Origin of the sequence: uncultured Aquimarina sp., from assembly GCF_947492965.1 — a bacterium.
GTDB lineage: Bacteria > Bacteroidota > Bacteroidia > Flavobacteriales > Flavobacteriaceae > Aquimarina.
The window spans coordinates 1-57,671 of record NZ_CANLOZ010000015.1 but is presented as its reverse complement, the minus strand read 5'-3'; the positions used below and the strand labels follow the sequence as shown (position 1 = coordinate 57,671).

Annotated in this window: 45 protein-coding genes and 1 tRNA gene (1 of these 46 running past the window's edge); 17 read left to right on the top strand and 29 right to left on the bottom strand. The window is 32.9% G+C overall.

Annotation, left to right across the window (positions count from 1 at the left end; translation table 11 throughout):
• The 3 genes in view from Q1B37_RS23085 to Q1B37_RS23075 are tightly spaced (at most 8 nt apart) and all read left to right on the top strand, a layout consistent with a single transcriptional unit that may run on beyond the window.
• On the top strand, window positions 1–1,566 hold the 3' portion of the coding sequence (locus Q1B37_RS23085) for a M1 family metallopeptidase (protein WP_299903015.1). The gene continues 555 nt to the left of window position 1, outside the view; the window shows 1,566 of its 2,121 coding nt (coding positions 556–2,121); its start codon lies off the left edge, out of view; the stop codon is at window positions 1,564–1,566.
• An 8-nt stretch (window positions 1,567–1,574) separates the two neighbouring features.
• Entirely contained in the window at window positions 1,575–2,471 is an 897-nt protein-coding gene (locus Q1B37_RS23080) for a patatin-like phospholipase family protein (protein WP_299903013.1), read from the top strand.
• A 3-nt stretch (window positions 2,472–2,474) separates the two neighbouring features.
• Entirely contained in the window at window positions 2,475–3,398 is a 924-nt protein-coding gene (locus Q1B37_RS23075; RefSeq protein WP_299610949.1) for a patatin-like phospholipase family protein, read from the top strand.
• A 128-nt stretch (window positions 3,399–3,526) separates the two neighbouring features.
• Here Q1B37_RS23075 and Q1B37_RS23070 read toward each other — a convergent pair whose 3' ends face one another.
• From Q1B37_RS23070 to Q1B37_RS23035, 8 genes are all read right to left on the bottom strand, one after another.
• The gene (locus Q1B37_RS23070) at window positions 3,527–6,391 is read right to left on the bottom strand and encodes a PKD domain-containing protein (protein WP_299903011.1); all 2,865 of its coding nucleotides are present in this window, start codon (window positions 6,389–6,391) and stop codon (window positions 3,527–3,529) included.
• A gap of 509 nt (window positions 6,392–6,900) precedes the next feature.
• Window positions 6,901–7,809 carry a YitT family protein gene (locus Q1B37_RS23065; protein ID WP_299903009.1) on the bottom strand — a complete coding sequence of 303 codons (909 nt, stop codon included), beginning with the start codon at window positions 7,807–7,809 and terminating at the stop codon, window positions 6,901–6,903.
• Window positions 7,810–7,815: 6 nt separating this feature from the next.
• Entirely contained in the window at window positions 7,816–8,583 is a 768-nt protein-coding gene (locus Q1B37_RS23060; protein ID WP_299903007.1) for a hypothetical protein, read from the bottom strand.
• Between the two features lie 90 nt (window positions 8,584–8,673).
• Complete coding sequence (locus Q1B37_RS23055; RefSeq protein ID WP_299610941.1) at window positions 8,674–9,198, bottom strand: hypothetical protein; 525 nt, start codon at window positions 9,196–9,198, stop codon at window positions 8,674–8,676.
• A 6-nt stretch (window positions 9,199–9,204) separates the two neighbouring features.
• A complete protein-coding gene (locus Q1B37_RS23050) occupies window positions 9,205–10,779 on the bottom strand; it encodes an FMN-binding glutamate synthase family protein (RefSeq protein ID WP_299903005.1) in 1,575 nt (524 codons plus the stop codon).
• 10 nt (window positions 10,780–10,789) lie between these two features.
• Window positions 10,790–12,073, bottom strand: coding sequence for an amidohydrolase (locus tag Q1B37_RS23045; protein WP_299610937.1), 1,284 nt, complete (start codon window positions 12,071–12,073; stop codon window positions 10,790–10,792).
• A gap of 13 nt (window positions 12,074–12,086) precedes the next feature.
• Window positions 12,087–12,623 carry a DsrE family protein gene (locus tag Q1B37_RS23040; protein WP_299903002.1) on the bottom strand — a complete coding sequence of 179 codons (537 nt, stop codon included), beginning with the start codon at window positions 12,621–12,623 and terminating at the stop codon, window positions 12,087–12,089.
• 226 nt (window positions 12,624–12,849) lie between these two features.
• Window positions 12,850–13,137 (bottom strand): hypothetical protein, encoded by a 288-nt coding sequence (locus Q1B37_RS23035; RefSeq protein ID WP_299903000.1) that lies wholly within the window; start codon window positions 13,135–13,137, stop codon window positions 12,850–12,852.
• Window positions 13,138–13,402: 265 nt separating this feature from the next.
• On the opposite strand from Q1B37_RS23035, the gene Q1B37_RS23030 reads away from it, so the two are divergent.
• The 9 genes from Q1B37_RS23030 (at window position 13,403) to Q1B37_RS22990 (ending at window position 28,376) form a co-directional block, all read left to right on the top strand.
• Window positions 13,403–15,733, top strand: a complete 2,331-nt coding sequence (locus Q1B37_RS23030) for an ATP-dependent helicase (protein WP_299610931.1) — start codon at window positions 13,403–13,405, stop codon at window positions 15,731–15,733.
• A gap of 380 nt (window positions 15,734–16,113) precedes the next feature.
• A complete protein-coding gene (locus Q1B37_RS23025; protein WP_299902998.1) occupies window positions 16,114–19,497 on the top strand; it encodes a starch-binding protein in 3,384 nt (1,127 codons plus the stop codon).
• A 688-nt stretch (window positions 19,498–20,185) separates the two neighbouring features.
• On the top strand, window positions 20,186–21,976 hold the full coding sequence (gene vgrG, locus Q1B37_RS23020; RefSeq protein WP_299902996.1) for a type VI secretion system Vgr family protein: 1,791 nt from the start codon (window positions 20,186–20,188) through the stop codon (window positions 21,974–21,976).
• 37 nt (window positions 21,977–22,013) lie between these two features.
• Window positions 22,014–22,808, top strand: a complete 795-nt coding sequence (locus Q1B37_RS23015) for a hypothetical protein (RefSeq protein WP_299902994.1) — start codon at window positions 22,014–22,016, stop codon at window positions 22,806–22,808.
• Window positions 22,809–22,812: 4 nt separating this feature from the next.
• Complete coding sequence (locus Q1B37_RS23010; RefSeq protein ID WP_299902992.1) at window positions 22,813–24,516, top strand: DUF4280 domain-containing protein; 1,704 nt, start codon at window positions 22,813–22,815, stop codon at window positions 24,514–24,516.
• A gap of 3 nt (window positions 24,517–24,519) precedes the next feature.
• Window positions 24,520–24,975 carry a hypothetical protein gene (locus Q1B37_RS23005; protein ID WP_299902990.1) on the top strand — a complete coding sequence of 152 codons (456 nt, stop codon included), beginning with the start codon at window positions 24,520–24,522 and terminating at the stop codon, window positions 24,973–24,975.
• 29 nt (window positions 24,976–25,004) lie between these two features.
• A complete protein-coding gene (locus Q1B37_RS23000; RefSeq protein WP_299902988.1) occupies window positions 25,005–26,498 on the top strand; it encodes a hypothetical protein in 1,494 nt (497 codons plus the stop codon).
• On the top strand, window positions 26,488–26,922 hold the full coding sequence (locus Q1B37_RS22995; RefSeq protein WP_299902987.1) for a hypothetical protein: 435 nt from the start codon (window positions 26,488–26,490) through the stop codon (window positions 26,920–26,922). Before Q1B37_RS23000 ends, Q1B37_RS22995 begins: the two co-directional genes overlap by 11 nt.
• Before the next feature lie 134 nt (window positions 26,923–27,056).
• On the top strand, window positions 27,057–28,376 hold the full coding sequence (locus Q1B37_RS22990; RefSeq protein WP_299902985.1) for a hypothetical protein: 1,320 nt from the start codon (window positions 27,057–27,059) through the stop codon (window positions 28,374–28,376).
• Window positions 28,377–28,425: 49 nt separating this feature from the next.
• On the opposite strand, the gene Q1B37_RS22985 is transcribed toward Q1B37_RS22990, so the two are convergent.
• From Q1B37_RS22985 to Q1B37_RS22960, 6 genes are all read right to left on the bottom strand, one after another.
• On the bottom strand, window positions 28,426–28,746 hold the full coding sequence (locus tag Q1B37_RS22985; RefSeq protein ID WP_299902983.1) for a dienelactone hydrolase family protein: 321 nt from the start codon (window positions 28,744–28,746) through the stop codon (window positions 28,426–28,428).
• Window positions 28,747–28,749: 3 nt separating this feature from the next.
• The gene (locus tag Q1B37_RS22980) at window positions 28,750–29,466 is read right to left on the bottom strand and encodes an alpha/beta hydrolase (protein WP_299902977.1); all 717 of its coding nucleotides are present in this window, start codon (window positions 29,464–29,466) and stop codon (window positions 28,750–28,752) included.
• A 115-nt stretch (window positions 29,467–29,581) separates the two neighbouring features.
• Window positions 29,582–30,511 (bottom strand): alpha/beta hydrolase-fold protein, encoded by a 930-nt coding sequence (locus tag Q1B37_RS22975; protein ID WP_299902976.1) that lies wholly within the window; start codon window positions 30,509–30,511, stop codon window positions 29,582–29,584.
• A gap of 164 nt (window positions 30,512–30,675) precedes the next feature.
• Window positions 30,676–31,437 carry a class I SAM-dependent methyltransferase gene (locus tag Q1B37_RS22970; protein WP_299903033.1) on the bottom strand — a complete coding sequence of 254 codons (762 nt, stop codon included), beginning with the start codon at window positions 31,435–31,437 and terminating at the stop codon, window positions 30,676–30,678.
• Window positions 31,438–31,448: 11 nt separating this feature from the next.
• Complete coding sequence (locus Q1B37_RS22965; RefSeq protein WP_299610911.1) at window positions 31,449–32,102, bottom strand: response regulator transcription factor; 654 nt, start codon at window positions 32,100–32,102, stop codon at window positions 31,449–31,451.
• Entirely contained in the window at window positions 32,095–33,996 is a 1,902-nt protein-coding gene (locus Q1B37_RS22960) for a sensor histidine kinase (protein ID WP_299902974.1), read from the bottom strand. The genes Q1B37_RS22965 and Q1B37_RS22960 overlap by 8 nt, the downstream gene beginning before the upstream one ends.
• 333 nt (window positions 33,997–34,329) lie before the next feature.
• Here Q1B37_RS22960 and Q1B37_RS22955 point away from each other — a divergent pair, with 333 nt between their 5' ends.
• The 3 genes from Q1B37_RS22955 to Q1B37_RS22945 all read left to right on the top strand — a co-directional run bounded on the left by Q1B37_RS22955 (window position 34,330) and on the right by Q1B37_RS22945 (window position 36,778).
• Window positions 34,330–35,631 (top strand): cytochrome ubiquinol oxidase subunit I, encoded by a 1,302-nt coding sequence (locus Q1B37_RS22955; RefSeq protein ID WP_299902971.1) that lies wholly within the window; start codon window positions 34,330–34,332, stop codon window positions 35,629–35,631.
• Between the two features lie 3 nt (window positions 35,632–35,634).
• Window positions 35,635–36,672 carry a cytochrome d ubiquinol oxidase subunit II gene (locus Q1B37_RS22950; RefSeq protein ID WP_299610905.1) on the top strand — a complete coding sequence of 346 codons (1,038 nt, stop codon included), beginning with the start codon at window positions 35,635–35,637 and terminating at the stop codon, window positions 36,670–36,672.
• 31 nt (window positions 36,673–36,703) lie between these two features.
• A tRNA-Pro gene (locus Q1B37_RS22945) sits at window positions 36,704–36,778 on the top strand.
• Window positions 36,779–36,908: 130 nt separating this feature from the next.
• Here Q1B37_RS22945 and Q1B37_RS22940 read toward each other — a convergent pair.
• Complete coding sequence (locus Q1B37_RS22940) at window positions 36,909–38,318, bottom strand: vanadium-dependent haloperoxidase (RefSeq protein ID WP_299902969.1); 1,410 nt, start codon at window positions 38,316–38,318, stop codon at window positions 36,909–36,911.
• A 589-nt stretch (window positions 38,319–38,907) separates the two neighbouring features.
• Here Q1B37_RS22940 and Q1B37_RS22935 point away from each other — a divergent pair.
• Complete coding sequence (locus Q1B37_RS22935) at window positions 38,908–39,753, top strand: AraC family transcriptional regulator (protein ID WP_299610899.1); 846 nt, start codon at window positions 38,908–38,910, stop codon at window positions 39,751–39,753.
• A gap of 64 nt (window positions 39,754–39,817) precedes the next feature.
• On the opposite strand, the gene Q1B37_RS22930 is transcribed toward Q1B37_RS22935, so the two are convergent.
• The 14 genes from Q1B37_RS22930 to thrS all read right to left on the bottom strand — a co-directional run bounded on the left by Q1B37_RS22930 (window position 39,818) and on the right by thrS (window position 55,357).
• Window positions 39,818–40,627: an OmpA family protein gene (locus Q1B37_RS22930; protein WP_299902967.1), complete on the bottom strand. Its 810-nt coding sequence runs from the start codon at window positions 40,625–40,627 to the stop codon at window positions 39,818–39,820.
• 70 nt (window positions 40,628–40,697) lie between these two features.
• A complete protein-coding gene (locus Q1B37_RS22925; RefSeq protein WP_299902965.1) occupies window positions 40,698–41,135 on the bottom strand; it encodes a hypothetical protein in 438 nt (145 codons plus the stop codon).
• 69 nt (window positions 41,136–41,204) lie between these two features.
• Complete coding sequence (locus Q1B37_RS22920) at window positions 41,205–42,452, bottom strand: PepSY domain-containing protein (RefSeq protein WP_299902962.1); 1,248 nt, start codon at window positions 42,450–42,452, stop codon at window positions 41,205–41,207.
• A gap of 101 nt (window positions 42,453–42,553) precedes the next feature.
• Window positions 42,554–44,884: a TonB-dependent receptor gene (locus Q1B37_RS22915; RefSeq protein ID WP_299902960.1), complete on the bottom strand. Its 2,331-nt coding sequence runs from the start codon at window positions 44,882–44,884 to the stop codon at window positions 42,554–42,556.
• Between the two features lie 220 nt (window positions 44,885–45,104).
• Entirely contained in the window at window positions 45,105–45,329 is a 225-nt protein-coding gene (locus Q1B37_RS22910) for a hypothetical protein (RefSeq protein WP_299902958.1), read from the bottom strand.
• A gap of 345 nt (window positions 45,330–45,674) precedes the next feature.
• Window positions 45,675–46,946: an adenylosuccinate synthase gene (locus Q1B37_RS22905; RefSeq protein WP_299902955.1), complete on the bottom strand. Its 1,272-nt coding sequence runs from the start codon at window positions 46,944–46,946 to the stop codon at window positions 45,675–45,677.
• The gene (locus tag Q1B37_RS22900; protein ID WP_299902953.1) at window positions 46,946–47,413 is read right to left on the bottom strand and encodes a Fur family transcriptional regulator; all 468 of its coding nucleotides are present in this window, start codon (window positions 47,411–47,413) and stop codon (window positions 46,946–46,948) included. Before Q1B37_RS22900 ends, Q1B37_RS22905 begins: the two co-directional genes overlap by 1 nt.
• Window positions 47,414–47,497: 84 nt before the next feature.
• Window positions 47,498–49,705 (bottom strand): RelA/SpoT family protein, encoded by a 2,208-nt coding sequence (locus Q1B37_RS22895; RefSeq protein ID WP_299902951.1) that lies wholly within the window; start codon window positions 49,703–49,705, stop codon window positions 47,498–47,500.
• Between the two features lie 138 nt (window positions 49,706–49,843).
• Window positions 49,844–51,076 carry a M48 family metallopeptidase gene (locus Q1B37_RS22890; protein ID WP_299610878.1) on the bottom strand — a complete coding sequence of 411 codons (1,233 nt, stop codon included), beginning with the start codon at window positions 51,074–51,076 and terminating at the stop codon, window positions 49,844–49,846.
• Window positions 51,077–51,135: 59 nt separating this feature from the next.
• Window positions 51,136–51,942, bottom strand: coding sequence for an RNA methyltransferase (locus tag Q1B37_RS22885; protein WP_299902949.1), 807 nt, complete (start codon window positions 51,940–51,942; stop codon window positions 51,136–51,138).
• Window positions 51,943–52,113: 171 nt separating this feature from the next.
• A complete protein-coding gene (gene rplT, locus Q1B37_RS22880) occupies window positions 52,114–52,458 on the bottom strand; it encodes a 50S ribosomal protein L20 (protein ID WP_219010935.1) in 345 nt (114 codons plus the stop codon).
• 107 nt (window positions 52,459–52,565) lie between these two features.
• A complete protein-coding gene (rpmI, locus tag Q1B37_RS22875; RefSeq protein WP_027394180.1) occupies window positions 52,566–52,763 on the bottom strand; it encodes a 50S ribosomal protein L35 in 198 nt (65 codons plus the stop codon).
• Between the two features lie 51 nt (window positions 52,764–52,814).
• Window positions 52,815–53,330 (bottom strand): translation initiation factor IF-3, encoded by a 516-nt coding sequence (gene infC, locus Q1B37_RS22870; protein WP_280139552.1) that lies wholly within the window; start codon window positions 53,328–53,330, stop codon window positions 52,815–52,817.
• 80 nt (window positions 53,331–53,410) lie between these two features.
• Window positions 53,411–55,357 (bottom strand): threonine--tRNA ligase, encoded by a 1,947-nt coding sequence (gene thrS, locus Q1B37_RS22865; protein WP_299902947.1) that lies wholly within the window; start codon window positions 55,355–55,357, stop codon window positions 53,411–53,413.
• A gap of 262 nt (window positions 55,358–55,619) precedes the next feature.
• Here thrS and Q1B37_RS22860 point away from each other — a divergent pair, with 262 nt between their 5' ends.
• On the top strand, window positions 55,620–57,566 hold the full coding sequence (locus Q1B37_RS22860) for a tetratricopeptide repeat protein (protein ID WP_299902945.1): 1,947 nt from the start codon (window positions 55,620–55,622) through the stop codon (window positions 57,564–57,566).
• The last annotated feature ends 105 nt before the right edge of the window (window positions 57,567–57,671 follow it).

Genomic DNA, 57,671 nt, shown 5'->3' with positions numbered 1-57,671 from the left:
GTTAATGATACGATAAAAAGATGGGAGTACGATATGGAACAGCCGATGAGTAGTTATTTACTGGCCTTAGCGATTGGAAAGTATGAAAAGGTCGTTGAAACTTCTGAAAGTGGAATCCCTCTAGAGATGTATTATTATCCGAATGATAAGGATAAATTTGAGTCTACCTACAAACATAGTAAGCAACTATTCGATTTTTTGGAAAAAGAGATCGGATATGCATTTCCATGGCAAAATTATAAACAAATTCCTGTAAAGGACTTTTTGTATGCAGGTATGGAAAATACGGGAACCACTATATTTTCTGATGCTTTTGTAGTGGATGATATAGGTTTTAATGATCGGAATTATATCAATGTAAATGCGCATGAATTAGCGCACCAGTGGTTTGGTGATTTAGTAACCGAAACAGAAGGGAAACATCATTGGTTACAAGAAGGTTTTGCAACTTATTATGCTTTATTGGCAGAAAGAGAGATTTTTGGAGACGATTATTTTCAATACAAATTATATGAAAGCGCAGAACAACTTACTGAGCAATCCAAAGCCGATAATGCTACTCCTTTATTAGACCCTAAAGCCAGTTCTCTTACTTTTTATCAAAGAGGTGCTTGGGCATTACACGCTTTGAAGGATATGATTGGAGCTGATGATTTTAAAACGACAGTAAAGAAATACCTCGAAAAATATCAGTTTGGTAATGTTACCACTTCTGATTTTATTAGAGAGGCAGAACAGGTTAGTGGTCAGGATTTATCGGATTATCAAAAAATATGGTTAGAAGCCATTGTTTTTCCTTCTCAGGAAGCACTTGATGTTTTAACAAAGTCTCCATTTATAAAACGCTATTTAACTTTAGCTGGTGAACGTACACAGCCCATAGCAGGTAAGTGGGGTACACTGGCAACCGCTTTAGACTTTCCTATTAATGAATACCTAGGGCAAGAAGTGATTTATCAATTGGAAGGAGATACTTCTAAAGAGTCATTAGGATTATTTACCAAAGCTTTCGAAACAAACAATATTTTTGTGCGTCAGGCGATTGCTAATACAATGAATACGATCCCAATAGAATTAAAGAAGCAATATGAATCCTTACTAACTGACGAATCCTATGCTACCATAGAACCAGCGTTGTACCATTTATGGGCTAATTTTCCATCTGATAGAACTTCTTATTTAGAACAGACGAAAGGAGTTATAGGGTTTCACGACAAAAACGTGAGAATATTATGGTTAGTACTGGCATTGAGTACACAAGAATATCAACCAGAAAAGCATCAGGAGTTTTATAAAGAACTATCAAGTTATTCGTCTCCTGTTCATCATTTTAGTACTAGAGAAAATGCTTTTACGTATCTAGAAAGTCTTCAGGCTTTTTCGGAACAATCGTTGGTAGATCTTGTAGATGGAGCGGTACATCATAACTGGAGATTTAGAAACTTTTGTAGAAAAGTGTTGGATAACCTTCTGAAGAACCCTGCATATCAAAAGAAATATGTAGATTTAAAGAATAATTTGCCAAAGAGGCAACAAGAATTTTTAGAAAAGAAATTAACCCCATAAATAAACGTATGCGCGCATTGGTCATATCCGGTGGAGGAAGTAAAGGAGCTTTTGCTGGTGGTGTAGCGCAATATCTTATTCAGGACCTAAAGAGAGAGTATGATTTGTATGTAGGAACTTCTACCGGAAGTTTACTGATCTCTCATTTGGCACTATCCAAAATAAAGGAAATAAAAGAGATATATACTTCTGTAAATCAATCTTCGATATTTAGGAATTGTCCTTTTGTAATAAAAAAAAGAAAAGGATACAACCTTATCACAATTAATCACTTTAATGTATTACGAAACTTGATCAAAGGAAATAAGTCCTTTGGAGATAGCAGAAATCTTAGAGATCTTATCAGAAAGTCTGTTACCGAAAGTTATTTTAATACACTTAAAGAATCCCAAAAAGATATCATAATTACAGTTACTAATTTGTCCACGAATGAAGTAGAGTATAAGTCGATTAAAGAGTGTACATATCAGGAGTACTGTGATTGGGTTTGGATTTCGTGTAATTATCCTCCATTTATGAGTCTGGTACAAAAGAACAATTGTGATTATGTAGACGGAGGATTAGGTTCTATGGTTCCGATAGAAGAAGCAATTAGACGAGGAGCTAAGGAAGTAGATGTCATTATATTAGAAACAGAGATCAATTATCTAAATCGTATGCCTACCAAAAATCCATTTACACTAATTACTAGTATGGTGGATTTTATGATGGATACGATAGAGCATCAGAACATTCGAATAGGTAAGTTTATAGCTAAAAGAAAGGATGTAGCTATGGATCTTTATTATACGCCAACGGTATTAACCACAAATTCATTAATTTTTGAAAAGGAGAAAATGAAAAAATGGTGGAAAAAAGGGTACGAGTTTGCCAAAGAAAAGAATAAATCAAATCGATTAGAATAGAATATGCGAGCATTAGTTATATCTGGTGGAGGAAGTAAAGGAGCTTATGCTGGTGGTGTAGCTCAATACTTAATCCAGGAACAAGGCAGGAAGTATGAACTTTTTTTGGGAACTTCTACCGGAAGCCTGTTAATACCACAATTGGCACTCGGAAATATAGATAAGGTGTATGATATGTACACGAATGTTAATCAGAGTACTATTTTTAGTGTTAATCCCTTTAGAACCCGCAAAAAAGGTAATCGTGAGTTTGTTTCTATTAATTTCTTTAATACCGTAGTTCAATTTTTAAAACGTAAACGTACATTCGGAGAGAGTAAAAATTTGCGTAGAAATATTCGTAGAAATTTTTCTGAAATAGAATTCGAATTGGCTAAGAAAAAAGTCAAGGACATTGTGGTTACAGTTTCTAATTTAACCAAAAACACTACGGAATATAAGTCTATTAACGACTTTTCTTATGAAGATTTTTGTGATTGGATTTGGATCTCTTGTAATTATGTTCCATTTATGAGTTTAGTGACTAAAAATGGATGTGAGTATGCCGATGGTGGATTTGGTTGTATGGTTCCTATTAGAGAAGCTATTAAAAGAGGCGCAACAGAAGTAGATGCTGTAATTTTAGAGTCTGAAAATATGGAACATAATAAAGTATTGGGTAAAAATCCATTTTCGCTCATGGTTAATTTATTCAGTTTTATGTTCGATCAAGTAGAAGGTCATGATACGGTAGTTGGGAAATTAGCAGCAAAAAATAAAGATGTTGTACTAAACCTATATTACACACCTTCTAAATTAACGGAAAACTCTTTAGTTTTTAATAAAAAATTAATGCGAAGTTGGTGGCAACAAGGCTTTGATTATGCTGCGGAAAAAGCTAAACAAGCAGATGAAAATAAACTGAAAGAGATTGATATGGCGGGATAGAATATTTTCCTTTGTATCTCTCTTTACATAAAATAGCCAAATCAAATAATCACTTCTCATTTTTGAAAATGATTATTTGATTTGGCTATACTGGTTTTAGAAAGACCTTTTAGGAACTTAGATCATTCTTAACGTGTTATTTTGAGAAATTTATCTACCTGTTTGTTGTTAATCAGCAAGAAATATAATCCTTCAGAAAGTTTTGAGGTGTCTATAGTTTCTGGAACACCTGATTTAAGAATTACTGTTTGTCCTAAAGCGTTTACAACTTTTAAAGAGAATTTATCTTTTAATTCGGATACGCCATCAATATGTAATATTTCGTTCGCAGGATTTGGATATAGTACAATCTGATCTTCTGGTGATTGAAGATCTGGTGTAGATAATGCCTGAATCTCTACAGCTTCAGAAAATGTGCTACATCCACCTTCATTAAACACTTCTAAAGTGTAAGTTCCTGTTTCTTCGGCAATATAGGTAGCAGCATTAGCTCCGGTAATTGGTTGATCATCTAAATACCACTGATATGATTCATAATTTTCGGTTACCGAGAGTTCATTAGTTTGTGCGTTTACATTTATTGTAGGAATCGTAGGAGCATCCGATACATTTACCTGAATAGCAGCTCTATCGGAAGTACTACAACCACCGAGTGTAGAAACTTCCCAATTATATAGATAATAATAAAAACCTTGAGGATTTGTGGTAGCAGAACTTCTTTTAATAGAAACTATATTGTTTACCGTATATGGATAATTTACATTATCATTACTTCTAAAAAGATTCGCTTCTTCTAAAAATCCTATTTCCATATCATTTCCAGCTGGGATGTTCATATTAATATCGATAACATTTTCTCCATCTGGAATATTTATAGTCTTAGTTTCTAAAACAGTTCCACTAGCATCTATCAATTGTAGGGTTCTATTACCAGATCCTTGTGCTATAACGGTTGCTTTTTTTAACATAATAGGTTGATCAGCGTCGAATACCAAATTAAATCCTCCCTGATGTATATTACCAACTATGTTCGCAACGTCTGTAATTCCAGTAACCGCATCTACGATTGGTTCCGTAGTTCCAGCTACATAAAAAGTTCGGTTTTGTGTAATATTTGATACATCTAAAGTTGGTCCTGTTCCTAAAACCGTATCACCATCTAGAGTATCATACCAGATATACCCATTACTACCAGAAGCTGTGATCGTATCTACATTACCAGAACAAATAGATTGCGTGTCATTATTAGGTAAAGAAGCAATGGTAACGGTAACAAAATTTTCTTGAGTATTGGTATCATCTCCAATGGTATTCGTTGCCGTTAATGATACCGTATAACTTCCATTAGCAGTGTAGGTATGTGTTGGGTTTTGCTCCATAGAAGTGGTTCCATCTCCAAAATCCCACAATACAGAAGTAACTGTATTTATAGAGGTATTTCTAAAACTAACCTGATCACAATCGATCGTAGCTTCAAAATTAGCAATTGGAGGTTGATTGTTATTTCCTGGAGTATAAGATCCAGAAATTTCATAAAAACCAACTGAAGCATAATCAGAATATCCACTGGATAAATTACCTTCTCCCACACCATCAATTTCAATAAAATAGGTACCTCCTGCTAAGGTAGTATTTATACTGGCACTTAGGTTATCTTGTGGACTAGATATGGCCAGTTCTTCTCCTGTACCGCTTATAATTCTAGCTTGTATGTTTAAGTTTGGATAATATGGATCCGGATCAATGGTAAAGTCTACTTCGCCACCAGCAGTAATAAAAGAGAATACATCTTTATCTTCTCTTGTAGAAATGAGTGCCTGATGCAAAGATGGATCTACTGTTCCATTAGAACCTACCTGAATTGGAGTAGCTTCAGAAACTGTATCTGCATGGTCATCTTCTTTATATCCAAAACCATTTCTATTTCCAGAAATAATAGCCATATCATCTTCCTGAGTAATAGCGTTGTCGTATTCACCTTGGCTCCATTGTCCGATAGCTCTGCTGGCACTCCATCCCATAATAGGACTCCATGATCCATGACCTGAGTAATATTGATTTCCAGGCACTCCGTCATGCGATAATCCTAGGGTATGCCCCACTTCATGTGAACCTGTTTCTCCTGCAGATCTGGTTCCATTGTTATAGACCCAACATGGATTGTCGATATTATTGTTAGAAAAAGAATTAAGATAAGCTACACCACCAGATCCTGGTGCAGCATCAGTAGTAGGAGTGAAAATACACATCATTCTACGATTGATAGGAGTGTTTTCGAAAGTAGCTCTATCGGTAGTGATATTAATATCAAAAGGTCTAAAATCCTCTGCCATAATTCTCCAGATCTCAGTGATTTTGGCATCACTATATCCCGTAGGTTGCGCATTAATGGTTCCTCCATTAACCCACCAAGTATCACTTACCACTTCGCCATCAAAATCCAGATAGACAGTAAATGCAGATCCTGGTAGACTTGATAAAGTAGGAACTACCATTTTTGATTGATACGATGTTACTTCTACAGAAGGAAGTTTTTCATAATCGACACAAAGTACTTTCTGAATATCAACTTCTTCTATGAAAACAGCCTTCGCATCATCTGAGGAATACTGATATGCAATTTTATCTTCATATAATACAATTTGACCAGAGATGAGATTGTCTTGTTTCGTAATATGAAATGTAGATGTTTTGGAATCTCCAATACTCCCTATGATGGAATAGGAATTGGCGTTTCCGTTCCTCTTTGTAATAACCCCAGAATATGATATCTCTTTAGAGACTTGAAGAGTAATTTTATTGGTTTTTGCTCCCCAAAATTTATTGGAGAATGTTTTTTCATTTCCCAGGTTAAAGGATTCATTCTTTTGGGAAAAGATATCTGTCTGATAAAAGAATATCACTAAGAGTAATGATAAGGTTTTGACTGATTTGGATTTGATTTTTTTAAAACACTGCTTTTTCGTCGTTTTTAAGAGTGCAATTGTTTTCATTTGATGTGTATTGAGTTTGTAATTACGGTTTGATTCAATGTTCAAATGACTTGCTGGGATATGAAAAAATATTCATATCCTTAAGATATTTTTCTTGTGCTGAAGAAGGGGAGGTGATGAAAGATTGCCTAAAGGGTCTGGTTTCAGACAATAATTTAAGGATGTCTGAAGTCCTTAAAAAAGTATTCATCAAATTACACAAGCGTTGCAATGTTGTTTTACGAAGTAAAACATATTTACTAAACTGAAAAATATTGGTTTTAGTATGTGAAATAGAAACGTTTTATATGCTAAAGCGTTGGTTTTCTACTAAAGATTATAGCGGTCACGATTCTTTTTTAACTTAATGCGTTGTTATATAGTTTTTTACATAGAAATTGAATAGCTTGAGAACTATTTGATTCATGCGGGAATTCTTACATAAAAATTAGATGATTTAGATCAACATATATTTAATAGAGGTTTCTATTAAAATAGAATTCTTGTTACGGTATTTTTAGCTAAGTGTTCTACGTATTATCGTTGGAAGTATTTTGTTTAATGGAAGAAGAAGATAATTTTTTTAATCCTTCTTTAGACAAAAACTTAGTATACATTCCTCCCTTTATGTTATTTACATCAAATTCAATAATAAAAGCGTTTTTATCAATGGTATCTATTAAGTTATATGTTCTTCGGATATCAATTCTATTAATTACACTATGAATAATTTTTTTTTCGGATTGAGGCCCTCTTTTTCCAAAACCTCCAGAGCCGTTATAAATGGTTGTTCCAGTGCCTATAATATCAATTAATTGTTTATTGATTTCATCGATTTGTTCTGATACAATCATTAAACCTACGTAATCTTCGAATCCTTCTATCATAAAGTCTATAACTTTTGCAGTGATAATAAAGGTAAGAATAGAATACATAGCGATTTCTATAGAAAGAAGTAAGGCGGTGACGCTGAATAAAATAATATTGAAAAAAAGGATAATTTTTCCGATACTTATTCCTAATTTCTCATTTATGAAGATCCCCAGAATTTCAGAACCATCTAAGACTGCTCCGTTTTTGATAGTTAATCCAATTCCAGCACCTAAAAATAAACCACCAAAAATGGCTATCAAAAGTTTGTCATCTGTAATAGCTGCAAAGTTTTCAAAATGAATAATAATTGCAAGAGAAATGATTGATAATAAAGATTTAACAAAAATTCTTTTAGTGAGGCTGAACCAAGCTAAAATCAGAAAAGGGATACTGACCAACAATAGAAAAATAGATATATCAATCTCAAAAAGCTCACTAAGCAAAATAGCAATACCAGTGGCTCCTCCATCTAAAAATCCATTTGGTAGTAAAAACATTTTTAATCCTAAACTGGCGAGTAGAATACCTAAAGCAATTTGAAAAATTTCTGACAGTGTTCTTTTCATAGGATTCTATTTTACTATTTTAACTTCAATTCCCTGTATCCAATGTTTTAAGAAGTTTTCATTCGTACTAAGTTCACTTAGATAAAACTTATCGTAAGAGGCAAAGACTATAGAGTTTTCAATTTTTTCAATTTCTACTCCTTTTGAATCGATATAATTGGAATGTATTAGATATAATTGTTCGTTTTCTTTTAATATATAGCCAACATGACTAGAATCAAAACCAATGAAATGAATGCCTTCTTTAAGATTTTTACGAATTTTGGTTATGTTTTCGTTCACAGAATTTTCGGAAATTTCTATAGGATCGGAATCAAGTGCTAAACTTTTTGCTTCCAAGAAAGGGCTTTGTTGTGCTAATTTGTATCTATTTAAGTTTACTCCAATATGTTTAAGTGTTGTAGATACAAAATAACCACAAGCTATTTTACCTTTTTTTGGGATAGATGTATGCCCTTCGAATGACCATTCTGTTCCTTCCCAATGAGGAAGTATTCTGTGTAGCAAAGAACTCTTAAATAAAGTTGATAAAGAATTGGTAGAGGATTTGGTGTAGTTAGCTTTTTGCTGTTTGATATTGTTTTTAATTTCTTGATAGTTTTTAAGGGTGTCACTAGCCAATCTTATTTCTTGAAGTGATTTTATGGTGTTTTTAGTGACAGTATCCTGAACTTTCTCGACAACAGTAATTTTTTCATCAATATTCTTTTCTTGGTGTTGACCTTTACATCCAAACTGTAGTAATATTAATATTCCAAAAATTATTTGATTCATATAATAATTATTCATGGATTATTACTATAGTTTGTTTATAACAGTAATATTGACGCATCAAATACCGTAAGTATCTTTTAGATTTAATAATTAGATACTAAAAAGATCTTCTACTTCAGATTTAATAGCAGATAGTGCTTTATCACTTGGAGCTCCTTTTTCTACTACTTCTGTTAATATAAATTCTCTCATTTTATTGGCGGAATCTACCTCACCATTTAATACGCTTTTTCTAATCAATGCGATAGTACCGTTTTTAGCAGTTTTAATCATATTCCAGCACTCATCCGAAATATAAATTTGTTGGGTTAGATTATGATCAAATTCTTGTTCTATAGTACTTACCAATAAGGATTCATAACTTTTTTTATCATTATCCACAGGAGGAGTTCTTAGTAATAGTTTACCAGGCGAAATTCGCTCCATAAATAAAGCCATACGCTCGTAAGCCTGTAATCTTAATGGTAGCGCCTGCTTTTGATTTTCTCTATGAAGTAAGTATCTTCTTCTTTTTTCTTCATTATCTGTATGCGTTTTGAAATAGAAAAACGCTAAAAGAGTGATAAAAAGTGATGGAATAAGTGAGATTAATAAAGGAATGATTTCTATCTTCATGTAATGTTATTTTGATTTTTTTTCTTTATAATGTCCTCCTAGATATGAGCAATCTTTGAGATCCTGAATACAGGTAAATTCTACAGGTGTCTTGCTATATTTAAAAGAATCTTCTAGGGTTTTTGTGAGCTCTCCATCATCCACATTAACATCGATATCTTTCATTGTAAATTGTGATGGATGTTCATATCCAGCAGCATGCGTTATCTCTATTAGTTCTTTTCTAAAAGATTTAAAATACTGCGCGAGACGATCTGATTTTAGTGGTACATTAATTCCTTTTTGTAGCCATTTACTTTGTGTAGCAACACCAGCTGGACATTTATTAGTATGACATATTTGAGCCTGGATACAACCAATGCTCATCATAGCTTCTCGAGCTACATTAATACAGTCAACCCCCATGGCAAAAGCCATTGCAGCTTTTGCAGGAAAACCTAACTTTCCACTACCAATAAAGACAACTCGTTCTGTAAGATTATGTTTTTGAAATATTTTATAAATCGCGCTAAAACCATAAATCCATGGTAACGAAACGTGATCTGCAAAACTTGGAGGAGCAGCTCCAGTTCCACCTTCACCACCATCTATCGCAATAAAATCAGGTCCGCGATTAGACTTAACCATAAGTTCTGCAAGTAGTTCCCATTGTTCGGTTTTACCAATTGCCGCTTTAATACCTACAGGTAAACCTGTTTCTTCAGCAATATCTTCTATCAGTTGTAATAATTCGGGTACATCTTTAAATGCTTTATGACTAGAAGGAGATAATACATCTTTCCCAACTTCGACACCTCTGATTTTGGCAATTTCAGGAGTGATTTTTGCTCCAGGCAATACGCCACCTTTTCCAGGTTTAGCACCTTGAGAAAGTTTTATTTCTATGGCTTTTATAAATGGATTGTTGCGAACTAATTCCTTCATCTTTTCCATAGAAAAATTTCCGTCTTCAGAACGAACACCAAAATAGCCTGTTCCAAAATGAAATACTACATCACCTCCATTGCTATGATACGGAGATAACCCGCCTTCTCCTGTATTATGATAAGCTCCAGCTTTTAGAACTCCAATATTTAAAGAATCTACAGCGCGAGCAGAAAGAGATCCATAACTCATCGCAGAAATATTAATGATAGAAGCAGGTCTATATGGTTTTTTACGTTGATTGTAAGCGCCCATAACTTTTGCACAAGGCAGAAATGTTTTGTCTACAGTATTAGGATGACCCGCTTCCATTTGAAAAGGAATCATACAATTTTTTATAAAAATATGTTGATGCTGATAAATGTCTCTATCTGTTCCAAAGCCTTCGTAGTTATTTTCGTTTTTAGAAGATGCATATACCCATCCTCTTTCAATTCTATTAAATGGAAGTTCTTCTCTGTTATTGGCAACAAAATATTGCCTCATTTCTGGTCCAATACTTTCTAAAAGGTATCTAAGATGTCCCACAATAGGAAAGTTATGACTGATAGTGTGTTTTTTATTGAAAAACATATCTCGTATGGCTATTAAGCCTAACGCCAGGAGTATCCACATCCACCAGGATATTGAGCCGAGAAAATTTAAGAAAGCTTCCATGTAATAAATATTATTGAGCGTTTAAATAGTCAAGAGTTAATTGAGACATTACTTTTACACCAAGTAATAAACCACTCTCATCAATATAAAAATCTGGTGTATGATGAGAAGGTGCTTTTGCTTCAGTATGAGGTTTTCCCCCTAAAAAGAAATAAAATCCAGGAACTACTTCCTGAAAGTACGAAAAATCTTCTCCTCCGGTAGTAGCTTTAGATAGGATTACATTTTCTTTTCCTGCAATTCCCTCTATTGTGGGTAACATTTGTGTCACCAGAGCAGGGTCATTGTAGGTGATGGAAGTATTATTCTGAAAATCGATTGTTGCTTCTCCTCCATAGGCTTTTGCAATTGCAGGTACCATTTCACTCATTCTACGGATAATCATTTTTCTCATCGTAGGGTCTAATGTTCTTACTGTTCCTATCATTTCAGCACTTTCTGGAATAATATTAAAACGAACACCACTAGTAATTTTACCTACTGTAATTACAGCGGCTTCATCTACCAACGGAGACTCTCTACTAATAATGGTTTGTAGTCCATCAATTATTTTTGCTGAGATTAATATCGGGTCAACACCTGTCCAAGGTGCAGATCCGTGTGTTTGTTTTCCCTTTACGTTAATTACAAAACGTTCTACTGCAGCCATCGTACCACCTGGTTTATAACGGATCATTCCAACGGGAGTTCCAGAATTGATATGAAGCCCAAAAATAGCATCTACATCAGGATTTTTTAAAACTCCTTCTTTGATCATTAATTTAGCACCACCTTCTTCTCCAGGAGGAGGTCCTTCTTCAGCAGGTTGAAAAATAAATTTTACGGTTCCTTGTATTTTATCTTTGTTCTTACTCAACACTTCTGCTACTCCCATAAGAATAGCTGTATGAGTATCATGACCACAAGCATGAGATACTCCAACTTCTTTACCAAGAAATGTTGTTTTTACAGTTGATTTAAAGGGAACATCAGCTCGCTCGGTTACAGGAAGTGCATCAATATCTGCTCTTAATGCAACTACTTTTCCCTTTTGTTTTCCCTTAAGAAGAGCTACAACACCAGTTTTTGCAACATTTTCTGTTACTTCTAACCCTAAACTCTTTAAGTGAGCAGCAATTTTTTTGGCGGTTTCGAATTCTCGATTCGAAAGTTCTGGGTTCTGATGAAAATCTCTTCGCCATTTGATAACCTTACTTTCTACTTTGTCCGACATTGCATCCACATCGGGATCTATTTTCTGTGCGTTTGTTAAGTAACACACTAATACCATAAGGATGAATATGCTGTTCTTCATAGGATACGTTGAGTTAAAAATTAATGAGTTTGTAGTTTTTATTTTGTAGTTGTACCAAAGCGGTCATCGCAGATAAAGCTAGTTGAACTTTAGGATGTATATCTGACTTGGTGATTTTTCTATGTGCTGCTGTTTGTCCACATAATATAATCTGTACACCTTTCTCACTTAATGCAGTGATCAAATCAGTATTTGGGTTCTTAATACTAAATTTAGCTTGATATACTTTATCTTTCAAAATATCATTAGCAGCATTTCCATGAATCACTAATGCTACTTTTAAATTCTTAAACGGTACTCCAGCATTTACGTGCATGTTGAGATATCGAGCAGCTGTATTCATCAGTGGATTTACTTTGGTACTATCACCGAATGAACGACCAACATCAAAAACAACTTTCAGTTCATTTTCTAAGTCTGTTTTAAAATCAGGATTTTCAACCTTATATGTGTTCCCAAACTCTTTAATAACAGCACCTTGTTGAGGTTCTTTTTGACAGAAAAGGATCATTGGAAATATAGCGAGTAGAAAGAAAAATGTGTGTTTCAAGCCGTTTTTTTTGGTTTCTAAAGATATTCAAAAATCTATAAAAGGAAAGTTAAAATATATTTTTGATAATCATGATAGCCAAAAAAGACATCAGAAAAGTTTGTATTCGGAATATGATCTATGATAAAACAAAAGGTGTCGGTAGTAATTAGTTTTAACATAAATAAAAAATAAAGCTCTCAATTAAATATTATTGAGAGCTTTCAAATAAGTAGTTTTACTTTTATTAGGATATCCTAATAATTCGTTCTAACGGGATAATTGTTGATTGTTTTAGAATAACTTCTTTATCTGTGATTCCCCAGATAGTCGTTTCTACTTTTTTAAATCCTTTATTATCCACAAAAACAATTTTTACTTTATGACGTTCTAGATTGCCTAATGATAATGCTCTCTTAAGTTCCAAGACTCTATCAATTTGGTCTTTTCTTTTCTCTAGTACGTCTTTTTTTGGAAAGGTTAGAAATTTAATTTGTTCTTTTTCAATAGGTTGAATGTTCATGTTTGGGGACATAACAAAAATATTAGGTGAATGTTGGGGTTAAGGCGTTATCTAGGTGTTTTAGATAAGCTTTTCCTAAGATACGTATTTTATCCTATAAAACCGTAATTAAACGATGTTTTTTGCATAAAAATTCAGAAATGTCTTGTGAAATATTTCCCCGGATGAAAAAATTTAATCTTTTTATGGTTAATGATTTGTTTATAAATATCAATCATATTAGTTCTTAAAAAAAGATAGTTTACTTAAATTTCGAAGCTTATAAAAAATTGAAAATTTGGAAGAGTATTTAGCTGGATTGAATGACGCTCAGAGAGCTCCTGTATTACAAAAAGATGGTCCTATGATTGTAATTGCGGGTGCTGGTTCTGGAAAAACAAGGGTGCTTACGTTTAGGATAGCATATCTTATGTATCAGGGAATAGATGCATTTAATATTTTGTCTTTGACTTTTACGAATAAGGCAGCACGTGAAATGAAAAAACGTATTGCTGATATTGTTGGAGCTAGTGAAGCTAAGAATTTATGGATGGGAACTTTCCATTCTATTTTTGCCAAAATTTTAAGAATAGAAGCAGATAAACTTGGATACCCTTCTAATTTTACTATTTATGATACACAAGATTCTCAGCGATTAATAGCTTCTGTTATTAAAGAAATGGGATTGGATAAAGATATTTACAAATACAAACAGGTTCAATCTCGAATTTCTTCTTATAAAAACAGTCTGATCACGGTAAAAGCATATTTTCAAAATCCTGAATTGGTAGAAGCAGACGCCATGGCTAAAAGGCCTCGTATGGGAGAGATCTATCAACATTATGTAGATAGATGCTTTAAAGCGGGAGCGATGGATTTTGATGACTTATTGTTGAAAACGAATGAATTATTGAATCGTTTTCCCGATGTTTTAGCGAAGTATCAGAATAGATTTAGATATATATTGGTGGATGAGTACCAAGATACAAATCACTCTCAATACCTTATTGTAAAGGCCTTATCCGATAAATTTCAGAATATATGTGTGGTAGGTGATGATGCCCAAAGTATTTATGCATTTCGTGGGGCAAACATCAATAATATTCTGAATTTCCAAAGGGACTATGATAATGTACAGCAATATCGCTTAGAACAAAATTATAGATCTACCAGAAATATTGTAGAAGCTGCGAATTCTATTATCGATAAAAATAAAACCAAATTAGACAAGGTCGTTTGGACCGCTAATGAACCAGGTCCGAAAATTTTAGTAAATAGATTGCTTACCGATGGGGATGAAGGACGATATGTAGCGAGTTCTATTTTCGAGAATCAAATGCAGCATCAGCTTAATAATGGTCAATTTGCTATTTTGTATAGAACCAATGCACAATCCAGAGCAATGGAGGACGCATTACGAAAACGTGATATCAAGTATAGGATTTATGGAGGTTTATCTTTTTATCAGCGAAAAGAAATCAAGGATGTACTTGCGTATCTTCGATTAATTATTAATCCAAAGGACGAGGAAGCGTTAAAAAGAGTAATTAATTATCCAGCAAGGGGAATCGGTAGTACCACAGTAGATAAATTAGTTGTTGCCGCTAATCATTATGATCGATCTATTTTTGAAGTAATCGAAAATTTAGATCGCATTAACTTAAAAATTAATAGCGGAACCAAAACTCGATTGGAAAACTTTATGAATATGATCAAAAGTTTTCAGGTCACTAACCAAACTTCTGATGCTTTTACTCTGGCAGAAATGGTAGCAAAAAATACTGGACTACTACAAGAACTTAAAAAAGATGGAACTCCAGAAGGTATTGCTCGTATCGAGAATATAGAGGAATTACTCAATGGTATTCGTGATTTTGTAGAAGGACAAAAAGAGCTTGCTGATGAAACGGGATCTCTTGCAGAATTCTTAGAAGATGTAGCACTAGCTACAGATCTTGACCAAGATACAGGGGATGATGATAGAGTCGCTTTAATGACAATCCATTTAGCAAAAGGATTGGAGTTTCCTTATGTATATATAGTTGGTATGGAAGAAGACTTATTCCCATCAGGAATGAGTATGAATACACGATCAGAGTTGGAAGAAGAACGAAGGTTGTTTTATGTAGCTCTTACAAGAGCAGAAAAACAAGCTTATCTAACCTATACACAATCACGATATCGATGGGGGAAACTTGTAGATGCGGAACCCAGTAGGTTTATCGAAGAAATTGATGATAAATATTTAGAATATATAACTCCAATTGATACATATCGATATAAGCCTTTGGTGGATACAGATATTTTTGGAGAAGTTGATAAAAGTAAGTTGAGACTAAAAAAACCAGTATCTGGATCTCCACCAGTATCGCATAGACCTACAGAAGAGCAGTTACGAAAACTGCGTAAGCTGCGGCCGATTACCAACGGTACTCAGAGTGCTTCAAAAACCAATAGTATTGATGGGGATTTAGCGCCTGATACTATTGTAGAGCATATGCGTTTTGGACGAGGAAAAGTTCTTAAATTAGAAGGAGTAGGACAAGATAGAAAGGCTGAAATTAACTTTGAAAATGGAGGAATTAAGAAACTCTTATTACGATTTGCTAAACTGAAAGTCATAGGTTAAAGTAAACATTCTCATTGTATTATCTAGAATATAAAACCACGGTAATTATTGTATCGGTAAAGAAACAATAATTACCGTGGTTTGTTTTTGGGAAACTTTCAAATTTTCGCTTCATTTTTTGCGAGGTTCTGATCTCTTTAGATTTTGCAGATATATCTCTTAATATGTCAAGATATTAAGTGTTTTTTTGATTGGTTATTACTTTTTTAACCTTGTTTAAAAGAAAATATCAACACTCAATCGTTTTCGTGAGAAATCGGTGCACTCATAATTATATTATTCGATTTTTTTTTAGAAATCTTTATTACAACGATTGAGATAATTTCCCCGTATAAATTATCCGGTTGTTCTTTTATTAACACACAAACAAAATCTTAATTATGAAAAAAACACTCTACTTAGGGTTATTAGTGGTTTGCCTATGTTTACCAAAAATAGGAATAGCACAAGCAGAAAGAAATCTTCCATTTTCGTGGGATAATTTAACAGTTTATTTCTTGATAACAGATCGTTTTTACAATGGTGATACTACCAATGATTCTAATTTTGATCGTTTTCAGGATAGTAGAAATAATGAATTAGATTTCCATGGAGGAGATATCGCAGGGGTTACTCAAAAATTAGAAGAAGGTTATTTTGATGAGTTAGGAGTGAGTGCTATTTGGGTTACTCCGGTAGTAGAAAATCGACATGGCTTTAATAACCCTCCTGCAGATGATCCTACTTTTAGGGATTATCCATATCATGGTTACCATACAAATGATTGGACTGCTTTTGATCCTAATTTTACAAGTGCAGAAGACTTCGAAAAATTTATAGATACTGCACATGATCATGGAATTAGAGTGTTACTTGATATTGTGATGAATCATTCAGGTTATCGTACCTATAAGAATGTAAATGGTCAGTTAGAGTTTGTAGACGAAGATTATCCATCGGATTGGGTACGACTACAATGCGGTTCAGAAAATGGAGAACTTCCTTGCGATGATTTAACTACCCCTCTTTTCGGATTACCTGATATTCGTACAGAATCTTTCAATTCAGTAGCATTGCCACAATGGTTAATAGATAAGTGGGATGCTGAAGGAAGAAGACAGCAAGAATTGGATGAGCTTAATGCTTATTTCGCAAGAACAGGAAAACCAAGAGCACCTAGATATTATTTAATAAAGTGGTTAACGGATTGGGTGAGAGAATACGGTATTGATGGATTTAGAGTGGATACAGAAAGACATGTAGGTGTAGATGCATGGGCAGAGTTAAAAGATGAAGCAGTTTCTGCTTTAAGAGAATGGAAACAGAATAATCCAACAAAAAAACTAGATGATCTTGATTTTTACATGACAGGAGAGCATTCTGGTGTAAATATTATTGGTAATGTAGGGGATCCTTTACCAGATGATTTTACAGTAGGAAAGTTTAATAGTATGATTAATTTCCGTTCTCCAAAAGAAGCATATACAGATTTAGGACAGGAAGAAATATTTAGTTCTTTTGCTGCAAAATTAAACAATAACGATAATGGTTTTAATACTCCTGGGGAGTATAATATGATCAGCTACCTAAGATCTCATGATTTTAGCGAGTTCTTTACAGGTAATATGTTTGAAGGAGCAGTAAAATTATTACTATCTCCTGGTGGAGCGCAGATTTATTATGGAGATGAATCTGGGCGACAGTTTTTTAACGCTACTACTTACGTAGATGCTGGGTATCGTTCTGATATGAATTGGGATTCTATAGATGATGCTTTATTATTACATTGGAGAAAGCTTGGGAAATTTAGAAGAGAACACATATCTATTGGAGGAGGATCTCATCAAAAATTAAGCGATTCGCCTTATATTTTTAAACGTGAATATGATCGTAATGGAGTGTCTGATAAAGCTCTTGTTTTCCAAGGACAGGATAATGATTTTGCGGAAGCTTTAAATGTATTTGGCATGTGGCCTGATGGTACATTGTTAAAAGATTATTTCTCTGATACGATGGCAACTGTAACAGGAGGAACAGTTACTTTCGGAACTACTTTTGGAATTGTACTGGTAGGAGAACCTTTTGATCTTTCTGATTCTGTAACCTTATCTATTGATCCAGTTTCTGGATTTTATAATGATGCTATTACAGTAAGTATGACAGCTTCTACTACTGCAGAAGGAGCAAGTACTTCTATCTACTATACAACGGATGGATCTGATCCTTCCGCAGCAAGTATAGTATATACAGCACCTTTTACTATGAATGGCTCTGCTTCAATAAAGGCAATTGCAATTGATTCTGATGGGAATGAATCTGCTATTGTTTCTAGAGATTATATCATTGGTGATGGTGAGCCATTTAAAGTATATTTTAAGAAACCATCAGATTGGTCATCAGCTTATATTTATATATTTAACCAAAATACAGGAGATCCATTACCAGGATTCCCAGCCTGGCCAGGAGAACAAATGGATGGTGTAGCAGGAACTCCTTGGTATTCTTATTTGATAGATCAAGATGTACAAGTAGGTATTGTATTTAATGATAATGGAGGTGCGCAATCTGACGATCTAACCAGAATTGTAGAAGGATGGTATGATGGTCAGTGGTTTAATACTTGCCCAAGTGATTGTCCTACAGGACCACAGCCACCAACATTAACGGTTGCTCCAGATTCTGGAGTATATAATGGAAGTGTTGAGGTATCGATGAGTGCAACAAACGCTGGAATTATATACTATACATTAGACGGATCTATTCCTGATAATACCAGTACTTTATATGAAGGTGAATTTGCTATATCTTCTGTTGGAACTACAGAGTTAAATGCTATCGCTATGAACGACGCTGGAAGTTCTTCGATAGAAAGTCGTATATATACTATTCAGGATGTGGCTGGGTATACTGTTAATTTCAGAAAACCTGATACTTGGGGAACGGCATATATCTATTTATTTGATAAAAACGTGAATGCAGCAATTCCTGGATTCCCTGCATGGCCAGGTATCGAAATGACACAATTGTCAACTTCTCCTTGGTACTCCTATACAATAGATGAAACTGTAGAAGTAGGTATCGTATTTAATGATAATGGAGGATCCCAGTCAGATGATTTGTTTAGAACTACAGATGGATGGTACAATAATGGGTGGACAGATACCTGTCCTGGAGAATGTCCTGGTATTACTCCGGATGATTCATTCGATGTATTCTTTAAAAAACCTTCATCTTGGAATACAGCTTATATTTATATATTCGATAAAAATGCGAACGCTTCAATCCCTGGATTCCCAGCTTGGCCAGGTGTAGCGATGAATGAAGTAGCAGGATCACCTTGGTATTCCTATACCATAGATGAATCTGTAGAAGTTGGTATTGTATTTAATGATAATGGAGGAGCACAAACAGATGATCAATTTAGAACTGTAGAAGGATGGTATGATAACCAATGGTTTGATAATTGCCCGAGTGATTGTCCGTCTTCTGAAGATATCAAAGGATCTTTTGTAGATCAGAAACCAGAAGGAGACGCTTTGCAATTAGTAAAGGCATGGCCAAATCCTTTTAATGATTCATTGACTTTATCTTTTATAGGAAATATGAAAGATAATCGTGTACGAATTGAAATATTTGATCTTGCTGGTAAAAATACAAATACGTCCATAACAAAAGATACCAAAACAAATACTGTAACCATGAATACAGCTAATCTTCCAAAAGGAATCTATCTTCTTAAGATCGTTTCCAACAAAAATGTGAAAGTGCTGAAAATGGTAAAGTAACCAATAAATTTTGCTGATTCAAGACCTGTCTAGAGAATTATTTTTTTGGGCAGGTTTTTTTATTGTTGATTTAAATAAAAAAATGAGTTTTTTAAAAACCTGTATTTCAATTGATTACACTGTGTTTTTTTAGTTGTGTAAAGTTTGGCACGCGTTTTGAATTTTAACAAACAACTGATGAGATGATTATCAGTACGAGTTAAAAAAGTTTATTAATTTAAAATTTAGAAGTTATGACAAATTTTATTTCACTTAAGATTAATTGGAGTATTTTGAGAAAGTTTTTACAGGAATTACCAGCTGCAAGTAGCCATGCAATTCACCGATAGACTTTCATTAATAAATCCCCAGTAAAATGTATACTAATTACTTAATATAACTGGATATAAATATTGTTTTATATCCAGTTTTTCTTTTTTACTCTCCTCTGTATACTTTTCTTCTTTATTGTTTTTTACGGCTAACCCTTATCTTTTTTAACGACTAACCTTTTATAACCACAGTGGTTTTCAGGGGTTTCTTTTCACTGAATGTCTGGTTGATTTACAGATAGTTGTGTTTTACATTTGAAATAACCATCATAGAAATATGTAACTCTTACTTAACCTAATTTCATTTTCACTTATTGGTTGAAGTAAAGATTTCTTGTTTCTGACTTGGATTCACACATTAATCTTAAAACTTAACAATGGCACTTCAATCTAAAATACAGCTATTTATAGGGGGATTTTGTATAAAGGCCTTTAAAAAACTTACACTCCAGCAAGAAATTGATAACCATCATACTCTAGAACTTTTATGTCGTAGAGATGTATTAGAAAATGCATCTAATTTGGACGAAGAGGTAAGCAATGATTTTTTGGGGCAAACGATAACGCTTACGATTTCTTCTTTGGATGCTGTAGATATCTATAAAGAATTAAAATTTAAAGGAATCGTAACCGAGGTGAAGCTTACCAATGGTTTTCATCAATCCACCGGAGATTCTATTCTAATTAAGGCGAAAAGTAATTCTATTATAACAGATGATGGGCCAAATTATACATCATTTAGTGATGAAAATTTGGAATCCATTCTTACTCAGTCCTTTCAGCAATATGATCGCTCTAAACTAAATACTTCTATAAAAACCAGATCCAAAGATACATTACATTACTGTGTTCAGAATGGAGAGAGTAGTTTTGAATTTGCAAGTAGATTATCCAAGCAATATGGAGAATGGTTTTATTATGATGGAGAATACTTAGTTTTCGGAAAACCAATGGATTCAGAACCTGTGGTTTTAACCTATGGTGTGGATTTAATGGAATTTTCCAGAAGCCTAAATCCTAGATCTAATAGCTATTCTTTTTTTACCAATGATTATCTGAATAATGAAAAACATAAGGTAACAACTTCAGAAATTACAAGTTCTATAAATGGATATAACGGTTATGCTTCTAATAAAAGTCAGGAGATGTTTCCACACGACACCAACGTTTTTCTAAATACATATAATGATCCACAAACGAAACAGCGATTAAATCATTTAGTAACAGAACAAAAAAAAGCAGAAGAGATCAAACAAGTTTTGATCACTGGAAAAAGTGATAATCCAGGAGTATGTTTAGGTAAAGTAGTACAAATAAAACAAGAAGGTAAAAGCCAAGGAAGTTATAGGATCATAAAAATAACACATAATGCTGCGGAGAATGGAAAATATATCAATCATTTCGAAGGAATCGCAGTAGATCAAGATGTATATCCATATACAGATATACGTAATAATCCTAAAAGTGATACTCAAGTAGCTACCGTTACTGCTAATAATGATCCAGAAGGTTTAGGAAGGATCAGAGCTCAGTTAGATTGGCAGAAACCTTTAGGAGTATATACCCCTTGGTTACGAGTCATGACACCTCATTCTGGTGGAGATAAAGGATTTCATTTTATTCCAGAAGTAGGAGAAGAGGTTCTTATTGGATTCGAAGGAGGAAATGCAGAGCGACCCTATGTTATGGGCGCCCTTTATAATGGAACAGCAAAACCAGGTAGCTGGAAAACAGATAAAAATAATGTGAAAGCTATCAGAACCAGAAGTGGACATACTATCGAACTTAATGATACCGAAAAATCTGAATTCATTACAATTATAGACAAAAATCAAAATACCATCCATATAGACACCGCCAATAATAATATCACCATTACAGCATTGGAAAAGATGACGTTGAATGCTAAAAATTTTGAAATGAATATTGAGGAAGATGCTACTTTAAATATAGGTAGGGATACAGTAATCTACACGGGTAACAACTTTGATACATCTTCTTTGAATCATACAAATATTGTAGAAAATAAAATGAAAAATACAATAGGAGGTGATCTGATACAGAATAGTGGAAATGCTCAAATTCAAAGTAAAGCAAATATGAAAATTGCTTGCGGAGCAACAGCTTCTTTTCAGGGAGGAGGAAATGTAAAAATAAGCAAAGGATAATAACTCTTTAACGTAAACATAAATCAATCGCAAGTCAATGATTCCAAGTAAATATACATTTAGAACTCAAGAAATTCAATTGCAAATCCCCAAACAAGGCGTACGCAGGTATTTAATAGAAACAGAAAACTATATTAACTATACTGGTGCGATACGTTGCAATCGTAAAAAAGAAATTAGTATTGCTATACATGAGCATGAAGAACAACCTTACATTCGAACAGTGAATATAGCTGTAGAGAAAGATACTTTTAAATTCTCAGACGGTTCTTTTGCTATGCAAGATATAATTCAAAAAACGGCTTCGGTTTATGAAAGTATAAGTTTGCAGTTGTCATATTTAGGCGAAATTGTAGCTATTGATAACATTGACGTAATTAGACAGAAATGGATCGTTATAAAAGAATATCTCGAAAGTAAATATAAAGGAGATCAGGTACAACGTTTTATTCTGAAAACAGATACTATTTTAAACTCAGAAGAGGAGATCATAAAAGATCTTACGCTATATCAGAACTTTGGCGGTTTGTTAAAATCTGTGTATCAGAAATTTAGTTCTGAGTCGTGCAGTGAAACTTCTCAGTGTTTAACTACAAAGTACGGTAAAGTAACCACCAAAGAAGAGTTCTTATTACAGTCTGCAAGCGAAAGTGAAGATATCCAATTACAATTGCAAGCTCATTATCCAGAGAAAGAAGAGTATGTCTCTGTAAATGGAACCTATAATTTTTCGGGATTTAAAGAGTCTTGGTTAACAAGAGCAGTTATTTCTTGTATCGAAAAATACGGGAGACAAGAATACAGAAATACCGTTAATATAATTCAAATATAAAACCATGGCTGGGCAATTTGTAAAAAACGGAGCTACGCTAAAATGTCCTCTTTGTTCTAGCAGTGGTACCTTAGTGGTATCCCACACTCAAGTACAATTACAAGATACGCCTTGTGCTACAAATGGAGATAAAAGTAGTACCAATCTTGTTTTCGGTGGAGTCTGTAAAAAATGGAGAAAAAGTCCTCCGCCATGTGCTAGTGTTATTGCTCCAACACAATGGAAAGGAGTTGCGACAGATATCGAAATTGATGGCGAGTTCATGCTATTAGAAGATTCTACTATCATGTGCAGCACAGGTGGAGTAGATATCGCCATCGAAGATACAGCCCAAATAGATGTGCCAACAGATCTACCAGATACGGAAAATGCATTGTTAAAAAAGTTTTTGGTAAACATAAGGAGACCGGATGATTATATGGGAGAATATGGGTTTGATTGGTTACGTGATGAATATATTTATCCAATAGAAATGGTACAATTCGATTATGACGGAACTCCTATAAATTCTAATGTGCCTATTTGCCGAGATCCACAGAATATTAAGAATGAATATAAATCTAAAGACGTTCTGAATCCAATCACTCCTTACGGAGAAGATTACTATACATCTTGGCTATCTATTTTTCCAGATACTACAACAGAAGAGTTTTCGCATGGATCTAGAATGCATGAGAATGGAATAGACTTGGATATCGAAATAGAAGAATTAGAACCTTTAATTAATGATGATACAGAAATTGTATTCGAAGCTAATAATCAATACATAAAAATAGTACCTGAAAAAATTAGGTTATCAGAGTTATTATCTAATAAGATCACAAAAAACTTAGGTAACAGTACACGAGAATACTATCGAACTTCTAAAATGATTAACGTAAAATGTGAAGGAGGAGCGTTATCAAGTCATGAGGAGATTAAAATATTTGCTCAACTCGAGGGAGAAAAAGAAGAAGTTGGAAAATTAATGATATATAAAAATGATATTATACCTAAAGCAGAAATGGTAGTTGTAAATGTTGTCACGGGAAGCCCAGCAACACTCAGCGGAGATTATCAGTATGCATTTAAATTTCAGTCTTTTAATCAGGCCTTAATACGAGCAGAAGTGAAAGTAGATACTCGTTTCGATATTAATAGTTTACCATCCGGTGATTTTGATGTTATTCAGTTCAAATCAAATTATATCAATGCTGCTGGTAATATTGGAGCAAACGGAGCTGATGGTTTCTTACGAGATTTAAAAACGCTCTATGAACGATATGGAACGCATTCTCCCAGAAATAATGCATTAATTGATTCGAATAATAACGCTAGAACTTATTTATTCTATACTTCGATTATAGCGCAAACAAATTTTCAGAATGGAAGATATCAAAGAACTGATGGTATCGCTACCGCAGATTTAAGTAATTTTTCTAATTGTTCTTGTGTGAAATGGGGAAATGCTTTTACAATGTTTGGTACAGCATTAATTGATAACTATGTAGTTGTACATGAAGCTGGTCATTCTCTTTCTTTGCCGCACGCTTTTGAAGAAGGTTTTCCAAAACCTCATGTTTTCCATAAAGGTTTTACTGATAATGTTATGGACTATATTCAAAAAGTTGACGGAAGTGCAAATCCATTCACAGGAAAAATGGTATCTTTTTACAAATGGCAATGGGATATTATGAGATCCGATAGAAGTTTGATTTTTAATTATTAAAATATGAAGACCATTAATAATATTTCAATCATATGTATTCTTCTACTGTTAAATTCTTGTTTTAGCAAAAAGGATAAAAGATTAAGTGTCATAGAAGAAAACCAAAATGATACCATGGAAATTTTATGTTTTTATAAAACTTTGATGGGAGAAGATCAAGTATTTAAGGTTTCAGGAAGATATCTATATGCTTTTGGAAAAAAAGAAGAAATTACCCTTGCAATCCAAGATAGTTTATATGCTATTCCTAATGTAGTCTTGCAAAATAATAAACGATTAGGCTGCGGAACTTGTATCGATAGTATGGATTATAAATTTATCTTCAAAAAAGGAGAACATACGAGAACCTGGGTGATTCAGAGTGGGTTCAATATTCCAGAACAGTATGAAAATTATTTCAACCTGTTAATTAATATAGCAAAAGAACAAGTGGAGTCACAAAAGAATTCTAGAGAATAGAAATTATTAAATAGATTATATTTTGAAATATGTCAGGAAATATGCAAGAAGTAACTAATGTTGTTAGAGAACTGATAAAAGCACGTTCAAAAAGAATTGAGCGAATTAATAAAAATTGGTCCGAAGATGCTAATCAAACCACTTTTGCTACTAATGAAGCTGAAGAAGGACTATTAGATGCATATTTTGCAGAACAAGTAACTAGACAATTTGGAATACCAGATGGCACTTATACTTATACATTTGGAGGCACTAATGATACTAGTACAGAAACTGGAAAAAGAAGCACAGCAGAGATAATACTTAATAGAATTTCTTCTCAGTTAAACCAAAATGGTCAGCATACCGCTATTGAATTAATAATAGCAGCCTTGGTAAATGATAGTTATAGTGGAGCGAATGGAGATACGGTGACTTTTGAAATTTTTAAAACTGAAGAAAAAATTTCCTATCAAAAAATAAGTTCAGGAACTTTGGGTGGGGAAGCTTATATAGTTGTAAAAGGTTTCGCTTTAAAAGATAAAGAAGCGACCATAGAAATTTTTGAAAAGGAGCCTTTTTTGTTAATGGAAAGCGAAACACCACTGACCGTTATACAATATGATTCTTTGGATGCAGAAGAACCTAACGAAAGTGTTAATAAAACACAATTAAAAGCAACTTTTAATAATGGAGGAGAAGCTATAGTAAAAATTAAATTTAGACCAAAAGTAGAAGATCCTGATGACGTTTTTAATGAATGGAAAGAAAAGTTTAAACCTATTGTAGAAACATCTACAAATGAAACTGGTGCTGTTGAAACAAGTGTAAGACCACAACCAAGACCTGATGATTTGGATACCTCTGTGGCACGAACAGCTCATAAACCTCCTAAAACTACAAATCTTTTATGGCTGAAAGTAAAGGTAAGTGGAGACAAACAAGAATATGAGGAAGAGTTTTTAAATGAGAGTGATAGGGCATACTTTGTTTTGCAAAAACAGACTTCTTGGGCGCATAGTCAATTTGGTAATTTAATAGCTCAATTTGAATCTGGAGATAATTATAATATTTGCAATAGAACGTACCCTCCACCATTAAGAGTTGTAAGAAATGTAAACGTAGTAGGTACTCCAATTAGTGAAATCCAGCGACAACAAAGTAGAGCAGTAAGAACTTTATTTGCCGTAGGCAGATATCAAGTAATACCAATAACGATGAATGCAGCTGTTGCAGCCTTAAATCTAGATGTTAGTAAAAATTTTGATGAGGAAACTCAAGATAGAGTTTTTGATGAATTTTTAATAGATATCAAAAGGCCGCCTATTATTGCTTACCTAGAAGGAAATGGTGATTTAGGAGAGGCTATGTATTCTGCAGCACAGGAATGGGCTAGTATTGGAGTAGAAAGAGGCAGACCTATTAGTAGAGGTAGAATAGCAGAAGGAGGAGAATCGTATTATGCAGGAGATGGTCTAAATCGGGCTCATATTACTCCAGAAGAAATCAGAGAAGCATTAATAAATTCTAAAAATGGACAATAGTCTTTCAATAGTAAAGTTGAAGTTTTTTTCTGTATTAGTTTTTTTTATTCTAAACGGAAACATAAACGATGTTGTGGTTACAGATCCATCTGAAAGTCACAATGTATTGAGGTTAAAACAGAAGGATGCTAATATTCAAAGAACATTTGTACATAGTTGTGGTTCGGGATGCGCAATGAGTTATAAAGAAATTGATCTAAAAATATTAAATAATGCTCATGAAGTTAAATTGAAGGTTACAATGTATGTTAATGAAGAAGTAACTGATGAATTCTTTCTGAAATATATAATTGATTGTAATAGTAATATGGCAAATTCTATGATATCCAAAGAAAATGGAGAGAATGTTTTTACCACTGGAATAAAGGAAATTGAAAATGTTTTTAAAGAATATGCTGATAAAGTATGTTCAAGTACATATTAGTCATAAAAAGATAATATCAATGATTATAGTGGTTTTCAGGGGATAATTTCCACAAAAATCAAGGATGTTTCTATCCTTATAACTTTATATCTTACATAAAAATAAACACACAAAACTCTTAAAACTAAAACCAAATGAGGGACTTATTATTTTGTAGAAACACACTTTTATTAGTGTGTAGTCTAATGGTGTTTTCTTGTTCCAAAGAAATAGACGGATCTGATATAACTTTATTAAATTCTGATAAGGAAATCTTAGAATTTAGTTTTTTAACATCAGAGAATGGCGAATTAGAAACTAACATTACGGCTAATATAGATCAACTTAAAAATACCATCTCTGTAGTATTACCTTTCGGCACACCTATAAGAGCTTTAAAACCTAGTATAGTTGTATCAGACGGAGCAACAGTAGTTCAGAATATTGATACTACTTTTGATTTTTCAGAACCGATTGTTTATAGTGTTCTAGCGGAGGATGGATCTACTAAAGATTATACAATCTTTGTAAGAGTTGTTACCAGCACAGCCAGAGAGATATTGACTTCTTTCTTCAATCAAAACCCAGATAATACTTTGGGATGGAATCTGGAAAATGAAGATGTTTCTACCTGGGAAGGAGTAGTGGTAGTCGATGGTAAAGTAGTTGCACTAGAGTTGAATGAGAAAGGACTTACGGTACTACCACCAGAGATTTGCGATTTGTTTTACCTAAAAACACTTTCCTTAGAAAGTAATAGCATAACTGAAATTCCTAAGGAAATAGAAGACTTGTCTAATAATTTAAGAACACTAAATCTTGGTGCTAACTTAATTGAAGCTATACCAGAAGAGTTTTTTAGTCTGAGAAAGCTTGTGGATTTTAGGATCTATACAAATCAACTTACCGAGATCCCAGCGAGTATAGAAAGTCTTAAAGAACTTAGAGAACTAAGTATATCAAATAACACTTTGGAAGAGGTGCCATCAGAGTTGTTTAATCTTACGGAATTAAATGTCTTATTTATGAATAATATTGGATTAATAGAGATACCAGAGGAAATTACCAAGTTTTCTAAATTAACAGCTCTGGGAGTGTCTAGTAACCCTATTGGAACTATTCCAGAACATATATTAAGCCTACAATCGCTAACTAGGTTAGATATGTATAATACAAACTTGACAAGTATTCCATCTGATATTGTTAAACTTACCAATCTGGTAAGATTGCAATTATCAGGAAATATGTTGGCAAATATCGATACTAGTATTGGAGATATGTTTCATCTAGAATATCTATATCTGCGAACAAATATGATAGAGATGGTTCCGAATCAAATAAGCAATCTCATTAATTTGAAATTATTAGATCTTTCAGAAAATGGAATTGTTTCTATGCCTACAGCAGTATGTGACTTAGTGAATACAGGTACCGAAATTTTATCGGATGATGGAGTAACATGTTCTACGAGGTAGTTTAATAACGAAAGCAATTGACGTATATCTATTAAAGTAAAGAGTAGCTTTATCTTTGGTTTAGCCAGTTTTCTAGAGTTTCCAAAAAACCGGTACATCTTTTAAAAGGTAAATTGTTATCCTGAAATTCGTAGAATCCACCAGTTTTACATTCGCGAATATTATGATCACAATTCGGAAATGATTGTATTTCTAAATCTGTATTTGTTGCTAACGTCTGTTCATATAACAATTTGGTCTTTTTCCAATCAACATTCATATCACTTTCTCCAAATAATGCCAAAACGGGACATTTGATGTTCGATAATATCGTTTTGAAATCCTTAACTACAATGGGCAAGCCAGTTTTTTCGTCAAGTTCTTCTTTCATAAGTTACTTCTGATAATTATAATATTCTTCTTCTGTAATGGTGCTACCATTATTAAATCTTAATATAAAATCGTTTTTCCTTAGATTGGGTGTAGCGTTTTGAGCACTTTCATAACTTCCTCCTGAATGATGAATTTTTAAAGCTGCTTTCCATTCTCCAACAATTAAATTAACCGAATCTTTTGGCAATCCATCAATTCGCAAGTTTTGTTCGAGTAGGTATCCAAAATTTTCTTTGTCATCAACGCCACTTACAGAAACCCAAAATGCTATATCGTTGTATGTGTTTATTACTATGGGATTTACCCAGCCAGCTCTACTAACTCCATATAAACCGATAATATCCGAACCTGGTATTTGCTTTTCTTTTAAAGTATTGATCGCAGTAATTACTTCTTGCGCACTATTTTCAATAGACTGATTATAATTAAACGCACCTTCGCTTTTTCCACAGCCCATTTTATCCCACATATAGATACCATAACCTGCTTTTACAAATGTTTCACTTATATCTATATACCATTCCTGAGCAACAGCATTTGTCTTTCCAGATCCATGCACTAACATTACAATTCCCTTAGGTTTTTGATCTTTCGGAAGGTTTAAAACACCATTCAGTTGTATTCCTTCAAATTCGAAGTTTATGATTTGTCTGCTACTCTGAGCCTTCAAATTCACAAGAATTAGAAAAAGAGCTGAGGTTATGATGATTCTATTCATTCTTAAAATTTATAGTCATTTATTACAAGTGTTCCTTGTAGTAAGGATTAATAAACGTTAAGAATGTTACAGTTTAATCCAAGAATATATTTGGATAAAGGTTATGCTTACGAAGTTATTTTTTTAGTAAAAACTCTAAAGGAATACGTAATCTTTTACTCCAGGCATTTTCGCTATGGTTTTCCCCTGGAAAAAATTGAGTACTCCAATTGTTTTCATTGTAGCCTTTTTTAATCATAACTTGATCAACTTTTTTCTGGATATCTGGATATAATTCATCTAAAGTTTTATCACCACAGTCGAAGTAGATCTTATGATTTTTGGGATTAGGAAGATGATTATCTAAATATTTGATAAACGCCTCTGGCATTGAATTGTTTTTAAGTGTAAAAGAACCTGGCCAATGAGTCGATAGGCAAGCGGCTCCTCCGAATACTTCAGGATATTCACAAATAGCATACATGGATATTAAACCTCCCATACTACTTCCCATAATATAAGTGTTTGCCTGATCTGAAGAAACAGAATAGTTTTTATCGATATAGGGCTTTAGTTCTTCAACAATAAACTTAAGATAGTTATCAGATTGTGGAATAAATGATGTTTTTATCGGTACATGCGAATGTTTAAGTTGTGTATTTAAGGTGTCTTTTTGACTTTGTGATAAATAATGAAATGGTTTTTGGGGGAAGTAATCAGAATGTCTTGTTGCTCCACCATTCCAAATACCAACAACAATAAAGTCTTTTATTTTGTTCGATTCAAGTAATTTAGAAGCTACATTATCTATATTCCAGGCTTGTTTATTCCATGAGCTCTTAGGATCGAATAACATTTGTCCATCATGCATATATAGTACTGCATATTTTTTAGAAGAAGAATAAGCTTCTGGTACCCATATATCAATATTTCTGGGGGTTACATGCTTTGATTCAAAATTCTCTATACGATCCACTTTTCCAGATACGACTTCGGGAAGCGTGTTTTGAGCTTTTGCAGTAAAAATTAGTAATAAGACTATGACGCTATTTATTATTTTTCTCATCTATTAGTTACATTAGATATATCTGCTATTCTGGGCATAATTTATACCAAATAAATCAATCTATCAATCCTATGTTAGATGGGAATATGTTAAAAGATTGAAAGTCATTTTTGAATTAGTTTTTGGAAAGCTCTCTGGCTTTTTGAAAATATTTCTTTACTAATTCATCTTTTTTGAGCAACTACCACATAGGTAGGAAATGCGTAAGATTCTCTTGTAATTATTTCTAGTACCTCAAATCCATTTAAAATTAGAAAAAGCTCAATTTCATCTTTAGTGAACGTTCTTACAGTGGAGTGATCTGTTCCAACTTTTAGCAAATTATTTTTTTCTTTTTTATAAAAGTTAGATTCCCAATCGAAACACCAGTTATTTAGGATATTGGGATTCCATTTACTTTTCCTTAGGTAAGTTATATTCTTATGGTTAACTTCATGGGTAATTTCCTTTTTATTGCTTATTTCTGGTATGAATTCGTTAGCATCTATGAAATCAAAACAAAAGATACTTCCTTTTTTCATATTATTATGAATACTGGCAAAAGTGGATTCTACATCTTTGTTTTTAACTAAATAACTTATTGTTCTCCCAGTCATGATAACGCTTTCTACTGGTTTTTCTAAATTGAAATGTCGCATATCTCCATGAATAAAACTAGCGTTAGGGTTTCTTTCCTTAGCTATTTTTAGCATTTCTTTACTAAAATCAAGTCCGCAATACTCATAGTTGTCGTTAATAAAACGTTGAGATAAATTTCCTGTTCCACAACCTATTTCCAGAATACTGTTTTTGTCATACTTTTTGAGAAAACTTTTATATAGGTCATATTCTAACTGGTAATCAATAAATGTTGCATACATCATTTCGTAAACCTCAGCTAAATCTGTATACAAACTGCTCATTTCATTATTTTTTAACTGTAGTATAAATTAAATAGTTAATCTACCAGTCCCATTTTAATCGCATGTTTTGCTAACCCAACAACGTTTTTTACGTTTAGTTTAGAAATCAAACTGGTGCGATAACCTTCAATGGTATATTTGCTTAAGAATAGTTTATCAGCAATTTCCTGTGTGGTATATTCTTTAGCAATTAGTTGCAAGATTTCTTTCTCACGTTTACTAAGATTGATTTCATTGGATTGTTTTTGTTCAAAAACACTCTTGGTATATGTTTCTTTAATACTGTCTGAAAAGTAATTAGAACCTTTTAGGATGGTTTCTATAGCTTTTAATAATTCTTCTTTTCTAGAGTTCTTAGGAATATAACCATTTACACCATCCTGAGTAAGTTCATAAATTTTATCAGGAGTCGATAACATACTAACGATTAGCGTCTTTATACCAGGATGATTCTTCTTTATATGTTGGTTTAAAGCTATTCCATCCATCTTAGGCATATTAATATCTAAAATTGCCAAATCAATTTGGTCATCGGTATTGATATCTAAATACTTTTTTAGATCACTCCCGTTGCTTGCTGTATAGATAATTTCATAGTCAGATTCATGGGCAATGATACTTATCAAACCGTCCAAAAACATTTTGTGATCATCTGCTACGACTAATTTATATGTATGCTTTTTAGTCATGTATTATTGTGGGTATTTCAATACGAATGGCAGTACCTCTATTCATTGAAGAGTCAATATCCATTTTTGCTTTTAATAACGCTATGCGTTTTTGAATATTTTGTAAACCGATACCATTCGTTACTTTATCTGTGTCAAATCCGATTCCATCATCTTCAAAAATAATTTCTATAGAATCTTGGTATGCATTTAGACAAATCTCAATCACTTTAGCTTTGGCATGTTTTAAAGCATTCGTCATCAATTCCTGAATGATTTTGAAAATCTCAACTTTCTGATTGTCGTTTATGTTGTTTATTTTTTCTACAGGATGAGGTATAAATGTAATTTCAGGATCTGTAACCTTTTCTATCGTATCTATATATTCTCTGATATAATTTGCAAAAGCTGTTTGGTTAATTTTCTTAGGAATCAGATTATGTGATATTTCTCGAACTTGCTGATACGTATCATCTAATTGATCGATTAATGTATCTTTTATTTCAAGGTCTTTTTGGACATTCACAATTTGTAATTTGATCGCAGCTAAATTTCCTCCAATGCTATCGTGCAATTCTCTAGAAATTCTGCTACGTTCTTCATTTTGAGCAATTACATAGGTATTCGCTAGTTTTAGTTCTTGTTCTTTTAGAAAAGAAGCGGTTTTCTGTCTATTAATCTCTTCTTTTTGAGCATTGTATTTTATTTTAACTTGTAGTTTCTGATAGTACACAAACAGGAGTGCCATGATTGGTACTAAAACAATGATAAAACCAATGACGTAAAACCGTTTTAATAAGCGTTGTCTTTTAATTTCACTTTCTTTAAGAAGTTGATCTTCTTTTAAAAGCAAAATCTCTTTCTCTTTGGTAGCGGTTTCATATTTTACTTCGAGTTCGGTGATCTCTTTCTTTTGTTTTCTATTATTCAAAGAATCTCTTAGTCTGTGAAACTGTATTAAGGCTTCATTTGCGGATTTATGATTATTTGCTTTTGTATATACCGTAACTAGATTATCATAACTATTTTTTTGTATTTCTATGTTTGAGATCTCTTTTGCTTGCGCTATGGTTTTATTTAGCATTTGTATCGCTTCCGAATAATTTCCCATCACTCCTATAACTTCAGCTTTATGAGCAGTAGCATTAAGGCTTTTATCTATAAAACCGTATTCATCCGCGATCTTTTTACTTTTATCAAAGTATTCAATCGCTTGCTTATACTTTTTATTTTTATAAAGAACAGAACCTAAGTTTAAGATAAGTGTAGAAGATGCATTAGGAGAGGAGTTTGGTGGGAGTATTTCAAGAGCTTTTTTGAAAAAGTTTTCAGCATTTTCAAAATCGTCTTTTTTAAAATAGGCAGCACCTATATTAATGTAATTAGAACAAATAACTTTTTGATCGTCTGTAACGGCATTACTTTCTTCAAAAAAAAGAATAGCTTTATCGTAATCCCCTTTGTTAGCTGATAAAATCCCTAAATCAGATTTTACCTTAACAATCATATTTAAGTAGTTGATTTCTTCAGAAATCTTTAAGCTTTTGTATAGAATTTCGATAGCATCATCGATTTTTCCGCTTCTTCTATATCCAGATCCTAATAATCGATAAGCTTGAGATAAATATTTTTTATTTCTAAGATGGATTAAGGACGATTTTGTATAATAAACAGAAGAATCTATGACACCAATGGAGTTAAAATAACTTCCTAGGTAAAGCTTTGCTTTTGCTTTTGTAGAATCTTGATTGTTTTTATCCTTTACTATTTCCGATAGTTCTTTATACGAATAGGAAGGGTTTACACCCAAAGAATCCACAGCATTATTGAGTCTTAAAGTAGCTGATTCTTGTCCGTATCCGATAGAAACACTGAGTAGGAGTAGTGCTATGAATATTTTCCTTTTGATATTCATGTAATCTGGGTGAAAAATTATGTAGGTTTTCTAACTAGAGAAAAGGTTTATTAATTAGGTTAGTTTAAATATAGTAGTATTTCATGGATTACAATACCTTATTAGCTATATTAACGTTTGTTGGGAATTTAATTAACTGTCTTTTAGGTAAGTAAAAGAATCAATTTTTTGTTGCTTTTAAATTCGGTTTTTTATGTTTTGGAAATGACTAAAATTATGATCAAAAAGAGCTTCAAAAAACCGAAAAGACTCAGGTTTTTTCTTCTTAAAATGGGCTTTGTGTCGTATCTTTATAGAGTAATTAGAATCACACTCTTTCTCTAAATATTTTCTATGGAAAACCTTGATGCAGCAAGACTCCAAATGGCATTTACGCTTATATTTCATATCGTTTTTGCTTGTATTGGAATGGTCATGCCTTTTTTTATGGTAGTATCACATTATAAGTGGTTAAAAACAAAAGATCAACTATATTTAACATTAACAAAAGCCTGGCAAAAAGGGGTGGCAATTTTTTTCGTCACAGGTGCCGTATCCGGAACTGCTTTGTCTTTTGAGTTGGGGCTGTTATGGCCCGAATTTATGAAACATGCGGGTCCTATTATTGGAATGCCTTTTTCCTTAGAAGGTGCTGCTTTTTTTGTAGAAGCGATAGCACTTGGTTTTTATTTGTACGGATGGAATAAATTACCGGAAAAGTTTCATTGGTTTACTGGGGTCATTATAGGATTGTCTGGAGTAGCCTCAGGAATTCTAGTAGTTGCGGCAAATGGATGGATGAATTCACCGTCAGGATTTGATTATGTAGATGGACAGTTCTTAAACATTGATCCTGTTAAGGCAATGCTTAATCCTGCATGGTTTACCCAAGCCTTGCATATGACTTTAGCCGCTTTTACAGCAACGGGTTTTGCCGTAGCAGGAATTCATGCCTATCAAATATTTAAGGGTAGAAGAGTGGCTTTGCATACCAAGGCATTTAAAATAGCAATCACTTTTGGAGCAATAGCGGCAATTTTGCAACCGATTAGTGGAGATATTTCGGCAAAAGATATTGCAGATAGACAGCCTGTAAAATTAGCAGCGATGGAAGCTCATTATAATACAGAAAAAGGAGCTCCTTTATATATCGGAGGTATTGTAGATGCCGAAACTCAAGAAGTAAAATACAAGCTTGCTATTCCTGGAATGCTATCTTTCTTGGCATTTGGAGATTTTGATGCTGAAGTAAAAGGATTAAATGATTTTCCGGAAGATGAACGCCCTAATGTTCCTATGGTTCATTATGCGTTTCAGGTGATGGTTGGTATTGGTGGTATCCTGATGCTAGCAGGATTATTATATTTTGTTTCTTTAAAAAAGAAAAAATGGCTTACCAATAAAAAATATTGGTTATTGTTTATAGCACTAGCACCACTTGGATTTTTAGCATTAGAAGCTGGTTGGATTGTAACAGAAGTTGGAAGACAACCTTGGATTATTCATAAAATAATGCGAACAAAAGATGCAGTGACACCTATGCCAGGAATTGTGGTAAGTTTCTATACCTATATTGTGGTTTATACTACACTATCGATTGCAGTTACCTGGTTAATGATTCGCCAGATCAAAGTTCTTAATGCTCAAAATAACTAGTCTATGCTATACGTCGTTTTATTCTTCTTAATATTTTCCTTATACTTATACGTTGTTCTAGGTGGTGCGGATTATGGAGCAGGGATTGTAGAGATGTTTTCCTCAGAGGAAAACCAAAAAATCACAAAAAAAACAATTTATAGAGTCATGGGACCCGTATGGGAAGCCAATCATATTTGGATCATTATTCTCATAGTAATATTATGGATTGCATTTCCTGCGTATTATAATATCTTAGTAGTGAATCTACATATTCCATTAACGATAGTTTTATTAGGAGTTACCCTTAGAGGTGTTGCCTTTGTATTTAGACATTATGATGCTGTCATTGATAATTCGCAGAAATTATACGATGCTATGTTTAAAATATCTAGTTTGATTACACCGATATTCTTAGGTATGGTTTTCGGAGGATTGATTAGCGGACAAATTATACTAACAGAAGATGTCGAGAATCTTTCGTTCTATGATGTTTTTATAAAACCTTGGTTTAATGTATTCAGTATTTTAGTTGGGTTGTTTTTTGCAGCTTTATGTGCGTTTTTATCTTCTGTATTGCTTATTGGGGAATCGGTAAGAGGAAAGGAAAATATTTATATCCGAAAGGCAGGAATAGCCACTATTGTAGTTTTTATAACAGGTTTAATAACTTTTATTTACGGATATATCAGCGAATATAGTTTTGTTACCGTATTTGTTACAGATCCTTATGCTATTGTTGCTATGTTTATCTCAGGATTACTTTTAATTCCTCTTTGGATTACTATAAAAAAAGGACGTAGAGTGTTAAGCAGATTTTTTGCAGGTTTACAGGTTTTTTTAATTCTTCTCGCAGCATTTGTAGCCCATTTTCCGAACATAATTATTACCAAAACCAATGAGGTGAGTTTATTAGATAATATAGCTCCTGATAGTGTAATTAATGTACTTGGGATATCACTAATTATCGGTGGCGCAGTTATTCTTCCTGGGTTGTTTCATTTATTAAAATCATTTAAAATGATTAAGATTTTAGAACGCCATAATAATCCTTCGCAATAACGAAAGTATTTTTATATTTGTGTCCCATTTTCGGGTAGTAGCTTAGTCCGGTTAAAGTGCTGGTCTGGGGGACCAGAGATCGGAGGTTCGAATCCTCTCTACCCGACAAAAAAATCCAATAGTCTGATTTAGTAGACTATTGGATTTCTTTTTTCTTTTACAAAAGATCAATATTCATGATCATTTTAGAAAAGCAAAAGAGCAGTTTTATATCAAGTTATTTGATACCAGTACTACTAGTTCCTTAATCGGAATTTATTCACTGCATCTGATATTTCATAACCTAGACGATATCCTTCTACACAGTCCATTCTAATATGAACTCCCAGAGGAATTCTGGAGAATGCGTTTTCTTCTGCCATTTCAGAAAAGGAATCAAATTGTCTTGGATCTCCTAAAAACTCAGTTCTTCCTTCGTGTGTACGATCTGTAAAGTTAATATCGTTTCCAAACTCATCTATAAATATTCCTGCAGCAGCAGACGCAAATGTTGAGTGGCCAGATGGGTAACCAGGAAATGTTGGATTTGGCCAAAAAATAAACTTGAATAAATTTGTCTGATAATCAGGATTAATAAACTCCTGAATATATACACTAGGACGCATAACTAAATATTCATATTTATCTGCCCAAGATGAAACTGCAGCATCATTTAGAGAAAAACCTAATTTGAGTAGCATCGCCAATGATTTGTCATAATCAAGGTTATATTGATTTATTAGTTGATTAGCTATTGCAATTTGACGTCCTGGAGGACTTACCATTAATCCTTCTACATCATCAGACCAAAATTCTGCGATCCATAGATCTTCGTTATTTTCTTCAGCGGCTTTTGTACTTACAGTATAAACTTCATCCATCTCAGCATAATAATCACTTTGTGGATCGGTACTATAAGTAATTGGTGGTGGAATACTGCTTGTTTCTTCAGAAGAAATTATAAAAGTCCTTACTTTTCCCCAATAAGGAAATAAACCACGTTCTTGCTCTGCACTATAACTCCATAAACCTGGACCAATAGGAGGTTCATAATCTAATGGTTGTGGCTCTAGAATTTGTGTTTCAGCTTCAGTGTCTGTTTGGCTATATGCAATAACTTGTTCTGCCACATGAGTTCCCCATTCAATAGAATTTCGGATGTCACGTCTTCTTAAGCGTTTAGAAAGCTCGTCTTCATATTCGGATTGTAATTGACCAATTTTAGCGTCTATTTCAGGATCAATGTTATTCATGAAATGATCAAAGACAAGAGCATAGCACGTGTTTAATGCCAGATCTAAACTGATATTTCTGTCTCTTTCTCGTTGATCTATTTGTAATTCATCAAATCTGTTTTCTACAGATCTATATCCACGCATATCTTGTACAGCAGTTTCATATGCTGCCAAGTGTATATACGCCAAAGCTCTTGCAGTGGCATTTGGTCGCATTCCGAAAGCATGTTGATCTAGTTCTACCCATAAAGAATTCCAATCCATAATTAGATCAGTAGTAGTATCAGAATCATTGGATCCTTTACTAGCATCGTCAATACTTTCGGATCCTAAAGCTTCTTCATCTAATTCTTCATTATCATAAGAACACGATTGTATTAAAATTGCTGTTATCGAGAATATCAGTAGTATTCTGAAATTTGTTAGTTTCATAAATTTGAATAGTTAATTGTTAGACTAAAAATCTTCACCTTTCATGTTAGAAAAAGAAGATTATTTTCCTTTAAAAATTGCTTTGGTACCAAGCAATTTTTAAAAAATGTAAGTGTTGAATTCAAAAAGGAATTTGTTATAGTTTGCTCGAACATTTTTAGAGCGGATATACAAACCTTTTTCGAAGCTTAGCTAAGTGTGTTACAGAAAGAATAACTTAAGATCTTGGATTTATATTGCAAGGGGATATTACCCTTTCAGCAGAATGTTTCCGAGGACTATTGAATGATGTTTTATCTTCAGTGAATCGATGTTTATTTTCAGTAAATGAGCATTTTTCACCTAAAATTATAACAATTGTGGTTTACCATTTTAGGAGTAATGTGAAACCCATAATTATTTTAAAAAAAGAGAAAGGAAAAGAAAAAAATTATGACGAAATAGAAAATACTTTTTGAAGGATGATATGAATTTAACCTATTAAAGTAATTCTATGTTTTTGAAAATTAGAAAAGGTTAAAGAATGTAAATTATTCCTTAAGAACAAAGGATTTTTATTTTATGATGAAATTTATTTGTTAATTTGAATATGAGATTAGATTATGCTAGTATAAAAGATGAGAGCACCTTTATTCTAACCGACTTTAATTGTACTCCTGCTTTAGATTTACTGAAAGATAAAGGACTTTATAAAATTCTATGGAGTCGAGGACAAGCTGTAAGTTTTAGAGTTGATGGTTCACTGATCGAATTAGAGAAAGATCAGATCATTTTTTGTACACCTATTAATGTGTTAGAAATAGATAAGGATACTGAAGGGATTGTTTCTTTAGTTTTTAATAGAGAGTTCTATTGTATTCAGGATCACGATCAGGAAGTTTCTTGTAATGGTTTTTTGTTTTTTGGTTCTTCGGTTCCGCAAATATTAACATTAAAAGGTAAGGATAAAGATAGTTTCTGCTCTATGTTTGACTCTTTTGAGGAAGAATTTAAGAATAAGGATCAAATACAAGGTGAAATGTTGAGAACACTCCTTAAAAGTTTTTTAATTAAATCGCGGAGACTGATTAAACAAGAATTACCAGATCCTGGATTGCCCAATAATCAATTAGATATTATTCGAAGATTTAATGTTCTTGTCGAAAAGCATTTTAGAGAAAAACATCAAGTAGCTGATTATGCGGATTTACTTTTTAAATCTCCTAAGACATTATCCAACTTATTTCATAAGTACAGTGATAAGTCTCCATTAGCTACGATTAATGAACGTATTGTTGTAGAAGCAAAAAGGTTATTATTATACTCTGATAAAACATCAGAAGAAATTGCTTATGAGTTGGGATATAAAGAAGCAGGCCATTTTTCGAAATTTTTCAAAAAACACGCTGGATCGAACCCATCAGAATTTAAGAGTAAAAAATTAGCAAGCTCATAAAAAAAGATATAAAAAAACCATCTACCTCAGGCAGATGGTTTTTCAGTTATAAATAGAATTTTATTTAATTCTTCATATTGTCTTTTACCAAATTGTAAAAGTTATTAAACTTAGGATCTATGATAATCCTAGTAACAGTTTCAATTCCTTCGGTACCATACTCACTCTTTCCTAAAGCTTCCATTCTTTTAGGATCTACTTTATAATCTGTCTGCAGTACTCTAACTACAGAAGCAGCTTGTCTAGAACTTAAATCCCAATTATCGATTAACTTTTTGCCATCTAATTTTAAGGCATTACTATTTCCTTCTACGATAATGTTTAAATCAGGATTCGCATTTAATGTTGCTGCAATTTTTTCTAGTGTAGGTTTCGCCTTGTCATCAACGATATAATTTTTATCATTTTCTCCAAAAAGAGTAGTATTTGGTAAAATAATATGGATAGTACCGTTACTAATTTTTAGATTATCACCACCGATAGCGTTTTTAAATTTGCTAAATACAGCAAGGTTAATAGAGTCATTGGCAGTTATTGCATCGTTAATAACGTTTAATTGTCTATCTTTTTCCTTTATAATCTCTTGAGATGTCTGTAGATTACTAGCTTTTTTGTTTGATAATTCAGTAAAACTATTCATGTTAGCAAGCAGAGTAGCATTGGTCTCTTTAAGATCTGCTACCTGTGCTTCCATAGTTTTTACTTTGGACTGACTTACTCTTTCATTCTTTCTGGCTTCTACCAGCTCTCCATCTTTAGTTCTAAGTTCTTGTCTAAGCTTATCAATTTCAGCTAATAAATCTTTCTTTTTCTGAGCTTGTACCACAGTATTGGTTAAAAAAAGTACAGAGGCTAATAAAATAATTTTTCTCATGGGTTTAAGCGATTTGTTGCAGTGGCAAAAATAAACAATTTTATAAACTATGCTTTTCAAAAGAGGATTACTACTTTTTTAGCAGCTTTTCTGCAGTTGCAATGCTAGAATTGATTTGCTCTTTCAGTTTATTAACTTCTACTTCTTCTTCTTTTAAGATATTCATCTTAGCAGTAAATTTTTCTATATCCTCAGTAGTAACATCTTCTCCATGTGGAAATTTAGAACTAAAATCACTCATCCAATCCATCATAAAATCGTAAGAGTCTTTTAGATCCTTTTGTGCTTTTTCATAATTTTTTCCAGCTGCTGTAGTATCAATTTTAGTACCTAATTCTTTTATTAAAGAACTCATTGTTCCCATTTTGGGCATTACTTCATCATGAACATCGATTACTTTTTGCATAAGTGCATCGAATTCTTGTTCTTCTTTAGATAATTCATTACAAGAAAAATTGAAAATAAGTCCCACGATTAATAATAGGGACCATAACTTATTGGTATTCATTGGTATGTTTTTTTAATATTTCAAATGTATTGTTTTTTTAAATAATCGCCTTACTATCATCATAATGGATTAAGAAATTTTAGAGAATCTGTATTTTCTTAGATATTCTATTGCTAAAATGATTAGAATACTGGCACCAAACAACGGAAAAATAATGGATAATATACCAATTAGTAGTATAACTCCGTACCCAACTTTGAAGGAAGCAGGAACTTTTGGAACTCCCCAGCTTCCCTTTTTTTTTCTCAATATATATGAGGCTAAAGCTGAAACACTCATAATGGATAATAAAATGGCTGTGATTAGAATTAACCACCAATTCCAACCTCCAAATTCTCCTTGATGAAAAGCCATAAACCACATTCGTCCTCTCATTAAAATCCCTACATCTTTCCAGGTGTGCTTGAGTATAGGTTCTCCAGAATATTGATCAAAATGGATACTCTGTTGAGATGTTAAGTCCGAAGGATTGAAGTTTGAAACGCTAAACACTTCTGAAGGTCCTTTTGGAAATCCTAAGCTTACAATTCCCGGCAGCTCTAAAGCTTTTGCAGTAACCACCATTTGATCTAGTGTTAAAGCTTTTCCAGAAACAGTAGACTTTAGTTGATGCCCTTGCCAAGTAGCGGGATAGCCAGTATTTGTTGCTTTTTGGACAGTTTTAAAATTTTCTCCAAAAACATCCGTCCAGGGAAAACCCCCAGCAAGAATCATTAACAATAGGATAGATATCCAAAATCCAGAAACTGCATGTAAATCTCTATAAAATGTTCTTTTGTCTATAGTGCTTCTTGTTATAAAGTACCCTTTTAATTTCCATCCTCTTTTTGGCCACCAAATGTATAATCCTGTTACAATGAGTACAATCATCCAACTTGCAATAAGTTCAATGATTTTAGTACCGAATCCACCCATTAGTAATTCTCCGTGTAATTTTCTTATACTATACATGGTAGTATTTTTTCCGATGATTTCTCCAGAAACTTCACCTGTATAAGGGTTGATAAAAATGCTACTTTTATTACTAAATCTTCCAGAAACAAACTCTGTGGCTTGGTTTGGAGATATTTTTAATACAAGTGAGTTTGGTTTCTTAATAGCGTTTTTATTTGCAATATCCCATTGTTCTTGTAATGATATGGGAGTTCCTGTAACCGTAACTTCTTTAATATGTTTTTGTCTGGGCGTTTCATAATCCGATTTAAACAAATAAATGATTCCGGTTAAAGAAAGCAAAAGAACAAACGGAAGGGATATTAATCCTGCTATAAAGTGCCATTTCCAAAGCCAAGCATTCAATTTTGATTTTTTTTTCATAATGTAATTATTAAAAAGAAAACTTAAAAAGTCTACTGCTACACTTTAATAGATATGCTATATTGGTTAGTGTAGCAGCAGGAATTCGTTTAAATGGTTTATTAAAAATTATATCTCATCCCCAGATGAAATGCTCTAGGATTTCCAATCGTAAAACTATTTTCTCCTCTAAATCTGTTGAAAGAGGCTCTGGCAGCATATAATTCATCAAAGACATTTAGGGCATGCCCCCAAATTTCAATGCCTTTATAATTGAAAGTAGCTCTGAGATTAAATACATTATATCCATCATAGGTCGCTGTCCCAAAAGTTCCATCTTCATTTTCTACTTGATTTTCAAAGCTTGTATTGTATTCTCCAACAAGTTCGTGTTCTGCGGTAATCGTAAAACCAAGTTTTCCAAAGGTATTACGATATGTAATTCCTGAAGTTCCTAATAGATTAGGTGCTGTTTCTCTTTCGGTATCTGAGTAATCAATTCCACTATCAAAAAAGTCTACATAACGATGTTTTGCATAACTACCATTATGAGATATAGATAACTCTTTTAATACGTTCCATGTAACTCCATATTCTATACCATAAGATCTTGTTTTACCCGCATTGGTGTTAAAAAAGTTATCATCATCATCTCTTAAAGTGATTAATGTATTTTTACCCTCTAATAGATATACAGCGGCATCTAGTTTTAGTTTAGAAGGAATCGTAAAATATCCTCCAATTTCATAGTTATTATATCGACTAGGTTTTATTCCCTGCACTTGATTTGTATTTCTATACAATGTAGATACTTGCGGAGGTGTAAAACCCTGAGAGTAATTTGCGTACATTCCAGCTTTGGAAGAGAGATTATAATTAATTCCAAGTTTAGGAGTTAGATTGTTAAAATTATCAACGGTATCTTCTACACCTACAATTCCATCTGCTTTGTTATCGTAATCATATTCGAAACCGTCATATCGTATTGCTGCGGTAATTTTTAGTGGATCGATAGGAGAAATTTCATACTGTAAAAATCCCCCATAATTAAAGATATCTGCTTCGTAGTTTAACAGAAAATCTCCAGAATTAATACTAAAGTCAATATTTCTTCCGGTTTCTGGATCAACAATAATACTGGTAGTTTCGGCAACGTATTTCTGAGGAGAAAAATCTCCAGTCGCGCCAAGAATTAATGATGAATTTGCAAAGTTGAAATCTAGTTTATGCTGAATCAATCCCACAAAACTTTTAAATTGATTAGAGTTTACTTCTCCAGATCCAAAACCTGTTAATTGTCCTTGATCTCTAAACTGACGAACTCTATACGATGGATTTTGATCCATAGTATTATCCCTGAATATAAAATTGAATGATGTCTTATTATTTTCATTCCAGAACTTATCTAAGGTAGTTCTGACTCTTAAAGCCAAAGCTTCTCGCTCTGTAAATGTTTGATCGCTTTCAAAGTTTCCTCCTAAGTAATCTGATTCACTAAGAGAACCGGTCATGTCTGATCTATAGTCCACGATATCTAAAACCGTAGTCCATTTTGTAGAAGGGGAGAAGTCATAGACAGTTTTAAAAGTCACAGCAAGTTTTTCATAATCGCTATGTTCTATTGGCCCATTTTCTCTTTGTACATAATGACCTCCTAAATAAAAACCGAAGTTATCACTTGTTTTATCAGATACTTCTAATTCATAACGAGATAAACCGATATCATTAATTTGGAATCCTAGACTTCCGCTTAGACTTTCTGTTGGATTCTTGGTGATAAAATTAAAGCTACCTCCGATAGATTCACTTCCGTAGATACTTGAAGCAGGACCTTTTAGAACTTCAATTCGCTCATAAGAAACATCGTTCATTTCTAGTAAAGCATTATGGTTGAATACAGAGGTAGGACGAATCTGTAATCCATCTTCTAGATATAGGAACAATGCTTTTGTGGAGATCGGAGATCGAACAGCCATAAAATGTTGTTCGTTACTCGTAGCTCTGGATGTAGACATAAAAATACCTGGTACTTGATTTACTAATTGATCGATACCAAAAGCTTTGGTTTCTTCTATGTTTTTGGTAGATATCGTAGCAATAGATCCAGGTACTTCTGAACGTTTCTGAATTTCTCTACTGGCTGAAGTTACCAATACTTCTTCTAAAGCTACGTTGTCAACAGTTAAGCGAATGATATTTGTTCCGTCTGTGAGTTGTACTGTTTTGGTAATGTATCCTAAAAAACTAACGGTTACTTTAGTTGAGTTTTGAAGGTTAATTTCAAAAGATCCATTTAGATCTGACATTACACCATTAGAAGGTGTACTGGTTTCCGATATGGTTGCTCCTGGTAATGGATTGTTAGAATTATCCACAACTTTTCCTTGAAAAGTTTGTGCATAGCTATATACTCCTACACAAAGAAGTATAGCTAATAGTATGATATTTTTCATTATTAAATTCTGTAAGCAATCAGTTTAGACTGATGTGTGCTTATTTGTTAAGTTGAATGATTAGAGTTAAATTAATACGCTATCACGAATTCATTTTTAGGTATATAAAACCATCAAAAAATTCTTAGCTTTTAGTTACAATAATGCATAGAGTATTGTGCCCACAAATAATTGTTATAAGCGGTTTGTAAAAAAATTACAATCAATTAGTGATTGATAATTATGAAAAATATATCTCTGGCGGATGATCTATAACTTTGGAAACATCTTTTGGATGAAAGTTCATCGGTTTCCAATTTTTTTGAAGTGAGAACTGAAAATTAGGAACACTTGCTATAGATAATGTGTTATCCTCAAAAAATAATGGGAGAAAAGCTTCTAGAATTGGAATCGAAGCTTCTGAATTGTTATTATCAGCCATCGAACTCATTTTCATCTGAGTCATCAAATAACACTTACCGTTACAGTTTAACTTGGGTCTTTCTTTATTAATACAATACTTCTCTATAATATTATCAATATTTAATTGATAATAAAGTATGCTACTAATTTCTATAGTAGGCCGTAGCACAAAGGCAATAAAGATTAATATGGAAAAAAAGACTCTCAAAGAGTGTAGGTTCTAATTTTTTGCAAATATACTACTCTAGACAGAAATTAATAGAAAGCCAAACTATAAAAAATGTGAATGTTTATTAAAGAAGTTTTAATTGCTAGTTTGTTTTGATGAAAAAAAATCCCTCAAATCATTGTCATTTGAGGGATTTAATATTATAAATAATCGATAGTTTTACCTGTGAATTGTTTGTGTTCTATCAGGTCCTACAGAAACAATAGTAATAGGAGTTTCTAATTCTTTTTCTAAAAACTCTATATACTCATTTAATTCCTTAGGAAATTCTGATTTATCACTCATCTTAGTAAGATCTTCCGACCAACCTTTCATTTCTGTGTAGATTGGAGTAACATTCTCTGGTTCGATATTATAAGGAAGGTGATCAATAGTTTCTCCTTTATATTTATAAGCGGTACAAACCTTAAGCGTATTAAAACCACTTAAAACATCACCTTTCATCATCATTAATTGTGTAACTCCATTAACATGAACAGCATATTTTAGGGCTACTAAATCTAACCAACCACATCTACGAGGTCTTCCAGTGGTAGCTCCAAACTCGTTCCCAACACGTCCCATTGTTTCTCCATCTTCATCAAACAATTCAGTTGGAAAAGGACCACTTCCTACACGTGTAGTGTATGCTTTAAAGATTCCAAATACTTCTTTGATTTTATTAGGAGCCACACCTAAACCAGTACAAGCACCAGCAGCAGTGGTATTAGAAGAAGTTACAAACGGATATGTTCCAAAATCAATATCTAATAACGAACCTTGTGCACCTTCAGCTAATATTTTCTTACCTTCTTTTTGAGCTTTATGTAGATATTCTTCACTATCAATAAATGTTAATGATTTTAGAGTTTCTACAGCTTCAAAGAAATCTTGCTCTAGTTCTTGTAAATCGTATTCGATTTTTGCATCATAGAAATCGATCATCGCCTCATGCTTATTCGCAAGATTGCGATAACGTTCTTTCCAGTCGCTTAATTCTAGATCTCCAACACGAATACCATTTCTACCCGTTTTATCCATATATGTAGGACCAATTCCTTTTAGTGTAGAACCTATTTTCGCTTTTCCTTTAGAAGCTTCTGAGGCCGCATCTAGAATTCTATGTGTTGGTAAAATTAAATGTGCTTTTCTGGATATAAGAAGTTTTGATTTGTAATCGATATTAAACTTAGCAAGATTATCAAGTTCTTTCTTAAAGATTACCGGATCGATTACCACACCGTTTCCTACTAAGTTAACAGCTTTATCATGAAAAATTCCACTAGGAATCGTGTGTAAAACATGTTTGATTCCATCAAATTCTAAGGTGTGTCCAGCATTGGGGCCGCCTTGGAATCTCGCTATAATGTCATAATTTTTTGTAAGAACGTCTACAATTTTTCCTTTACCTTCGTCTCCCCACTGAAGACCAAGTAATAAGTTTACCGCCATTAGTTTTCTTGATTAGTTGGTTTCTTTTTAATTCCGTAGAAATACAATGAATGATTTGTTATTTCTACATCAAAAATTTCTTCGATTGTTTTTTTTATGGATTGTATTCTAGGATCACAAAACTCTAAAACATCACCAGAATCTGTTAAGATAAGATGGTCATGTTGTCTATCGAAATAAGATTTTTCGTATTGAGCCTGACTCTGACCGAATTGATGCTTACGCACTAATTTGCAATCCAAGAGTAATTCTATGGTATTATATAGAGTAGCTCTACTAACACGATAGTTTTTGTTTTTCATTTTGATGTAAAGTGATTCTATATCAAAATGTTCTTCACTTTCATATATTTCTTGAAGTATAGCGTAACGCTCAGGTGTTTTTCTATGACCATTTTCTTCTAGAAAACTAGTAAACACATTTTTAACGATATTTTGATCGTTTTGCGTAGTTGTTTTGGTACTCATAATGATTTAAAAAACAAATTTACATTATTTTTTATTAGTGAGAGACCAATTTATGAATACTTATTAATAAAAAAGTAAGATCAATTATTCTCGAATGACTTTGTCGATTCCATTGATCTTAGAAAGATTTTGAATAACAGTCTTGAGAGTATTTTTGTTTTTCACACCAACGGTTATTTTACCTGTAAAAACACCGTCATTAGTGTCAAAATTCATATTGTAAATAGCTAGGTGCATATTATTAGAAATGATCTGTGTCACCTCATTAACTACACCGATATTATCAATTCCATTTAGTCTAATTACTGCCTTGAACTCTTCTTGACTAGAATCTATCCATTTTGCTTGAATGATTCTGTAAGCATAATTGCTCTGCATTTGTAAGGCATTCGGGCAATCCTTTTTATGAACTTTAATACCTTCATTTACAGTAATAAAACCAAAAACATTGTCTCCGGCAATAGGATTACAACAGTTAGATAATTTGTACTCTAATTTTTCTGAGTCTTTACCGAATACTAATAAATCATATTTAGAAGTAATTTCATCTTTGTTGACATCTTTTGCATTGCCACGACGAATTCTGTTTTTAATAAAATTCATAAAAACATTACTTCGCGCAGTAGCAAACTCCTTGATTTTCTGGTTATCGATCGTACCTATTCCAACTCTATAGAAAAGATCTTGACTAGTTTTTAATTTAAAATATAAAACCAGTTCATTAACCACTTTTTCTCCCATAGTGATTTTTTGAGAGCGTAGTTTTCTTTTAAGGATTACTTTTCCTTCTTCGGCGATCTGTTTTTTCTCATCTCGTAGAGCAGATTTAATTTTAGATCGTGCTCTTGCAGTGGTAGCATAATCTAACCAAGTCGATGTTGGTTTTGATTTTGCAGAGGTTATGATTTCGACCTGATCTCCACTTTTTAGTTCATGACTTAGTGGGACTAATTTATTATTTACTCGTGCGCCTCTGGTTCTAAGTCCAACTTCTGTATGAACACTAAAACCAAAATCTAAAGCGGTAGCTCCTTTTGGTAGTGATTTAAGATCACCTTCTGGAGTAAAAACAAAGATTTCTTTGGAATATAGGTTTAATTTAAACTCTTCTACAAAATCTACCGCATTTGCCTCAGAGTTTTCTAATGCTTCTTGGAGCCTGTTTAACCAACCATCTAATCCTTGATCTTGTTTTTCTTCGGTGTTTTTATATTTATAGTGGGCAGCATAACCTTTTTCCGCAATTTCATGCATACGCTCACTACGAATTTGTACTTCTACCCATCTGCTATCTGGACCAATAACAGTAATGTGTAATGCTTCATAACCAGTAGATTTTGGTTGAGAAATCCAATCTCGAAGCCTTATTGGATTAGGGCGATAATAATCGGTAACAATAGTATAGATTTTCCAAGCAATGAACTTTTCATTTTCAATATCTTCCGCTTTATAGATAATTCGAATTGCGAATTTATCATATACTTCATCGAAGGAAATATTTTGTTTTACAATTTTACGTCTAATAGAAAAGATGGATTTAGGTCTTCCTTTGATTTCGTAATCTAGCCCTTCTTTGTCTAATCCTTCTTTGATCTTATCAGAAAACCTTTTGATATAAGCATCTTGCTCTTCTTTACTTTCTTTTATTTTTTCAAGAATGTCTTTGTATACTTCAGGTTCTGTGTATTTTAATCCTAAGTCTTCTAATTCTGTTTTAATATTATAAAGTCCAATCCTATGAGCTAAAGGAGCATAAATATATAACGTTTCGGAAGCGATTTTGACCTGTTTATCTGGTCGCATCGCATCCATAGTTTGCATATTATGTAGTCGATCGGCAATTTTAATGATAATAACCCTAACATCATCATTAAGGGTAAGTAGCATTTTCCTGAAATTTTCCGCTTGTAGCGAAATATCTTTATCCTTTTTTAGAGAAGATATTTTTGTCAATCCATCTACAATTCGAGCAACTGTTTCTCCAAACATTTGCTCGATATCCACTAAGGTATATTCGGTATCTTCTACAACATCGTGTAACAATGCTGCAGCTATGGAAGTGGCATCTAGCCCAATTTCACTTGCTACAATTTTAGCAACAGCAATAGGGTGGAAGATATAGGCTTCTCCACTTTTTCGACGTTGGTCTTTATGCGCATCTACAGCAACATCGAATGCTTGTCGTATAAGTTTCTTATCATCCTTACTTAGGTCTCTATAACTTATACGAAGCAATTCTTTATATTGCTTTGCAATTTGTTTGTTTTCCTGTTCTATAGCGGCTTCGGTCATACTACAAAGTTTTCTTAGAAAGCCTTTTTCAATATGATTGTGCGAAAAACTCCTGAAATTTTCTTGTCTAGAAAAATACTAGAGTAATAGTTAAAAATACAACTAAGAATTGTAACCACCAAGTCTATTTCACTTGATTTATTTGCGTATGTTTTTAATCCTTTGCAAAAGTGTTGGATGTGAGTAATGTATGAAAACCATTGCTGGATGTGGAGTCAGATTACTTAGGTTGTTTTTAGATAGTTTTTTTAAACTATTGATGAGTGCTTCTCCATCATAAGAGTTTTTTGCATAATCATCCGCTTGGTACTCAAATGCTCTAGAAACAATGTTCATAATTAGACCTGTAATTTCTGATATCGGACTATATAAAATTCCAAAGGCTATTAATCCGATATGAAAAGAAGGAACTTCTACGGATAGAGCTTCAGAAAGAAGAGGGTTTGCGATAAAAAGAGACAAAAACCAAAGTGTTATTCCTGTTAGTAAAATGGATAAAAGGAGATTGATAATTACATGTCTTTTTTTGTAATGTCCCACTTCATGCGCAAGTACAGCTACAATTTCTTCTTTGTTTAAATCTTTAATCAAAGTATCGTATAAGGTAATTCGTTTTTCACTACCTAAACCAGAAAAATAAGCGTTGGCTTTAGTACTTCTTTTGGATCCATCAATAACAAAAATATCCTTTAACTGAAAACCTACGTTCATTGAATATTCTTGTATAGTATCTCTTAATTCTCCAGGCTCCAAAGGTGTTTGCTTATTAAATAAAGGTACTATAAGTTTTGCATAAAACATATTCATGGCAAGTGTAAAAATAGAGATAAGCGCCCAAGCGTATAACCAGAAATATTGACCAGTAATTTCATAAAACCACATAATTAGAGCTAATAGTCCGCCTCCAACAATAATCATCATCACAATACCTTTTATCTTATCTATGAAAAAGGTCTTTATCGTAGTTTTATTAAAACCAAATTGCTCTTCAATAACAAAGATTTTGTAATACGATGCAGGAGTAGATAGTATATCACTACAGATCATAATGATCCCAAAAAAAATAAGCCCAACTACGATTGAGTTGTCAGAAAAACTTCTTGCGATCCCATCCACCCACGCAAAACCATCTAGGAAAAAGAAAAGTAACATGATACATAAGGAAATAGAAGAGGAAACTAACTTGAATTTATAATTAGCTTCTTTATACGCAATCGATTTTTGATACTCATCTTCTGGATATACATCAGAAAGTTCTTCGGGGATGTTATTGTTGTAATGCCTAGCATTCAGTATATCTAATAAAGAATCTATCAGAAAAACTATTATGATAATAGCTATCAATAGATTAAAGAGCATATTTGATGTCATTTGTATAGGTTTGTAGCTTTGGGATTTGTAGGTTAAGTAAGTTAATGATTTTTTAAATATCAGACAACAAAATCACGTTGCCGTTTTGCTTCAAAAATTAAAATTCCTGCAGCTACTGAAACATTCATCGAATCTATAACACCACTCATGGGGATTTTGATATTTTGGGTAGTGTTCTTTAACCACTCATCGGTTAAGCCTTTATCTTCAGTACCAACGACAATTGCTGTTGGTTTAGTATAATTTTGTGTGTAATAATTTTCTGAAGATTGTAATGCAGCTCCATAAATAGCAATGTTTCTATGATTTAGGTAGGCGATTATTTCCGCAGTTGTGCCCATAGCTATGTTATTTGTAAAAACACATCCTACACTAGATCTAATGATATTTGGGTTGTAGAGATCTGTTCGAGGATTAGCAATGAGAACGGCATCCACTTTTGCTGCATCTGCTGTACGTAATAGCGCGCCTATATTCCCTGGTTTTTCTGGGGATTCAGCCACTAAAATCAATGGGTTTTTATTATCTAAATCAAGATTGTCTAATGACGCTTCTTTAGATTTTGCAATGGCTAAAATTCCCTCGGTAGTTGACCTATGAGATAATTTTTGATAAATTTCTGTAGTAATTTCAAAGGTGTCAATGGTACTAGAAGTTCTATCTATTATAGCGGATACATCTTCATTCGGAATAATTGTGGGGCAATAGTAAATTTGTAATAGCTGATATCCACCATGAATAGCTAAAGAGACTTCTCTTTTTCCTTCGATCACAAATTTTTGCTCTTTTTTACGTAACCTAGATTTTTCTTTTAGCTGATGTAAAAACTTGATTTTTGGATTTTGTAAACTGGATATTAAGAGCATGAATCGTATAACTTTTGATCAATCCGTAAAATAAAGGTAATTCTTATTCCTATACAATAATTGTTCTTTTAATTTTATTGAAAACTATTGCAAAAACAATATGCAATTAAAAAACCTCGTCAAAAATGACGAGGTTTTTTTATAAGTGAGATAATATTATTGTTTAAAAAATTACTTTACTTTTTCTACAATCGCTTTAAAAGCTTCTGGGTTGTTCATTGCTAAATCTGCAAGAACCTTACGATTCAATTCGATATTATTAGCTTTCACTTTTCCCATAAATTGAGAATAAGACATACCGTGTAAACGAGCACCTGCATTAATACGAGTGATCCATAAAGCACGGAAAGTTCTTTTTTTGTTTCTGCGGTCTCTATAAGCATATGACATTGCTTTATCGACTGCATTTTTTGCTACTGTCCAAACGTTTTTACGACGTCCGAAGTATCCTTTTGCTTGCTTAAGAACTCTTTTTCTTCTAGCTCTTTTCGCAACAGAATTTACTGATCTTGGCATAATTTTAAATTTTTTAGTAGTAGGCGGTCAATGATTTGACACTTTGTCTTTTTTATAAAAGGCCCAACTCCTGGGTTTATAATAATTTTAACCTGATTAAAAAATAATTACTTTAAACGTAATTGTTCTTTAATACTATTTTCATCGCTTTTATGCACTAACGTAGAGTGCGTTAAAGCTAGCTTACGCTTTTTAGACTTCTTTGTTAAGATGTGACTCTTAAAAGCGTGCTTTCTTTTGATTTTACCAGTTCCTGTAAGCTTAAAACGCTTTTTAGCACTGGATTTTGTTTTCATTTTAGGCATTGATCCTTGTTTTTATAATAATCTCACTTATTATTTTAAACTTCTTTTTACTTATTTAGTCTTTTTAGGTGCAATGAACATAATCATTCTTTTCCCTTCTAGTTTCGGCATTTGCTCTACCTTACCATAATCTTCAAGTTCCTGTGCAAGTCTTAATAATAAAATTTGCCCCTGATCTTTATAAATAATAGAACGTCCCTTGAAGAAAACATAAGCTTTTAATTTAGCTCCTTCACTTAAAAACTTGATTGCGTGTTTTTTCTTAAACTCATAATCATGTTCATCTGTGTTTGGACCAAATCGTATTTCCTTAATGGTTACTTTGGTTGCTTTGGTTTTAAGAGCTTTGTCCCTTTTTTTCTGCTCGTATAAGAACTTTTTATAGTCCATTATTTTACAAACAGGAGGTACCGCTTTTGGAGAAATTTCTACAAGATCCAATTCTTGCTCTTCAGCAAGTGCTAGTGCTTTTTTAGTTGGATAAACACCAACTTCTACATTGTCGCCTACAAGACGCACTTCATCAACTCTAATTTTGTGATTGATTCTGTGAGCATCTTCTTTAATTACTCTTAGTGGTTTCTGAGACCTTCTTCTTCTTATTGCTATGACTTAAAAATTTAAATTAAACTTAAAATTTATTTCGGTTATCCATTAAATGGTAATAACGTCTTATTTATTTCTTCTGTTATTATTTCTGTGAACTTTTCGATACTAATCGCTCCGATATCTTCACCTCCATGTTTTCTAACCGATATCGTGTTGTTTTTCTCTTCTTGTTCCCCTACAATTACAATGTAAGGAATTTTTTTCATTTCTGCCTCTCTTATCTTTTTACCCATGGTTTCATTTCTATGATCGGCAAGGGCGCGAATTTCGTTATTTTCTAACAAATTTAAAACTTTTTCAGCGTATTTTTCATATTTCTCGCTGATTGATAGGACAATAACTTGTTCTGGCATTAACCAAAGTGGAAAGTTTCCAGCGGTGTGTTCTAGTAAGATTGCAATGAATCTTTCCATACTTCCGAAAGGAGCTCTATGGATCATTATAGGTCTGTGCATTTCGTTATCACTACCTTTATATTCTAAATCAAAACGCTCTGGTAAGTTATAATCTACCTGAATAGTTCCTAATTGCCAACTCCTTCCTAAAGCATCTTTGACCATAAAGTCGAGCTTAGGACCATAGAATGCTGCTTCACCACTTTCAACTACATAGTCTAAGCCTTTATCTTTCGCTGCACTTATAATAGCATTTTCGGCCTTTTCCCAATTTACAACATCACCAATATATTTTTCTGGTTTATCGAGATCTCTAACAGATACTTGAGCAGTAAAATTTTGAAACCCAAGAGAGCCAAATACATAAAGTACAAGATCGATTACTTTTTTAAACTCTTCATCGAGTTGATCAGGAGTACAGAAAATATGTGCGTCATCCTGCGTAAATCCTCTTACTCTAGTAAGACCATGTAGTTCTCCACTTTGCTCATAACGATATACAGTACCAAACTCAGCATAACGAATTGGTAAGTCTCTGTATGACCACGGTCCACTTTTGTATATTTCACAATGATGCGGACAGTTCATAGGTTTTAACAAAAACTCTTCACCATCTGCAGGTGTATTAATCGGTTGGAAGCTGTCTTCACCATATTTAGCATAATGGCCAGAGGTTACGTAAAGCTCTTTCTGTCCAATATGAGGAGTCACAACCATTTCGTAACCCGCTTTTTTCTGAGCTTTCTTTAAAAATTGTTCTAAACGTTCGCGAAGAGCGGCACCTTTTGGTAGCCAAAGAGGTAATCCTTGTCCTACTCTTTGGGAAAAAGTAAAAAAACCAAGTTCTTTTCCTAATTTTCTATGATCACGTTTTTTTGCTTCTTCTAAGAGCTCAAGATACTCTTTTAGTTCCTTTTGCTTCGGGAAAGAAGTTCCGTAAACTCTTGTGAGTTGCTTGTTATTTTCATCTCCTCTCCAATACGCACCTGCAACACTCATGATCTTTACAGCCTTTATGATTCCTGTATTTGGAATGTGTCCTCCACGACATAAATCTGTGAATGTGTCATGATCACAAAAAGTGATGGTTCCATCCTCAAGGTTTTCAATAAGCTCTACTTTATATTCGTTGCCTTCCTCTTTATATTTTGCTAAAGCATCGGCTTTAGAAACAGATCTCATTTTAAAATCATGTTTTCCTCTCGCAATCTCCAGCATTTTATCTTCAATTTTCTTGAAGTCTTTTTCAGATATAGTTTGATCTCCAAGGTCTATATCATAGTAAAAACCATTATCAATCGCTGGACCAATAGAGAGTTTAACTCCTGGATACAATTCTTCTAAGGCTTGTGCTAATACGTGAGAAGTAGAATGTCTAAATGCCGCCTTACCTTCATCATCTTTCCAGGTAAATAATACCAAATCACCATCGGTTGTTAATTCTGTAGAGGTTTCTATAGTGGTACCATTGAATTTTGCAGAAATAACATTTCTTGCAAATCCTTCACTTATATCTTTCGCTACATCCATAGCAGTTAAACTGCTATTGTATTCTCTAACTGAACCGTCAGGTAAGGTGATCTTAATCATTATAATTTGTTATTAAGTGCGCAAAGATAATACGATAATGAAAATCTTCACAATAATTACTAATTATTTAAAGTAAATAAAATAAAGAATTCAATTAAAGGGAAAATTGATACCACCCTTTACAGTAGAAAAAGAATACTATACTATCAATAGGTGTCAAATTCTTTTGTCAAATCTTTAAAAAAAACTTCATCAAACAATGAGATATGTATTCTTTTTTGTTCATTTGTGTTAAGAGTAAGCATCTTTGCCCTACAATTTCATGATGAACACGCTTGCAGAAAAACAGAAAATCTTCATTCATAATTACTATTTAAAAACAATATTTCTGATTGGATTGTTTTTAGGTTGTCAAGCCATGTTTTCTCAGGAGTTAGATTACGTCCGTAAGGATTTGGAGAAGAAACTTAAGAATATGAATAATCTAAACCCAGATGAATTCTTTCCTTTAGTAAAACCTTTATTAAATGATAAAAAGGCTCGTATCTGGGGGTTGGATTACTTGGGGAGATACTATATGGAAAAAGAATATGCCGATTCCACCATTTATTACGGAAATAAGATTTATGAACTATCTATAGGAAAAAAAGATTCGTTGTCTTATCAGTGGTTAAGTAAAGCTTACAATATGTTGGCTGTTGGGTATGGTTTTAAGGGATTGGTGACTATAAGAGGTGAATACCACTTAAAAGGGTTGGATTTATATGAGAAAAAAGTAGTGGGTAATCAGATGTCTGTTCATCATATAAGAGGATTAGCGGATTACTATTTGGATCAAAAAGAATATGATAAGGCAATACCATATTATAAGAAAAGTATAGAGGTTGATAAGAATAATAGTACTGTGTATTTTTCGTATAACAATTTGGGGCAGATTTATTCTAGAAAAGGAAAATTTAAAGAAGCTTTGTTTTATTTAAATAAAGCATGTGAGGCACCAGAAGGTTATAAAGCTAGGGGATATTGTTTAGAGAGTATAAGTGCCTGTTATCTTAAAATGGGTGATTTTGATGAGGCTATATATTATGGTGAGCTCGTACAAAATATGTTTGAAGATAAGAATTTGAAATTTGTACTGTTGTCAGGAATAACAATGGCACAGGCTTACCATGAAAAAAATAACTTCAAAAAAGCAATAGAAATCTATTCGGGTTTGTTAGAAAGAGTAAAATCTAAAGGATTTATTGATATTGAAATTCAGATTTTAGAAAACCTCAGTAATACTTTAAAAAAACAAAATAAATATAAGGAAGCAGAAGAATACACTACATTAAGATATCAGCTAAAAGATAGTCTTCGTAAAATACAGAAGGATAAAGAGATTGCAGAGTTATTAGTAAAGTACGATATTCTTGATCGTGAAAAGAAGATAGAGTTATTGCGTAAAAATCAGGAGATAAAAGATAATCTATTAACATCTGAAAGAAGGTATATGCGGTTTCTTGTTTATGGTTTTTTATTAGTAACAATTTCGAGCATTATACTTATCATTATATATAAGCAAAAATTGACTGCGAAAAATAAGCTGAGTAAACAGCAGGAAGAAATTAATGAAGAGCGAATTAAATCGTTGATTAAAGAACAAGAATTAAAGTTGATAAAAACATCTTTAGATGTTCAAAACACTGAAAGAAGACGCATTGCGCAAGATTTGCATGATAGTATCGGTGGTAATCTAGCAGCTATTAATCTAAAATTAGGTTCACATACTCAGCAGAATGAAGATTTAGGCTTAATTAAGAAACAAGTGGATGAAACGTATCAATTGGTAAGAAAGATTTCTCATAATTTAATTCCTGATAACTTTTATGGTAATAGATTCTCGGAGGTTTTAGAGGAGTATCTAAATGAAATGGTTATAAATAGTAATATTAAAATAACATTAAGTGTATTTCCTAAAAAAGAAATAGATCAGCTGAATGAGAAATTGTCACTAGAAGTTTTTAGAGTTGTTCAGGAATTGTTAACGAATACATTGAAACATGCAAAAGCAACAGAGGTTTCATTGCAGTTAGATTTGTTAAATAATAACTTCCATATAATCTATGAAGATAATGGAGTAGGGTTTAAGTCTGCGGTAAAGCAAGAGGGTATAGGCTTGAGGAGTGTAAGAGATAGGCTTAAAAAGTTAAATGGAAGTTTAGTTGTGGATTCTGTTATTGGTAGAGGAACTATATTAGATATAGAAATTACAGGAGTAAAAGTATAATGTTTTGGTTCCTTTTCTAAATATTTTATTTTTTTGATTTGTAACTTTAATGTTTAGAGTGTTTTACAAAAAGGTTAAAAAATAGTTGTATTTTTTTGTTGTGGA

Excerpts from the sequence above, each read along its gene's own strand:
- Q1B37_RS23080 (WP_299903013.1), top strand. The coding sequence starts at position 1,575 with ATGCGCGCATTGGTCATATCCGGTGGAGGAAGTAAAGGAGCTTTTGCT.
- Q1B37_RS23075 (WP_299610949.1), top strand. The coding sequence starts at position 2,475 with ATGCGAGCATTAGTTATATCTGGTGGAGGAAGTAAAGGAGCTTATGCT.
- Q1B37_RS23070 (WP_299903011.1), bottom strand. The coding sequence starts at position 6,391 with ATGAAAACAATTGCACTCTTAAAAACGACGAAAAAGCAGTGTTTTAAA.
- Q1B37_RS23065 (WP_299903009.1), bottom strand. The coding sequence starts at position 7,809 with ATGAAAAGAACACTGTCAGAAATTTTTCAAATTGCTTTAGGTATTCTA.
- Q1B37_RS23060 (WP_299903007.1), bottom strand. The coding sequence starts at position 8,583 with ATGAATCAAATAATTTTTGGAATATTAATATTACTACAGTTTGGATGT.
- Q1B37_RS23055 (WP_299610941.1), bottom strand. The coding sequence starts at position 9,198 with ATGAAGATAGAAATCATTCCTTTATTAATCTCACTTATTCCATCACTT.
- Q1B37_RS23050 (WP_299903005.1), bottom strand. The coding sequence starts at position 10,779 with ATGGAAGCTTTCTTAAATTTTCTCGGCTCAATATCCTGGTGGATGTGG.
- Q1B37_RS23045 (WP_299610937.1), bottom strand. The coding sequence starts at position 12,073 with ATGAAGAACAGCATATTCATCCTTATGGTATTAGTGTGTTACTTAACA.
- Q1B37_RS23035 (WP_299903000.1), bottom strand. The coding sequence starts at position 13,137 with ATGTCCCCAAACATGAACATTCAACCTATTGAAAAAGAACAAATTAAA.
- Q1B37_RS23025 (WP_299902998.1), top strand. The coding sequence starts at position 16,114 with ATGAAAAAAACACTCTACTTAGGGTTATTAGTGGTTTGCCTATGTTTA.
- vgrG (WP_299902996.1), top strand. The coding sequence starts at position 20,186 with ATGGCACTTCAATCTAAAATACAGCTATTTATAGGGGGATTTTGTATA.
- Q1B37_RS23015 (WP_299902994.1), top strand. The coding sequence starts at position 22,014 with ATGATTCCAAGTAAATATACATTTAGAACTCAAGAAATTCAATTGCAA.
- Q1B37_RS23010 (WP_299902992.1), top strand. The coding sequence starts at position 22,813 with ATGGCTGGGCAATTTGTAAAAAACGGAGCTACGCTAAAATGTCCTCTT.
- Q1B37_RS23005 (WP_299902990.1), top strand. The coding sequence starts at position 24,520 with ATGAAGACCATTAATAATATTTCAATCATATGTATTCTTCTACTGTTA.
- Q1B37_RS23000 (WP_299902988.1), top strand. The coding sequence starts at position 25,005 with ATGTCAGGAAATATGCAAGAAGTAACTAATGTTGTTAGAGAACTGATA.
- Q1B37_RS22995 (WP_299902987.1), top strand. The coding sequence starts at position 26,488 with ATGGACAATAGTCTTTCAATAGTAAAGTTGAAGTTTTTTTCTGTATTA.
- Q1B37_RS22990 (WP_299902985.1), top strand. The coding sequence starts at position 27,057 with ATGAGGGACTTATTATTTTGTAGAAACACACTTTTATTAGTGTGTAGT.
- Q1B37_RS22985 (WP_299902983.1), bottom strand. The coding sequence starts at position 28,746 with ATGAAAGAAGAACTTGACGAAAAAACTGGCTTGCCCATTGTAGTTAAG.
- Q1B37_RS22980 (WP_299902977.1), bottom strand. The coding sequence starts at position 29,466 with ATGAATAGAATCATCATAACCTCAGCTCTTTTTCTAATTCTTGTGAAT.
- Q1B37_RS22975 (WP_299902976.1), bottom strand. The coding sequence starts at position 30,511 with ATGAGAAAAATAATAAATAGCGTCATAGTCTTATTACTAATTTTTACT.
- Q1B37_RS22965 (WP_299610911.1), bottom strand. The coding sequence starts at position 32,102 with ATGACTAAAAAGCATACATATAAATTAGTCGTAGCAGATGATCACAAA.
- Q1B37_RS22960 (WP_299902974.1), bottom strand. The coding sequence starts at position 33,996 with ATGAATATCAAAAGGAAAATATTCATAGCACTACTCCTACTCAGTGTT.
- Q1B37_RS22955 (WP_299902971.1), top strand. The coding sequence starts at position 34,330 with ATGGAAAACCTTGATGCAGCAAGACTCCAAATGGCATTTACGCTTATA.
- Q1B37_RS22950 (WP_299610905.1), top strand. The coding sequence starts at position 35,635 with ATGCTATACGTCGTTTTATTCTTCTTAATATTTTCCTTATACTTATAC.
- Q1B37_RS22940 (WP_299902969.1), bottom strand. The coding sequence starts at position 38,318 with ATGAAACTAACAAATTTCAGAATACTACTGATATTCTCGATAACAGCA.
- Q1B37_RS22935 (WP_299610899.1), top strand. The coding sequence starts at position 38,908 with ATGAGATTAGATTATGCTAGTATAAAAGATGAGAGCACCTTTATTCTA.
- Q1B37_RS22930 (WP_299902967.1), bottom strand. The coding sequence starts at position 40,627 with ATGAGAAAAATTATTTTATTAGCCTCTGTACTTTTTTTAACCAATACT.
- Q1B37_RS22925 (WP_299902965.1), bottom strand. The coding sequence starts at position 41,135 with ATGAATACCAATAAGTTATGGTCCCTATTATTAATCGTGGGACTTATT.
- Q1B37_RS22920 (WP_299902962.1), bottom strand. The coding sequence starts at position 42,452 with ATGAAAAAAAAATCAAAATTGAATGCTTGGCTTTGGAAATGGCACTTT.
- Q1B37_RS22915 (WP_299902960.1), bottom strand. The coding sequence starts at position 44,884 with ATGAAAAATATCATACTATTAGCTATACTTCTTTGTGTAGGAGTATAT.
- Q1B37_RS22910 (WP_299902958.1), bottom strand. The coding sequence starts at position 45,329 with ATGACTCAGATGAAAATGAGTTCGATGGCTGATAATAACAATTCAGAA.
- Q1B37_RS22905 (WP_299902955.1), bottom strand. The coding sequence starts at position 46,946 with ATGGCGGTAAACTTATTACTTGGTCTTCAGTGGGGAGACGAAGGTAAA.
- Q1B37_RS22900 (WP_299902953.1), bottom strand. The coding sequence starts at position 47,413 with ATGAGTACCAAAACAACTACGCAAAACGATCAAAATATCGTTAAAAAT.
- Q1B37_RS22895 (WP_299902951.1), bottom strand. The coding sequence starts at position 49,705 with ATGACCGAAGCCGCTATAGAACAGGAAAACAAACAAATTGCAAAGCAA.
- Q1B37_RS22890 (WP_299610878.1), bottom strand. The coding sequence starts at position 51,076 with ATGACATCAAATATGCTCTTTAATCTATTGATAGCTATTATCATAATA.
- Q1B37_RS22885 (WP_299902949.1), bottom strand. The coding sequence starts at position 51,942 with ATGCTCTTAATATCCAGTTTACAAAATCCAAAAATCAAGTTTTTACAT.
- rplT (WP_219010935.1), bottom strand. The coding sequence starts at position 52,458 with ATGCCAAGATCAGTAAATTCTGTTGCGAAAAGAGCTAGAAGAAAAAGA.
- rpmI (WP_027394180.1), bottom strand. The coding sequence starts at position 52,763 with ATGCCTAAAATGAAAACAAAATCCAGTGCTAAAAAGCGTTTTAAGCTT.
- thrS (WP_299902947.1), bottom strand. The coding sequence starts at position 55,357 with ATGATTAAGATCACCTTACCTGACGGTTCAGTTAGAGAATACAATAGC.
- Q1B37_RS22860 (WP_299902945.1), top strand. The coding sequence starts at position 55,620 with ATGATGAACACGCTTGCAGAAAAACAGAAAATCTTCATTCATAATTAC.